Here is a 55944-nt window from a genome sequence, read left to right as displayed (position 1 = left end):
GACGCTCACGCTGTTCCTGGTGTCGATGTGGGTGCTGGCGATCGTCGCCCGGCCCTACACGTGGTGGCGGATCGCGCTGGTCGCGGTCATGGGCGCGGCGTTCCTGCTGGTGCTGGTGGTGCCGTGGCTCCAGGACTTCTTCGCGCTGCGGCTGGTGGGCACGACGATGCCGTGGGCGGCCGTGGCGATCGCGGCGGTGGGTGCCGCGCTGGTGGAGCTGACATGGCGGGTGGTGAACCGCAGGTTCCCGGCCTGACCGGCCCGGTAGCGGCCCGGTCCGCTCCCGTCGGCGGAGGTGGCCCGGGGCGCCGGGGCGGGCTTGCCGCGCGGGCGCGGTCACCGGGCCGCGGTCGCGGGCCGCCGTCACCGGTTCGCGCGGGCTCTGTCACGGGCCGCCATCACCGCCTCCGTCACCGGATTCCGGCGCGCGGGCCCCGTCACAGCCCGCGTCACCGCCTCCCACCGGATCCCGGCGCACCGGGCCCCGTAACCGGCCCCCGTCACCGCCTCCCGGCGCGCCGGGCCGCGTCACCGGCCACCGTCACCGGCCGTGCGCCCCGGTGCCTCCGCCTCCAGCCGGTCCAGTGCCGCTTCGGTGGACTCCCGGCCGCGTACCAGCCTCCACGTCTCGACGCCGCACGCCACCACCCCGAGCGCACCGGCGAGGAGGACCAGGACGCGCAGCGGCAGCCACCAGTGCTCCCGGGCCACGGCCAGGCCCATCACGAACACGCCCGCCAGCAGCGGCCCACCGGCCCTGCGCAGCCACAGCTCCACACCGTCCCACATCGCCCCGCCCCGCCCCTCCCCCGCTGGGGCTAGTCGAACCAGCGGTCGCGGGCCAGCTCCGCCGTGCGGGACGGGTCCTCCAGCAGCGCCGCCACCTCGAAGCGGCGCGGCCACTGGCCCGCCGCCCAGGCCAGGCCCGCCGCCACACCCTCCAGGGTGGCCGCGTGGACGGTGCCGTCCGGGGTGCGGCGCCAGTCCAGTTCGACGCCCCCCGCGCGCAGCTCCTCGTGCTCGATGTACGTCGCGGGCGTGCCCGGCCCGAGGAGGGCGTGCACCGACTCCGGTACGTCGTGCTCCTCTCCGTCCGACGTGACCTCCGCCTCGACCTCCTCGCTCAGCCGCCGCACCTGGAGCAGCTCCGCCAGGTCCGCCGCCCGCGCCGGGGCCACCGGCAGCAGCGGCCGGCCCTCGGTGAGGGGCAGCAGGTCGGGCGCGTCGGCGACCAGCGCGTCGGCGGCGTCCACCACCCGTACCTCGCCGTCGACGACGGCGCGCAGCTCGTCGGGGAGGGTGACCTGCTCGGGGTCGAGGTCCGCGAGGGCCGTGTACAGGCCGTGCAGCTGGGCGCCGGTCACCTCCCGCTCCGGGTCGGCGAGGCGGCCCAGCAGCTCGGCGGCGCCGCCCGGCTCGTCGAGGAGCGCGGCGACGGAGGTGCGTACGCCCAGGGCGCGCAGCACCTGCGCGTCGGCGAAACCGGTCGTGTCGGCCGGGTCGTACAGGCCCTCCAGCAGCGGGTCCGCCCCGGCGGCGCGCAGCCCGGCCGGACGGCGGCCGTCCAGCACCGGGTGGTCGCGCAGCCACCACGCGGTGTACGAGCGGACCGTCTCGGTCGTGCCGTCCGGCAGCAGGACGCGCACCGGCTGGGTCAGCGCGTCGCGCAACGGCGGCCTGGCGAGCAGCGCCAGCGCCCGGGGCCAGGCGTCGTCGTCGACCAGCTCCAGGTCCCGCACGGCGACGATCTCGGTCGCAACCGGCGGCACCGGCGTCTCGGGCAGCCGGTCCAGGACGTCCTCGCACCACACGTCGACGGCGTCCAGCAGCCCGACGTCGTCCGGCTCGGGGAAGTCCCCGTCGCCGGGCTCCAGTTCGTCCGGGTCTAGGACGACGTCGGTGGCGCGTACGAGGGCGAAGTTCGCGAGCACGCCGCACGCGGCGAGCGGCTGCTCGCCCCAGCGCTCGGCCAACTCGGCATCGGCCAGCGCGAGTTCCCCTTCACCCATGACGGCGGCGAAGTCACCGCCCGGCAGCACCAGTTCACCGGCCGGGGCGAGCTCCCCGTCCTCGTCGGGCAGCGCGAGCGCCCCCAGCCACGGCTCGTCGCCCGGCTCCAGACCGGCGTCGCGTACGAGCGCGAGGACGGTGTCCGCCAGCTCCTCGGCGTCGAGTGCCTCCTCGTCCCACACCTCCGCCGCGTCCAGCGATGCGGCGACGGCGGCCCGCACCTGCGGCGTGGTGAGCACCGCGCGCGGGGTGGCGGGCAGGGCACCCAGCTTCTCCAGGAGGGGGTGAGCGGCGTCCGGGTGGGCGACCTTCAGGCCGAGCCTCGTCAGGTCGGTCGGGGTGTCCGGCAGCGGCAGCAGGACGTGCCGGGGGCCGGTCGCGGTACGGCCACCGACGAGCGGCACGGGCAGGCCGGTCAGCCGGTCGGGGTCGACACCCGCGAGCGACTCGTACAGCCGGTGCCACCACTCGGGGGTGCGCTCGGTGCCCGCCAGCCGGTCGATCGCGTCGCCGAGGGGGAGGCGGGCCACGCCCAGGGCGCGCAGCTCGGTACGGCGCTCAAGACCGGCGGGCAGCAGCGTCGGCAGGACCTCCGCCAGGACGCGTACGGTGTCGGCGCCCGCGCCCTCGACGACCTCCGCCTCGAACGGGCGCAGCGCGTGGAGCTCCTCCGTGGCCGCCGCCGGTTCCAGGAACGCCACGCGCGGCAGCAGCTCCAGCACGGCGCCCCGGATCTCCCCGTCCAGGGCGCCCTTGCCGAGCGGCCCAGGCACCAGGTCGATCGTCCCCGTCGACACGGGTCGCCACTCGGCCAGCAGCTCGGCGTACGCGTCGGCCGCGCGCCGCACCAGGAAGTCGGTGAGCGGACCGGGCGCCGGGTGGCGGCGGGTGGTGTCCAGCGGGAACGTCGCGATGAGCAGCGCCGGGATGCCCAGCGGCTCGTCGGTGGGCGTCGGCGCGTGCACCACGGCTGCGGTACGGGGGCGGACGGGCGCGCCCTCGTCGTCCACGGGCACGGCCCAGGTGACCGCCCAGTGGGGCCGCAGGCGCTCCTCGACGGGCCGGTCCTTCAGCAGCTCGGCGTCGATGCCGCCCTGGTGGCTGACGGTCCGCCAGCGCCTGGTGCCCCCGTCACTGTCCTCGATGTGTACGTACGCGTCCTGCTGCGTACGCGTCAGGACGCGCCGCCCACCCGGCGTCTCGACGACGACCTCGGTGAGCCCCGGCAAGGTCAGCAGCAGCGCGTCGTCGATCCCGGCGAGCAGCCGCTCGGCCAGGTCCACGGCGGCGGCGTCCCGCAGCGGCAGGATCACCACCGTGTCGTACCCCTCCGGCGCGGTGCCCTCGGCGGGCAGCGGCAGCCGCAGCAGCGGTACGTGGCCGTCGCGGCGGCGCAGCTCGTCGCCCAGGCCGGGGCTGGCCTGCGCGGCCTCGGCGGCCATCTCGCGGGCCTCGCGCAGCGACCACCGCACGCCCCCGTGCCGGCCCACGATCGCCGGCTCGTCGCTCACCGCCAGCACCGCGGCGAACCCGACACCGAACCGGCCGACCGCGCCCTCGTGCCCCTCCCGCTTGGCGGACGCGCGCAGCGTGCTCAGCGACTCGACACCGGTCGCGTCCAGGGGCGCGCCCGTGTTGGCCGCGGCGAGTACGGCGGGGCCGTCGGCGCCGGCGGCGTGCAACGTGAGCCTCAGCCGCCCCGGGACCCCCGCGCGGGCGGCGGCGTCGGCGGCGTTCTGGGCCAGCTCGACCACCAGGCGGTCTCGGTAGCCGCCGAGCGCCAGGTCCTCCTCGGCGTTGGCGTCCTCCCGGAACCGCGCGGGCCCGGCGCCCCACGCGTCGAGCACCCCACGCCGCAGCCGCGCGGTCCCGAACGGGTCGGCCCCATCGGTCGCCGTCGCCCTCACGCTCACGTCGTGCTCCGCTCTCTTGGACTTGTGCTTGTTGTTACGGGGCCCGAAGGTACCGCGTGCCGCAGTCCAACCGGGGCCTCGGCCCCGGGCGCCCCTTGGAGGGCGGCCGGGCTCTGTCCCCCACCCCGCCCCTTCCCTGAACCGGTGGCTCCGCCCCCGGACCCCTGACGGGGCAGGTTGTCGTATGTGGGGGCTGACGCCCCTCGCCCCGGGGCACGGCGGCTTCGCGCCGCGAGAGGGCCGGGCGCCCCCGACGGACGGCGAACCGCACAGGCACGGGCGGGAGCCGTGATCGGAGCCGGGCGTAACCGTGGGCCTCTTGGGCCCACCCCGAAGGGGGACGCGCAGTGGGGCGTGTTCTGGGCGTAAAACGACTGAGCTTGCGAAGGAGAGCCCAGGACACGCCCCACGGAGCGGACCCAACGGCACACGTAACGCGCACGGGCGACCCCGCAGGGCGCACCCCGCGCACGGGCGCACCCCGCCGAAACGGCGACCGGCCCAGGCGTGGGCCTGGAGCAAGCCACGGCACGCCCCCGCGCACGGGCGACCCCCGAACCGCGCACCCCGCCGGGGCGGCGACCGGCCCAGGCGTGGGCCTGCGGGGCGCGGCCCGCCGGGGCCGGCCGTGAGGGCGCCCCCGCGCGGGGGGTGGGCTAGCTGTGGCCCAGGTCCTCGGAGGCGGCGTCCGGGGACACCGGGGGGACCGAGCCGCTGTCGCGGGCGGGGCGCAGCGGGAACTCGTCGGCGCCCATCGAGTCCAGGACCGGCGGCGCCGGCCGCGGCGGCTTGGGCATGACGGCCGCCTCGGAGTGCCCGCCGCAGCCGTACGTCAGCGACACCACGTGCCCGTCCGCCGGCGAGAACTCGTTGGCGCACACGCCGAACGCCTGCTTCAGGGACCCGCCCAGCGGCATCAGGAACCCGCACGTCACGCACGACGCCGGGGCGGCCTGGGCCATCGGGGTCTTCGCGCCGTACCCCTCTTCCCACCGGTCGGCCGCGACGTGCAGCCCGTACCGGGAAAGGACCCGCGCCCGCCGCAGACCCAGCTCCTCCGCGACGGCCGCGATGGTGCCGCGCGAGGGCGTACGGGTGACGAGGTCGGCGTCCTCGGCGTCGACGAGCTCGGCCATCTCCTCCGAGACGGGGGAGTTCGGCGGCGGCGCGTCCTCGCCGGTGTACCCGGGCTCCAGGCGGAGGTCGTCCTGCTCGGTCGGCAGCAGGTCGCCGGGCCCGAGGTCACCGGGCCGCAGCCGTTCGCTCCACGGCACCCACTCGGGCGCGAGCAGGGCATCGGGCCCCGGCAGCAGCACCGTCTCGTCGAGCGTGACGAGCTTCGCGCGGGACGCGCGGGCCACGGTCACCGCCCAGCGCCAGCCCCGGTACCCGGGCTCCTGGCACTCGAAGAAGTGCGTGACGACCCGGTCGCCCTCCGCCACGACCCCCGTGTGCTCACCCACCACCCCGGGTGCGGCGACCTCCTCGGCCGCCTCCCGGGCGAGGTCCACCGCCTCGGCGCACAGGCGGTCGGGGGCGGGGGTACGCGCAGTACGGCTTCGCGTCGTCGCAGCACTCACAGGTCTCGCTCATCTCCTACGCCGTCTCACAGGTGCGCCGGCCGATTCGCGATGTACGGGCGGCGGGCGGAGCGGACCAACGGGCCGCATCGACGTCCGCGCCCGACGTGTCTCGGGCACACCTATCGTCATCCATTCTGCGGGATGCCGAAGAGGCGCGCGGCCGAGAACTTCCGCCGGTGGCGCGCCACGCACGCTACCCCCTCCGCAGCCCGCCGCCCACCTGCCCGCCCCAAGTAGCCCTCATCACGGTTCGCAGAAGGGGCTGCTGGGGCACTATGACGAGGTGGCAACCGTGAGGTCGTCCGACGATGCCGGGCCGCTCCAGAGGGCGGGCCGGCGGGTGGGCCGTGCCCTTCACCTGCCGTTCACGGGCACGGCGCGCGGTATCCGAAAAGCGACGCACGCCCATGGCGCGGGCGAATCGGGTCTCGGCAAACTGATCGAGCTGCACGCCGTGAACGGCGCAGGTGACGTCATGATCACCGTCGCCCTCGCCTCCACGGTCTTCTTCTCCGTTCCGACCGACGAGGCCCGCGGCCGGGTGGCGCTGTACCTGGCCATCACGATGGCCCCGTTCACCCTCCTCGCGCCCGTCATCGGCCCACTGCTGGACCGCATCCCGCACGGCCGGCGCGCGGCGATGGCGGGCGCGATGGGCACCAGGGTGGTGCTCGCCATCGCCCTGTCGGGCGCGGTCGCCACCGGTGACCTGGAGCTGTATCCGGCGGCGCTCGGCGTGCTGGTCGCGTCGAAGGCGTACGGGGTGGTGCGCAGCGCCGTCGTACCGAGACTCCTGCCGCACGGCTTCTCCCTGGTGAAGGCGAACTCCCGGGTCACCCTCGCCGGTCTGCTGGCGACGGGCATCGCCGCGCCCGCCGGGGTGGGGTTGCAGCAGATCGGGCCGCAGTGGCCGCTGTACGGGGCGTGCGTGCTGTTCGCCGGAGGAACGTTCCTGGCGCTGTCGATGCCGCACAAGGTGGACTCGGCGAAGGGCGAGCGCAAGGCGCACATGCTGACGCACGGCGAGCAGAGGCCGAGCCTCCGCACGGTCGGCCCGTCCGTCCTGCACGGCCTCCAGGCGAACGCCGCGCACCGGGTGCTGTCCGGCTTCCTGATCTTCTTCCTCGCCTTCCTGCTGCGGGAGCATCCGCTGTCGGGGCAGAGCGCGGCGGTGTCGTTGGGCATCGTCGGCGTGGCGGCGGGCGTCGGCAACGCGTGCGGTACGGCGGTCGGCGCGCTGCTCAGGTCCCGGGCGCCGGAGCTGATCGTCGCGACGATGCTGACGCTCGCGATGTCGGCGGCGATCGTGGCGGCGGCGTTCTTCGGCGGGGTGGCGGTCGCGGCCCTGGGCGCGGTGGCGGGGCTGTCGCAGGCCCTGTCGAAGCTGTCGCTGGACGCGATGATCCAGCGGGACGTGCCGGAAGTCGTCCGCACCTCCGCCTTCGCCCGCTCGGAGACGCTGCTGCAGATGTCGTGGGTGGTGGGCGGCGCGATCGGCATCGCCCTGCCGCTGAACGGCACCCTCGGCATGTCGGTGGCGGCGGGGATCCTGGCGCTGGGCGTGGTGGTGACCGTACGGGGCCTGCTGGTGGCGGCGCGGCGCGGCACGCCGCACCCCCGCGTGGCGTGACCCGGGCCGACGTATAGCCTTCGCCCCATGACCGTTGCGTTCTTTTCCGGTAAGGCCCGCCGGGCCGGTGTCGCTCTGGGTGCCGTCTCCGCCGGACTCCTCGTACTCTCCGCATGTGGCGCCAAGCCGACCCCGCTCGCGACCGTGACGGTCGGGTCCGACTCGGTCCACACCGAAGCGACCTGCTACAACGACGGCGAAGCGATCAAGGAGTCGCAGATCCAGCCCTGCCTGGACAAGAAGGCCGAGAAGACCATCACCGTCTCGGCGGACGACCGGATCCTCTTCGGTGTCGACCCGGAGATCGCCGAGAACGGCTGGACGCTGTTCATCGGCGGCCAGCGGGCCGAGCAGGAGCCGTACAAGAAGACGTACCGGACGATCCCGGCCAACGCCTTCCTCTCCAGCCAGACCGGTGAGACGGCGAACTCGGCGCAGATCAGCATCGTCGAGACGAGCGGCAAGAAGCTGACGGGCATCTGGCACTTCGAGCTGAAGAAGGAATCCTGACGCTGCGGGTCCTGGTCGTGACGGCGGTGGCGGCGGAGTCGGACTCCGTCACCGCCGGCCTTGCGGGCTTCGTCCCCGTCGGCCCGCCGCGCGTGCTGCCGTCCGGCCACACGCTGACCCACCTGCCCTGGGGAGGGCGGTACGGCGTCCCCGTACCGGGCGCGCCCGCTGACGCCATGGCGCTCGGCGCCCTCGGCCCGGGCGGGACCGACGCGCCGTACGGGGCCGTTGTCGACGTCGTCGCCGTCGGCGTCGGGCCCGCGGCCGCCGCCGTCGGGGCCACCAGTGCGCTCGCCGGCGCCCCGTACGCGTACGACCTGGTCGTCTCGGCCGGCATCGGCGGCGGGTTCGACCCGCACGCGCCGCTCGGGACGGTCGTCGTGTCCGACGCGATCGTCGCCGCCGACCTGGGCGCCGACACGCCCGACGGGTACCTCGCCGTCGAGGAGCTGGGCTTCGGCCGCTCCGTCCACACCCCACCCCCCGGGCTGACCGACCGGATCGCCAAGGCCCTGTACGAGGGCGGGCAGCCGCACGTCGTCGCGCCCGTCCTGACCGTGTCCACGGTCACCGGTACCGCCACCCGCACCGCCGAGCTGATCGCCCGCCATCCCCACGCGGCGGCGGAGGCGATGGAGGGGTTCGGGGTCGCCGAGGCGGCCACCGCACATGGCGTGCCCGTCGTCGAGATCCGCGCCGTGTCCAACGCCGTCGGCCCGCGCGACCGCTCCGCCTGGCGGATCGGCCAGGCGCTGGACTCGCTGCGGTACGCCTTCCAGCTGCTCGGCACCACCGTCTTCCTGGAGGATCTGTGAGGCCCGTGAGGATCGCGTACTCCCCGTGCCCCAACGACACGTTCGTCTTCCACGCCTGGGCGCACGGCCTCGTGCCGGGCGCGCCGGAGCTGGATGTGACGTTCGCGGACATCGACGTGACGAACGGCATGGCCGAGCGCGGTGAGCTGGACGTCCTGAAGGTGTCGTACGCCGCGCTGCCCTGGGTCCTGGACGAGTACGCCCTGCTGCCGTGCGGGGGCGCGCTGGGCCGTGGCTGCGGCCCGCTGGTCCTCACGCGCGAGCCGGACCTGGACCTGGCGGGGAAGACGGTCGCGGTGCCGAGCGAGCGCTCCACCGCGTACCTGCTCTTCCGCCTCTGGGCGGCGGACGTCGTCCCGGGGGGCGTCGGCGGGGTCGTGGTGATGTCGTTCCACGAGATCATGCCGGCCGTACGGGACGGCAAGGTCGACGCGGGGCTGGTCATCCACGAGGCCCGGTTCACGTACCAGGGCTACGGGCTGCACCGCCTCGCCGACATGGGCGAGCACTGGGAGTCCACGACGGGCCTGCCGATCCCGCTGGGCGCGATCATCGCCAAGCGGTCGCTGGGCGCGGACACGCTGAAGCTGCTCGCCGAGTCGGCGCGCGCGTCGGTCCGCATGGCCTGGGACGACCCGGAGGCGTCACGCCCGTACGTACGCGAACACGCCCAGGAGATGGACCCGGCCGTGGCCGATCAGCACATCGGCCTGTACGTCAACGAATTCACGGCCGACCTCGGCGAGGACGGCTACGCGGCCGTGCGCGGCCTGCTGACCCGCGCGGCGGCCGAGGGGCTGGTGCCGCCCCTGGGCCCCGACGCGCTGTCGTTCGCGTAACGGCCGCCCGGCGCCTGCGAAGCAGTGCGGGGGCGGCCGTCAGGACGGAAGTCCGGACTAGACGTCCAGCTGGTCCGCCACCGCCCGCAGCAGGCCGGCGATCTTCTTGCCGTGGACCTTGTCGGGGTAGCGGCCGCGCTCCAGCATCGGGGTGATGTTCTCCAGCAGCGTCGTCAGGTCCTGAACGATCGACGCCAGTTCGTCCGGTTTGCGCCGCTGCGCCGCCGCGACCGACGGGGTCGGGTCGAGGACCGTCACCGAAAGCGCCTGGTCGCCGCGCTGGCCCGCGACCACGCCGAATTCGACGCGCTGGCCGGGCTTCAGGGCGTCGACTCCGGCAGGGAGCACCGACGAGTGCACGAAGACGTCGCCGCCGTCGTCGCGGGAGAGAAAGCCGAAGCCCTTCTCGCTGTTGAACCACTTGACCTTGCCGGTAGGCACGTCTGTCCTCGTCCTCGTACTCGATAAGAAAACTGGCTCTGGATAGCACTACAGCGGGCCGCTCGGGCAGCCCGCCATGACCAAGGCTAATGGTCCAGGGGCTGGTGACAAGACGTCGCCGGTCTGTTCCTCCGGCCAGGGAACTACCCTGGCCGAATGCATAGTGAAACCCCCGCGAGCGGCGCCGCCCCCGGTGACGGCCTCGTCCGGGCCGGCGGGATCGTCTTCATCGTCGGCGCCGTGGCCACTCTCGTCACCATGGCACCACTGTTTCTGGGCACCGATCCGTTCCCGACGATCGCGTACGCGGTCTGCATGCTCATGGGCGTCGGCTTCCTGATCGCCGGCGCCGGCGTGCTGCGCTCGATCGCCGCCCAGCGCCGTCAGGCCAAGTCGGCCGCCCGGCCCGCCCTGTAGGCGTCCCACCAGGCGGGAAAGGCCGTCAGGTCGGGCAGGACGACGTCCGCGCCGGCCGCCCGCAGCTCGTCGGCGTCGCACGGTCCGGTGGGTAGGGAGACGGCGAGCGCGCCGGCCGTGCGGGCGCCGCGTACGTCGCCGGTGTGGTCGCCGACGTACACGCTCGCGCCGTGTTCGCGCAGCGCCTCGGCCTTGGCCTCGGCCCACAGCCAGCCGATCACCGCGTCGGGTTCCATGCCCAGGTGGGCGAGGTGGAGCTTGGCGTTCGGCTCGTGCTTGGCGGTGACGACGACGGCCCGGCCGCCCGCCGCGCGAACGGCTTGAATCGCATCCTTCGCGCCGGGCATCGCGAGGGTCGGCTCGATGGCGTACGTGGGGTAGATCTCGCGGTAGCGGTCGCCCATCTCCTGGATCCGGTCGGCCGGGAACCAGTGCGCGAGCTCCTGTTCGAGGGGTGGTCCGAGGCGGGTGACGGCCAGGTCGGCGTCGATCCACACGCCCGATTCGGCGGACAGCGCCCGGTAGGCGGCGCGGATGCCGGGGCGGGAGTCGATCAGGGTCATGTCGAGGTCGAAGCCGACCGTCGGGGCGGAAGGATGCGAGGCCATGGGGGCCATTGTGCCTGCCGGCCGGTTTCGGCCACCGCCGTCGCGCCTCGGCGACCGGGAGCGGGGCCGCGCCCGGGAGGGGGACGCGCAGCCCAGGACACGACACCCGGGAGCGGCCCCCACGGCACGCCCCCGCGCCGGGACGCCCCGGAGCGCCACGCCGGGCGGGCGGCCCCGGTGGGCGCCCCGCCGGGACGGTGAGCCGACCGCCCGGGCGGCCCCGGGGGGTCACGCGCGGCGGGCGCGCCAGAGGAGGTAGAGGGCCGAGGCGAGGGCGGCGGTGCGGAGGGTCCAGGGCCAGGTGCCGGCGAGCGCGGCGCTCATGGCGTCGCCGCCCGGCGGGATCGGGTCGCCCCAGCGGCCGTCGAGGCGGCCCCACAGCCACACCGCGGCGCCCGCGGCGACGGCGCCCGGCAGGCCGAACACCGCGAGCTTGGCCTGCGCGCGGCTGAGCCGGCCCGTGGCGTACGCGAGGAGCCAGCCGCCGCCGAGGGCGAGCCACGAGCCGAGGACGACGCCGAGCACCAGCAGCACGGCGGCGGCCACCAGCATCGGGTGGCCGAGCCGGAGCCGGGGCAGCGGCAGCCGGCGGCGCGACGGCGCGGGCGCCGGGGGTGCCTCGGGGGCGTCCTGGGCGGGTTCGGTGGCGGCTTCGGCGGCGGCTTCGGCGGCGGTCTCGTCCGGTTTCGGCGGGGGTTTCAGCATGTCGGGGATCTCCACCCCGCCCCGGAACCCCGGCGGCAGGATGTCCCCGCCGAACGCCCCCTCCTGGCCGAACGGCCCCTCCCGGCCGAACGCGCCCTCCTCGACACGCCACCAGTCCGGCTGCTCCACCGACGCGCCGGCCTCGTCCATGCCCGCGAGGTGCGGGCTCCAGGACTCGGCCGCCGCGGGCGGGACGTCCGGGACCTCGGGGCGGCGGCGGAACCGCGTACGGGGTGTGCGCTGCACCGGTACGGCGGGGCGCGCCGGACCGCCGCCGCCGGACGCCGCCGCGCCGACCACCTCGTCCGGCGTGCCGAGGGCGGTGAGAATGCCGCGTACCGCCGCCGGGCTGTCGTCCTTGGCGCGCCGGGTGTCGATCTCGCTGCGCAGCGACGACACGAGCCGCATCCGCGTCTGCGAGGGCAGTTGCCGTTGCTGGGCCAGGTCGCCCACCCGGCTCAGATAGTCGAAGACCAGCTGGTCGCTCTCGATCCCCACCGTCACGACGTTAGCGCGTGCGCAGGGGCTAACGTGGTCCGGATGGGGACCGGTGAGCTCGATCGGGAGGCGCACGTGGCCGCAGGGACCGAAGGTACAGGCGGTACGGCGGCTCCGCGCACCCTCGCGGAGGCCCTGCGGGCGCGCGGCGACGAGGGTCTGGCCGCGCTGCTGCGTGCCCGCCCCGACCTGCTCGTCCCGGTGCCGGGCGACCTGACGCAGCTGGCGACCCGCGCCGGGACGCGCGCCTCCGTCGTGCGGGCGCTGGAGCGGCTGGACCGGTTCACGCTCCAGACGGCCGAGGCGCTCGCGGTGGCACCGGACCCGGCCCCGTATCCCGTGCTGCTCGGGCTGATGGCCGGCGACGAGGGCGACTCGGACGTCGAGGCGGCGCTGCCGCGTGCGGTCGGAATCCTGCGCGAGCAGGCGCTGCTCTGGGGCGACGACGACCGGCTGAGGCTGGTGCGGACGGCCCGCGAGCTGCTGGCCCCGTCGCCGCAGCACCCGTCCCCCACGGGGCTCGGGCCGACGGTCGCGGAGGCGACGGCGGGCATGTCGCCGACCCGGCTCCAGGAGATCATCGCGGCGGCCGGGCTGCCGACGACACACGATCCGGTGTCGGCGGTGGCCGCGTTGACGGATCTGTTCACCGACCGGGAGCGGATGGGCGCGCTGCTGGACACGGCGCCGGTGGAGGCGCTGGGGGTGCTGGACCGGCTGGTGTGGGGGCCGCCGTACGGCGAGGTGTCGGCGAACCCGGCGCCGCCGGTGCGCTGGCTGCGCGACCGGGGCCTGCTGCTGCCGGCGACGGCGCGCACGGTGGTGCTGCCGCGCGAGGCGGCGCTGCATCTGCGCGCCGGGCGCGCGCACCGGACGCCCGAGCCGGTGCCGCCCGCCGTCACGCCCGCCCGCGAGTACCGTCCACAGGTTGTGGACAGTACGGCGGCGGGCCAGGCGTACACCGCGCTGGCGACCATCGAGGAGCTGGCCAAGGAGTGGAACGAGGGCGGGCCGGCCGTGCTGCGCGCGGGTGGCATGTCCGTACGGGACCTGAAGCGGACGGCGGCGGCGCTGGACGTGACGGAGCAGGTGGCGGCGTTCTGGCTGGAGGTGGCGTACGGGGCGGGGCTGATCGCGCCGGACGGCGAGGCCGACGAGCGGTTCGCGCCCACGCCCGCGTTCGACGAGTGGCTCGGCCTGCCGACCGCCGAGCGGTGGGCCCGGCTGGCCGGGGCGTGGCTGTCCGCGACGCGTACGCCGGGCCTGGTGGGCGCCCAGGACGCCAAGGGGCGCACGCTCGCGGCGCTCGGGCCCGACCTCGACCGGGGCGCCGCGCCGGAGGTCCGCCGCCGGGTGCTGACGCTGCTGGCGGGGCTCCCGGCCGGGGCGTCGCCGGACCCGGACACGCTGCTGGCCCGGCTGCGGTGGGAGCGCCCGCTGCGGAACGGGCGGGGCGCCGCCGTGCAGACGGCGGGCGGCGCGGACCTGCGGGCCCGGCTGGCGAGCTGGACGCTGACGGAGGCGGAGCTGCTGGGCGTGACGGGGCGCGGCGCCCTCGCGGCCCACGGCCGGGCCCTGCTGCCGGGCGCGCCGGCCCCGGGCACGGACCACCCGGTGGTGGACCACCCGGTGACGGGCCACGGCGCGGCTCACGCGGTTGCGGGCCACCCGGTGACGGGCCACGGCGCGGACCACCCGGTGGACGGGCGCGGTGCGGGCCACCCGGACAGGGGCGCCGTGCCCGCTGCCGCCGCCGTGCCCGCTCCCGCCGCGCCCGACTCGGAGACGTTCAACGGCCGCCGCCCCGCCCACGCCGCCGTCGCCGCCCACGCGGGCGCCGCCGCGCTCCTCGCGCCGCTGCTGCCCGAGCCGGTCGACCACGTACTGCTCCAGGCGGACCTCACGGCGGTCGCCCCCGGTCCCCTGAAGCGGCCGCTCGCCGACATGCTGGCCGTGGTCGCGGACGTCGAGTCCAAGGGCGGCGCCACCGTGTACCGCTTCACGCCCGGCTCCGTACGCCGCGCCCTGGACGCCGGGCAGGCGGCGGCCGAGCTGCACGCCTTCCTGGCGGCACACTCCCGCACGCCCGTTCCGCAGCCGCTCGCGTACCTGATCGACGACGTGGCCCGCAGACACGGCCACCTCCGGGTGGGTGCCGCCTCCGCCTACGTACGCTGCGACGACGACGCCGTGCTCGGCGAGATCCTCGCCGACAAGCGGTCGGCGTCCCTCCGTCTGCGGCGCGTCGCGCCGACCGTGCTGGCCGCCCAGGCCGACCCGGCCACGCTGCTGGAGGGGCTGCGCTCCATGGGGTTCGCCCCGGCGGCCGAGTCGGCGGAGGGCGACGTCCTGATCACCCGGGCGCACGCGTACCGCACCCCGGCGCGCACGGCGCCCGCGCCGGTGCCGGAGGGCCCGCCGGAACCGGACGTCACGCTGCTGGGCGCCGCCGTGAAGGCGATCCGCGCCGGGGACCTCGCCTCGACCGTCGTACGCAAGGACGAGCCGGCCGGCGCCGCGGCGAACGGCGCACCGCCCCGCACGTCCGCCGCCGAGACCCTCGCGACCGTCCAGGCCGCCGCGATGACCGGCTCGGCGGTCTGGATCGGCTACGTCAACGCCGAGGGCGCCGCCAGCCAGCGCGTCATCGCGCCGGTCCGGGTGGAGGGCGGCTTCGTCACGGCGTACGACCACACCGCCGACGAGGTCCGCACGTACCCGCTGCACCGGATCACGGGCGTCGCGGAACTGGCCGACGCCGACGACCCGACCTGACGTGCCCTGACCCGACCTGACGCGGATCATGCGGGCGGGCGGCGGATTTACCGCCGGTGAGTGACCGATACCCCACTCCCGGGGGACGTTCCGCATTCCCCCGGCGCGGCGCGGGCAGCCACGGGGCGTCCCGAACACGCACCACCGGAAAGAGGTCGTCCATGCGTCGAGTCACCACCGTCCTGCTGACCACCGCCGCGTTCCTGTCCGCGTTCACCGCCCAGGCCGCCGCCGTCGGCATCGATCTCGCGAGCGCCATCGCCTTCTGACCGCCCGCCTTGCGAGGCGACCGGGCCCGCACCGCCACGGACGGTGCGGGCCCGGCCCGCTGCCCCGCAGACGCGAAAGGAACCCGAGATGAGCCGACGTATCGCCCTCGTCCTGGCAGGCGCCGCCCTGCTGTTCACCGCGCCGCTGTTCACCGCCGTCGCCGCCCCGGCCACCGCCACGACGCTGCCGCCGGTCGGGGGCCCGATCAGCGGCCCGCTGACCGACATTCAGGTCGAGGGCCCGCTGTTCACAAGTCCGCTGATCTGAACCGGCCTGGCACCTCACCGGTCACGCACGGACGTGACCGGTGAGCAGCATCGCGAAGAAGACGGCGCCCCCCATGGCCTCCAGCAGCGACAGGTACGCCGCGGTCAGCACACACCCCACCACCCCGAGCCGGACCCGCGCCTGACGGCCCCGCTGCGACCGGTCGATGAACCAGGTACGCCCCACCATCCCCAGCGGCAGCAGATACCCCGCCCACCACCAGGGCCACGTCCCCTCTTCGCGCAGCGGCGCCGAGAAGACGGCCGACAGGGCGAGCGCGAGCGCCGAGAACCCCAGCGGCGGCACCCACCACCGGTCGTCGTGCGGCGAGTACGGCAAGGGCGCCGGGGGACGGGGCGGCAGGAGGTGCGGCGGGAACGGGTTCGGCCGGCTCCGCCTCGCCCGGCTCCGCATCAACCGGCTTCGCATCACCCGGTTACGCATCGCGCTGTTTCGCATGCCCCCACCCCACCGCGCCCGCATTCCCGGCACCAGTGTGCGGCTACTCATGCGCCTCGGCCCGGCCACTCAGGCCGCCGATGCGTAACACTGGATGTTTGGCCACACACCGAGGCCGCCAGGAAAGGGTGAGGCGTGAACGGACCACTCATCGTCCAGAGCGACAAGACACTCCTGCTCGAAGTCGACCACGAGCAGGCCGACGCATGCCGGCGCGCCATCGCTCCCTTCGCGGAGCTGGAGCGTGCGCCCGAGCACATCCACACCTACCGGGTCACCCCGCTGGGCCTGTGGAACGCGCGGGCGGCCGGGCATGACGCCGAGCAGGTCGTCGACGCGCTCGTCGAGTTCTCCCGCTACCCCGTGCCGCACGCCCTGCTGGTGGACGTCGCCGAGACGATGGCCCGCTACGGGCGGCTGACGCTGTCCAAGCACCCCACGCACGGGCTGGTCCTGACCACCACCGACCGCCCGGTCCTGGAGGAGATCCTCCGCTCCAAGAAGGTCCAGCCGCTCGTCGGCACGCGCATCGACGCGGACACGGTCGTCGTGCACCCCTCCGAGCGCGGCCAGATCAAGCAGACGCTGCTCAAGCTGGGCTGGCCGGCCGAGGACCTCGCCGGGTACGTGGACGGCGAGGCGCACCGGATCGACCTGGCCGAGGACGGCTGGGCGCTGCGCCCGTACCAGAAGCAGGCCGTCGAGGGCTTCTGGCACGGCGGCTCCGGCGTCGTCGTGCTGCCCTGTGGCGCCGGGAAGACGCTGGTCGGCGCGGGCGCCATGGCGAAGGCCAAGGCGACGACGCTGATCCTGGTGACGAACACCGTCTCCGCCCGCCAGTGGAAGCACGAACTGGTGAAACGGACGTCGCTGACCGAGGACGAGATCGGCGAGTACAGCGGCACCAAGAAGGAGATCCGCCCGGTCACCATCGCCACCTACCAGGTGCTGACGACCAAGCGGAAGGGCATCTACCCGCACCTGGAGCTGTTCGACTCCCGCGACTGGGGTCTGATCGTCTACGACGAGGTGCATCTGCTGCCCGCGCCCGTGTTCAAGTTCACCGCCGACCTCCAGGCGCGCCGCCGCCTCGGTCTGACCGCGACGCTCGTACGTGAGGACGGCCGCGAGTCCGACGTCTTCTCGCTGATCGGGCCCAAGCGGTTCGACGCGCCGTGGAAGGAGATCGAGGCACAGGGCTACATCGCGCCCGCCGACTGCGTCGAGGTCCGCGTCAACCTCACCGACAGCGAGCGGCTCGCCTACGCGACCGCCGAGACGGAGGAGAAGTACCGCTTCTGCGCGACGACCGCGACCAAGCAGAAGGTCGCGGAGGCGCTGGTACGGAGGTTCGCGGGCCAGCAGATCCTGGTGATCGGCCAGTACATCGACCAGCTCGACGAGCTGGGCGAGCACCTGGACGCCCCGGTGATCAAGGGCGAGACGCCCAACGCGCAGCGCGAGAAGCTCTTCGACGCGTTCCGGCAGGGCGAGATCAGCGTGCTGGTGGTGTCGAAGGTGGCGAACTTCTCGATCGACCTGCCGGAGGCGACCGTCGCCATTCAGGTGTCGGGCACCTTCGGGTCACGCCAGGAGGAGGCGCAGCGCCTGGGCCGGGTGCTGCGGCCGAAGGCGGACGGGCACCAGGCGCACTTCTACTCGGTGGTCGCTCGCGACACGATCGACCAGGACTTCGCGGCGCACCGCCAGCGGTTCCTGGCGGAGCAGGGATACGCGTACCGGATCGTTGACGCGGACGAGCTGCTCGCTCGGGACGTCGACCCGGATCTCAGCGGCGCCTGACGCCGGCTTCCTCCGCGTACTCGCCGAGGACGACGACCCCGAACGCCGCTTCGGTGAACACCTTGATCGCGCGGAGGGCGTTGCCGAGTCGGTGGGCGGGGTGCCGGGTCGCGCCGAGGGCGGTGGCGCCGGGGGCGCTGTGGAGGGTGGCTGCGGTCATGTCTCCATGATGGTTGCCGTATGTGGGCGGTACATCGGTCCCCGGACCGAACCCTGGCGCCGCCCGCGTACGACTCCAGGCATACGGCATCCCCTACGGGTCGGATATTCGGTGGCCCGGCGGATGGCACGTGGCTAGAATCGCCGGCCTTGCCCGCCTCCCCCTCGTGGAGCGCCGCCCTCCGGTCGGAAACCGGTCGGCCCCGCCATCACCCCGCGTACGACCCCGGAGGCTTCGCCGTGCCCGATCCGCTCTCGTCCGAGCGCGCCCACCTCGCCGCCTCGCGCGCCGCCCTGCGCGCCATGCGGGAGGACGTCCAGGCGCTGGACATCCGCGACGTCACCGCGAACTGGGTCAACGCCGCCGTGTTGTCGGCGCAGATCGAGGAGCGGATCAAGGCGCTCGCCGACCTGTCCCACACCCCGCTGTTCTTCGGGCGGCTGGACTACCTGCGCACCACCCAGGAGGGGCAGAGCTTCTACATCGGGCGGCGGCACGTCCATGACGCGGACGGCGACCCGATGGTCGTCGACTGGCGTGCGCCGGTGTCGCAGCCGTTCTACCGGGCGTCGAAGAAGGACCCGCGGGACGTCGCGCTGCGGCGGCGGTTCGGGTACACGGGCGGGGAGCTGACCGCGTACGAGGACGAGCACCTGTCCGACCCGGCGGAGGAGGAGCGGGCGTCCAAGCTGCTCCAGGCGGAGATCGAGCGGCCGCGCGTCGGCCCGATGCGGGACATCGTCGCGACGATCCAGCCCGAGCAGGACGAGATCGTCCGCAGCGGCCTGTCCGGCTCGGTCTGTGTGCAGGGCGGCCCGGGGACGGGCAAGACGGCGGTCGGCCTGCACCGGGTGGCGTACCTGCTGTACGCGCACCGGGAGCGGCTGGCCCGCACCGGCACGCTGGTCATCGGGCCGAACCGGTCCTTCCTCCACTACATCGAGCAGGTCCTCCCGGCCCTGGGGGAGTTGGAGGTCAGGCAGGCGACCGTCGACGACCTGGTCGCGACCCGCGTCGAGGTGCGGGGCGCCGACGAGGCGGCGGCGGCCTTGGTCAAGGGCGACGCCCGGATGGCCGAGGTGCTGCGGCGGGCCGTGCGGTCGCACGTCACGCTGCCGACGGAACCCCTGATGGTGGTGCGCGGTTCGCGGCGGTGGCGGGTGCCGGCGTACGAACTGGAGGAGATCGTCGCCGAGTTGCTCGACCGGGACATCCGGTACGGGGCGGCCCGGGACGCCCTTCCGCAGCGGATCGCCCACGCGGTGCTGGTGCGGATGGAGCAGGCGGGCGAGGCGCCGGACGACCGGGTGCAGGACGCGGTGGCCCGCAGCGCGGCGGTGAAGGCGGTGGTCAAGGCGGTGTGGCCGGCCGTCGACCCGGCGAAGCTGGTGCTGCGGCTGCTGTCCGACGCGGAGTTCCTGGCGGAGCACGCGGACGGGCTGCTGGACGAGGAGGAGCGGAAGGCGATCCTGTGGGCGAAGCCGCCGCGCTCGGTGAAGTCCGCGCGGTGGTCGGCGGCGGACGCGGTTCTGATCGACGAGGCGGCCGACCTGGTGGAGCGTACGCCGTCGCTGGGCCATGTGGTCCTGGACGAGGCGCAGGACCTGTCGCCAATGCAGTACCGGGCGGTGGGGCGGCGCTGCTCGACCGGCTCGGCGACGGTGCTGGGCGACCTGGCGCAGGGGACGACGCCGTGGGCGACGGCGAGCTGGGCGGAGGCGCTGGCGCACCTGGGCAAGCCGGACGCGGTGGTGGAGGAGCTGACGGCCGGTTTCCGCGTGCCGCGCGAGGTGATCGCGTACGCCTCGCGGCTGCTGCCGCACATGTCGCCGGGGCTGGCGGAGGTGCGGTCGGTACGGGAGTCGCCGGGCTCGCTGGAGATTGTCCCGTGCGGGGCGGACGACCTGGCCGCGTCGGTGGTGGCGGCGTGCCGCGCCGCGCTCCGGCACGAGGGGTCCATCGGCCTGATCGCGGCGGACGCGCGGGTTCCGGTGCTGGCGGAGGCGCTGCGGGAGGCGGACCTGCCCTGGCTGTCGCCGGGTGAGGAGACGACGGCCGCGTCCCGGCTGACGCTGGTGCCGGCGTCGCTGGCGAAGGGCCTGGAGTACGACTACGTCGTCATGGACGAGCCGGCGGCGATCGTCGACGGCGAACCGGACGAACGCACCGGCCTCCGGCGGCTGTACGTGGCCCTGACGCGGGCGGTCTCGGGCCTGACGGTCCTGCACGCGGCGCCCCTGCCGGCGCAGCTGGGCTGACGCACGGCCCGGTTCGGTCCTGCGGGGCCGCCCGTGCGCGGGAGCACCCCCCACGGAGCCCCCGGCACCCGGCACCGCACCAACGGGGCCGGCCCGGGGGCCTGGACTGCTACGCCGCCGCCTTGAAGCCGCGCAGGCGGAGGCTGTTGCCGACCACGAACACCGACGAGAACGCCATCGCGGCGCCCGCGATCATCGGGTTGAGGAGCCCGGCGGCGGCGAGCGGCAGGGCGGCGACGTTGTAGGCGAAGGCCCAGAAGAGGTTGCCCTTGATGGTGGCCAGGGTGCGGCGGGAGAGGCGGATGGCGTCGGCGGCGGCGCGCAGGTCGCCGCGTACGAGCGTGAGGTCGCCGGCCTCGATGGCGGCGTCCGTGCCGGTGCCCATGGCCAGGCCCAGGTCGGCCTGGGCGAGCGCGGCGGCGTCGTTGACGCCGTCGCCGACCATGGCGACCGACCGGCCCTCGGCCTGGAGGCGCTTGACCACGTCGACCTTGTCCTCCGGCATGACCTCCGCGTACACCTCGTCGATCCCGACCTCGGCGGCGACGGCGTCGGCGACGGCCCGGTTGTCGCCGGTGAGGAGGATGGGGGTGAGGCCCAGCGCGCGCAGCCGGCGGATCGCCTCGGCGCTGGTCTCCTTGACCGCGTCCGCGACCTCCAGGACCGCGCGGGCCTCGCCGTCCCAGGCGACGGTGATGGCCGTACGGCCGGCGGCCTCGGCCTCGTGCCGGGCGCGCTCCAGCTCGGCGGGCAGTTCGATCGCCCACTCCTTCAGCAGCTTCTCGCGGCCGACCAGTACCGCGTGGCCGTCGACGACGCCCTGGACGCCGAGGCCCGCGATGTTGGCGAAGTCCTCGGGGGTGGGGAGGGTGCCGACGCGCTCGGCCGCGCCGGCCGCCACGGCGCGGGCGATGGGGTGCTCGGAGGCGTGCTCCAGGGCGCCCGCCAGACGCAGTACGTCGGCCTCGTCGGTGCCGTCGGCGGTGTGGACGCCGAGCAGGGTCATACGGCCGGTGGTGACGGTGCCGGTCTTGTCGAGGACGACGGTGTCGACCTTGCGGGTGGTCTCCAGGACCTCGGGGCCCTTGATGAGGATGCCGAGCTGGGCGCCGCGCCCGGTGCCGACCATGAGGGCGGTCGGGGTGGCGAGGCCGAGGGCGCACGGGCAGGCGATGATCAGTACGGCGACGGCGGCGGTGAACGCGGCGGTCAGCCCGGAGCCGTTGCCGAGCCAGAAGCCGAGCGTGGCGAGCGCGAGTCCGATGACGACGGGCACGAAGACGGCGGAGATCCGGTCGGCGAGGCGCTGTGCGGCGGCCTTGCCGTTCTGCGCGTCCTCGACGAGCTTGGCCATGCGGGCCAGTTGCGTGTCGGCGCCGACGCGGGTGGCCTCGACGACCAGGCGGCCGCCGGCGTTGAGGGTGGCGCCCGTGACGGGGTCGCCGACGCCGACCTCCACCGGCACGGACTCGCCCGTGAGCATGGAGGCGTCCACGGCGGAGGTGCCCTCGACGACCGTGCCGTCGGTGGCGATCTTCTCGCCGGGCCGGACCAGGAACCGGTCGCCCACGCGCAGGTCCCCCACCGGGACGCGGGTTTCGCGGTCGCCGCGCAGGACGGTGACGTCCTTCGCGCCGAGTTCGAGGAGCGCCCTCAGCGCCGCGCCCGCCTTGCGCTTGGAGCGGGCCTCGAAGTAGCGGCCGGCCAGGATGAACGCGGTGACCCCGGCGGCGGCCTCCAGGTAGATGTTCCCGGCGCCGTCGCTGCGGGCGATGGTCAGCTCGAAGGGGTGGGTCATGCCGGGCATACCGGCCGTACCGAAGAACAGCGCCCACAGCGACCACAGGAACGCCGCCGACGTACCGACCGAGATGAGGGTGTCCATCGTCGCGGCGCCGTGGCGCGCGTTGGTCCAGGCGGCGCGGTGGAAGGGCCAGCCCGCGTAGGTGACGACCGGCGCGGCGAGGGTCAGGGAGAGCCACTGCCAGTACTGGATCTGGAGGGCCGGGACCATGGCCATGGCGATGACGGGTACGGAGAGGACGACGGCCGTGATCAGGCGCTGCCGCAGCGGCCGCAGCTCGTCGGGCTGCTGCTCTTCGTGGGCCTCGGGTGCCGGGGGCGCGGGCTCCTCGGCGGTGTAGCCGGTCGCTTCGACGGTGGCGATGAGGTCGGCCACCTGGACGCCGTCGGCGAAGGTGACCTTCGCCTTCTCGGTGGCGTAGTTGACGGTCGCGGTGACGCCGTCCATGCGGTTGAGCTTCTTCTCGATACGGGCCGCGCACGAGGCGCAGGTCATGCCGCCGATGGCGAGCTCGACCTCGGCGGCGGGGCCGGGTGTCGTCGTCGTGGGGGTGCTCATGAGTGCTGCTCCTCGGAATCTATACCCCAACAGGGTATGCCGTCTCGATGGGTCCATGTATACCCCCAGGGGGTATCAAGACGCAAGGATCCATCCGCTTGACTTGATACCCCCCGGGGGTACTGTTGGCGCATCGGGACCGAGCCTCTCAAGGAGTCGCCATGAACACCGGAGTGAAGATCACCGCTTTCGCCGCAGCGCTCGCCGCGACCTTCGGCACGGCGTACGGGATCGGCAAGGGCGTCGGCCCGGTCGTCGGCCCGGCCGTCGCGGCGGAGGAGCGGCCGGCCGCGGGGCACGGCGAGCACGACGCGCCCTCGGTCTCCACCGCACCCGGTGGGCTCCAGGTCTCGGAGGGCGGCCACACGCTCACGCTGGAGCCGTCGGCCCTCACCGCTGGGAAGCGGGGCGAGCTGCGGTTCGCCGTCAGGGACGCGCGCGGGCGGGCCGTCACGGCGTACGAGCGGGAGCACGGCAAGGAGCTGCACCTCATCCTCGCCTCGCGGGACCTGACCGTGTACCGGCACCTGCACCCCGTGCGGGGAGCGGACGGCACCTGGTCCACGCCGGTAGAGCTGCCGAAGGCCGGTGACTACCGGGCGTTCGCCGACTTCACGCCCGCGGGCGGGGCGGCCCTCACCCTCGGGGGGGACCTCGCGGTGCCGGGGACGTACCGCCCGGCGGCGCTGCCCGCGCCGAGCCGGGTCGCCGAGGTCGACGGCTACCGCGTCGAGCTCGCCGGGACCCCGGCACCGGGGCGGGCGGGCGAGCTGACCCTGCGCGTCAGCCGGGGCGGGCGGCCGGTCACCGACCTGGAGCCCTATCTGGGCGCGTACGGCCACCTCGTCGCGCTGCGCGCCGGTGACCTCGCCTACCTGCACGTCCACCCGCACGAGGGCCCTGCCGGGCCGGAGGTCTCGTTCACAGTGACGGCGCCGAGCGCGGGGGCGTACCGGCTCTTCCTCGACTTCCGGCACGCGGGGAAGGTCCGTACGGCTGCCTTCACGGTGCACGCGCATTAGGCTGGCCATTGGACTAGACCTGTAGCGAATGGAGCCGTCAGTGAGCAACCGTGCAGTCCTGGAGGTGATCGCCCTCGACGCCGAGGACGCGATCGCCGCACAGGCCGGAGGAGCGGACCGCCTCGAACTGGTCACCGACATGGCCGCGGACGGACTCACCCCGTCCCGCGAGACCTACGGCCGGATCCGTGCCGCCGTGGACATCCCGCTGCGCGTGATGCTGCGCCTGGCCGACGGGTTCGCCGCGGGCGACATCGACGCGCTCGTACGGGTGGCGCGGGAGCTGCGCGAGGAGGGCGCGGACGAGTTCGTCCTCGGTTTCCTCGACGCCGAGGGCCATGTGGACCTGGTCGCCGTCGAGCGGCTGGTCGCCGAGCTGGAGGGCTGCCGCTGGACGTTCCACCGCGCGCTCGACCGGGCGGCCGACCGGGACGCGGCACGCAAGCAGCTCGCCGACCTCCCGGGACTGGACACGTACCTCACGGCCGGCTCGGCGGCCGGTGTCGACGAGGGCCTGCCGACCCTGCTGGCCGAGGCCGCCGCCGCCCGGCGCGGCGAACCGGGCTACGAGCCGCGGCTCCTGGTCGGCGGCGGCCTCCGCCTGGACCACGTGCCGACGCTCCTCGCCGGGGGCGTCACCGCCTTCCACATCGGCGGCGCCGCCCGCCCCTCCGGCTGGTCCGCCCCGGTCTCCCCCACCGCCGTCCGCGCCTGGCGCACGGCGGTCGACGGCCGGGCGTGACGGCAGCGGACCGGGGGCGCACACCCTCAAGTGCGTTTGAGGAAAGGGCCGTTGGCGAGCTTGCGCCAGGCGACGACGACGCGCGTTATGCCACGTGGAGTAATGGGGACATTCACGCTGAGTACGGAAAGCGGCGGATGGTCGTCCGGAACTCGTGACGCCGGACACGGCGTCCGCAAGACGACCCGTCGACGCCGCTCCTGTCGCAGCCGTCATGTACGCCGCACACCGGGCACGTTCCATCGCCCGGTGGCGCAGTCCGCCTTGGGGGGGTGGGGACGGCTACCGCCGAACGCACCTTGTGCGCTCAAAGACGCCGGGAGGCTCCATGACCACACCGCCCAGAGCCCAGAACACCACCGTCACCGCGCAGGCACAGTGCCCACCTGACGAGGCGTGCGGCCACAGCTCCAACCCGCCGTGCGATCCCGCCCCGCAGCCGCCCTGCGACCCCGCGCCGAAGCCTCCGTGCGACCCGCCGCCGGAGCCTCCCTGCGACCCCGCTCCGCAACCTCCCTCCGGTCCGCCCGGACCCCCGGGACCGCCCGGACCCCAGGGGCCGCCCGGACCCCAGGGCCCGCCCGGCTGCACCGGGCGCACCGGCCCTGTGGGCCCCACCGGGCCCGCCGGGGCCACCGGGCCCATCGGCCCCTCCGGACCGCCCGGACCGGAGGGCCCATGCGGCCCCGAAGGACCGCGTGGGGTGGAGGGCCCGGCAGGTCCCGAAGGCCCGCGCGGCCTGCCGGGGCCCACGGGCCCGCAGGGCCCGGAGGGACCCGAAGGACCGCGAGGGGTGGAGGGCCCGCCCGGTCCCCAAGGCCCCCGCGGTATGCCGGGCCCCGAGGGCGCCCAGGGCCCGGAGGGACCCGAAGGACCGCCCGGCAGGGACGGCAGGGACGGGAAGCCCGGCGCCAACGGGCCGGCCGGCGCCGACGGCCGCAAGGGACCCGCCGGGGCTCAAGGCCCTCCGGGACCCCAGGGACCCCAGGGCGATCCGGGACCCTGCGGACCCGCCGGACCGCGAGGACCCCGCGGCCCCAAGGGCGATCCCGGCGACCCGCCCAGCCGGGAGTGCCTGCGCCAGCTCATCAGGGAACACCTCGCCGAAATGGGGTTCTGCGGAACTGACTGATCCGGAACCGGCGTCGAACCCGACAACGGCCCACAGGCACGGTCCTCCACTCCCGTCATCCCGGAGAACCGTGCCTGTCTTTGAGCCGGCGTCAGCCGAACAGGACCAGGTCCGCCTCCGTGGCGCCCGCCAGGTCGTAGCGGGTACCCGTCAGCGGGCGGGCGGCGTAGAGGCGGATCAGGGTCGGCGCCGGGCCCAGGTAGCGGGCCGGGGGGCGTTCGCCCGACGCCGCGCCCAGGCGCAGCGGGTCGTCGCGGTCGTCGAGGTCCGCGTGGAGCGGCACCGTGCCGCGCGCCCGCGTGACCGAGGCCAGGAGGTCCAGCGCCGGGGCGAGCCCGGGGCCCGCGTAGGCTCCCGGCTCGCCGAGGGCCTCCCGTACGTCACCCGCGTGCACCCACTCGCCCAGCGCGATGCCGTCCCGCCGCCCGTCCGGCGCCGCCGCGATGGCCGCGCCCGCCTCGGTCATGCCGCGCTCCAGCTCGTCGACGATCGCCGAGTTGGACCGCTCCGCGCGCTCCGCGATGTCCCGGTCGTTGGCCTCGGGGCTGAAGACGCCCTCCTCGAAACGGTCCTCCACGACCCGCGTCAGCGCCGCCGCGCAGTGCGCCAGGACGTGCCGCACCGTCCAGCCGGGACAGCAGGTGCGTACGGCGAAGGCCGCGTCGGGCAGGCGGCGCAGCAGCGGGATCAGGGCGTCGCGCTCGGTCCGCAGCAACAGCCCGGGCAGCTCGGGGTCACGTACATCGGATACGTCACGTAGATCGCTCATGGCCCCCAGCCAACCGTCCACGGCCCGCCCTGGCAACGGGCCGCACCCGGCACAATGACCCCATGGCGCCCCTCCCCGCTCACCCCGCGCACGACGACCTCCGCCGCCGCTGGCGGTCGGCCGTGATCAAGGCCCTCGACACGGACGACTGCGTTTTCTCGCCCTTGCGGTACGCCGACGACCTCCTCGCCCGCTGGGCCGAGCCGCAGCGCCGCTACCACACCACCGACCACCTCCTCGCCGTCCTCGACCGCGTCGACGAGCTCGCGGACCACGCCGACGACCCCGACCTCGTACGCCTCGCCGCCTGGTTCCACGACGCCGTCTACCTCCCCGAGCGGTCCACCAACGAGGAGCGCAGCGCCCGCCTCGCCGAGCGCGCCCTGCCCGAGCTGGGCATCGACCAGGCGCGTACGGCGGAGGTCGCCCGCCTCGTCCGGCTGACGGTCACCCACGACCCGGCGGACGGCGACCGCAACGGCGAGGTGCTGTGCGACGCGGACCTGGCGATCCTGGCCGCCGCGCCCGACGCGTACGCCGCGTACGCCGCCGCCGTACGGGAGGAGTACGGCTTCGTACCGGACGACGCGTTCCGGGAGGGGCGGGCCGCGGTGCTGCGGCAGCTGCTGGGCCTGCCGTGCCTGTTCCGTACGCCGCACGGGGCCCGGGAGTGGGAGGAGAGGGCCCGCCAGAACCTGACCACGGAGCTGAAGCTGCTGGAGACCTCGGGAATGTAAGGCACACCGACCGCGTTGACCCCTGGCATGCCCTCATCCGCCGTACGTGAACGCGCCCGCATGCCCCTGGCCGTCTACATCCTGGGCCTGTCCGTCTTCGCGCTCGGCACGAGCGAGTTCATGCTGTCGGGTCTGCTGCCACCCATCGCGGACGACATGGACGTCTCGATCCCGAAGGCCGGGCTGCTCATATCCGCCTTCGCGATCGGGATGGTGATCGGCGCGCCGCTCCTCGCGGTCGCCACGCTGCGGCTGCCGCGCAAGACCACGCTCATCGCGCTGATCAGCACGTTCGGCGTCGGGCAGCTCGTGGGCGCGCTGGCCCCTTCGTACGGGATCCTCTTCGCGTCCCGCGTGGTCAGCGCGCTGGCGTGCGCCGGGTTCTGGGCGGTCGGCGCGGCCGTCGCCATCGCGATGGTGCCGGTCGGGTCGCGCGCCCGCGCGATGGCCGTGATGATCGGCGGGCTGTCGATCGCGAACGTCCTCGGCGTCCCGGCCGGCGCGTTCCTGGGCGAGCACCTGGGCTGGCGGTCCGCGTTCTGGGCGGTCGGCGCCGCCTCGGCGATCGCGCTGGTCGGCGTGGTGACCCTGATCCCCCGCATTCCGCTCCCCGCCGAGAAGCCGCGGCTGCGGCGGGAGCTGACGATCTACCGCGACCGGCAGGTCTGGCTCGCGGTCGCGGTCACCGCCCTCGCGGCGGGCGGCGTCTTCTGCGCGTTCTCGTACCTGGCGCCGCTGCTCACCGACGTGGCCGGCCTCGACGCCGGCTGGGTGCCGACCGTACTGGCCCTCTTCGGCATCGGCGCGCTGATCGGTACGACGATCGGCGGCCGGGTCGCGGACGCGCACCTGTTCGGGGTGCTGCTCAGCGGCATCACGGCGTCGACGCTGTTCCTGGGGGCGCTCGCGGTGTTCGCCTCCAGCCCCGTCGCCACGGTGATCCTCTCCTTCCTCCTCGGCGTCTCGGCGTTCTACACCGCCCCGGCCCTCAACGCCCGCATGTTCAACGTGGCCCGCGCCGCCCCCACCCTGGCGGGCGCGACGACGACGGCCGCGTTCAACCTCGGCAACACCGGCGGGCCGTGGCTCGGCGGCACGGTCATCGACGCGGGCCTCGGCTTCGTCTCCACGGCCTGGGCGGGCGCGGCGATGACCCTCCTGGGCCTCGCGGCGGCAGCCGTCGCCCTGCGCCTGCACACCTCGACGTCCCGCGTGGTGACCGGGTCGGCCACATCGGCGGACCACGAACCCACCCGGTCCACGCATTCACCCGGTCCGGCGCGGAAGTAACCGGGTAGCGTCATGCAGAGAGGTGACGAGGAGCGGCCGCCCGTTCCTCCGGCGGAAGGACGCGACACAGTGAGCGAACATCCCATCCAGCCAGTGGCACCGGCGGAGCCGCCGCCGATGAGGACCCTCGGTGAGGTACGAGCCGCGCTCGCCGCCGGACTTGGCTTTCCCGGCGACCTGGCCCGCATGGAGGCGGAGCTCGCAGCGACGCTGGACCGGGTCGACTACACCGACCTTCGCGAGGTCTCCGACATCATCGCCTCATATCGCGGCCACGTGCTGACCCGGTGCGACCCGGGATTCGACGATGCGGTCGCTGAGGGGATCGAACTGGCACGCGCCCTAAAGCAGCAGGAAGGTCACCGTTGACCGAGCATGCGGCCGTCGTGGAAAGCACGCACACGGCGCGCAAACGGATCGACGAACTCGGCCCCGAGGCGGCGGCTGCCGTCGAGGAACTGCGAGCCGAGCTTGAGCGGACGCCAGGCCTCGGCCGCCGGGTCCGTGTCCTCACCGACCGGGCGGAGGTCTGGGTGACACGGATCGAGCCGCGCTCCGGGCTTCCCGCTCTCTCCGTCACGTACGTGCAGATCCAGCATCCTCCGCCGCCGACCGGCGCGATCGTGTCGGTGGTACCGGACGACGGCGCCGCCGAGAACGCCTGAGCCGCCGCCCCGTACCCCTCAGGGAGACGCCCGCCGCTTCGGGCGCCGCAGGCCGGACTGTTTGAGCCGGCGTACGAGTTCCTTGGAGCCGATCTCGACCGCGCCCGCCGCCACCGCGTCCGCGTACCGCTCGGAGGGGACGTCGTAGTGGTCGCCGTCGAAGGCGCGGGGCGGGGCGCCGATGAGGGCGGCGAAGGCGTGGAGCTCGTCGTAGGACACGTCGCTCACCATGTGGGACCACATGCGGCCGTGGCCCGGCCAGTTCGGCGGGTCGATGTAGACCGTCACGTAAGGCCGCCGACCCGTGCCACGACCACGCCCGCCTTGCCGCACACCCAGTGCGGGTCGGGGCCCAGCTCCGGTTCCACTTCCAGCGCGTGCGGGTCGCCGGTGGTGCACACCGGGCACAGCGGCCAGCGGCCGTACCGCTCCAGCAGCGCGTCCTGGACGTCCTGGGCGACGAGCCCGGCGACGTACTCCATGCCCTCCGGCCACTGCTCGACCCACCAGCGCCGGTGCGTCACCGCGTCCTCCACGAGCGACACGACCTCCGCCTCGGCGACGTTCCGCGCCATGAGGTCGGCGAGGACCAGGGCCCGCGCGGCGTGCAGGGTCTGCTCCAGGGGATCCACGGCGTCCATGGAGCCATTGTCACCCCAGGTCGGGAGGGGTTGACGACCCACGGGGCTGAAAATACCTTTCACGTGTGACCGATAAGGTGAAGGAAATTTTCAGCAACGGAGCCGTCGGCAGACCGAGCGGTAAGCCCGCCCCCACAGCCGCCGCACCCGCACACGGACCCGCAGCCGCCGCACCGGGACCCGCGCCCGCCCCCGCCGCCCTCGCAGCCAAGGTGCGCACCCTCGCGCCCTCCATGACCCGCTCCATGCAGCGCGTCGCCGAAGCCGTCGCCTCCGACCCCGCCGGCTGCGCCGCCCTCACGGTCACCGGCCTCGCCGAACTCACCGGCACCAGCGAGGCGACCGTCGTCCGCACCGCTCGCCTCCTCGGCTACCCCGGCTACCGCGACCTGCGCCTCGCCCTCGCCGGCCTCGCCGCCCAGCAGCAGTCCGGCCGGGCGCCCTCCGTCACCGCCGACATCGCCGTCGACGACCCGCTCGCGGACGTCGTCGCCAAGCTCGCGTACGACGAGCAGCAGACCCTCGCCGACACGGCCGCCGGCCTCGACACCATCCAGCTCGGCGCCGCCGTCACCGCGCTGGCCGCCGCCCGCCGCACCGACATCTACGGCGTCGGCGCCTCCGGCCTCGTCGCCCAGGACCTCGCCCAGAAGCTGCTGCGCATCGGGCTCGTCGCGCACGCCCACAGCGACCCGCACCTCGCCGTCACCAACGCCGTCCAGCTCCGCTCCGGCGACGTCGCCATCGCCATCACCCACTCGGGCTCCACCGGCGACGTCATAGAGCCGCTGCGCGTCGCGTTCGACCACGGCGCGACGACCGTCGCCATCACCGGCCGCCCCGACGGCCCCGTCTCGCAGTACGCCGACCACATACTCACCACCTCCACGGCCCGCGAGAGCGAGCTGCGCCCCGCCGCCATGTCGTCCCGCACCAGCCAACTCCTCGTCGTCGACTGCCTGTTCACCGGCGTCACGCAGCGTACGTACGACACGGCCGCCCCCGCCCTCTCCGCGTCGTACGAGGCCCTCGCGCACCGCCACTCCCCCCGCACCCGCACCCGCTGATCGCCCCACTCGGCCGAAAGAGCACGCCCGCATGAACCCCTCCGAACTGTCCTCCCTCACCACGGAAGCGTTCCGCCCCGAGCTCGCGGACATCGACCGCCTCCCCACCGCCGAGATCGCCCGCCTCATGAACGCCGAGGACCAGTCCGTCCCCGTGGCCGTCGCCGGCCAGCTGCCCCGCATCGCCGCCGCCATCGACGCCACCGCCGACCGCATGGCACGCGGCGGCCGCCTCATCTACGCGGGCGCCGGCACCGCCGGCCGGCTCGGCGTCCTGGACGCCAGCGAATGCCCGCCCACCTTCAACACCGCCCCCACCCAGGTCGTCGGCCTCATCGCGGGCGGCCCGACGGCCATGCTGGAGGCCGTCGAGGGCGCCGAGGACTCCAAGGACCTCGCGGCGGAGGACCTCACCGCCCTCTCCCTCACCCCCGACGACACGGTCGTCGGCATCTCCGCCTCCGGCCGCACCCCCTACGCCATCGGCGCGGTCGAACACGCCCGTACGCACGGGGCCCTGACGATCGGCCTCGCCTGCAACCCGGGCAGCGCCCTCGCGGCCGCCGCCGAGCACGGCATCGAGGTCGTCGTCGGCCCCGAGCTCCTCACCGGCTCCACCCGCCTGAAGGCCGGCACCGCCCAGAAGCTGGTCCTCAACATGATCTCGACGATCACGATGATCCGGCTCGGCAAGACGTACGGAAACCTCATGGTGGACGTCCGCGCCTCCAACGACAAGCTCCGCGCCCGCTCCCGCCGGATCGTCACCCTCGCCACCGGCGCGTCCGACGCCGCCGTCGAGGCCGCGCTCACGGCCACGGACGGCGAGGTCAAGCCCGCGATCCTCACGCTCCTCGCGGGCGTCGACGCGGAGACGGCGACCCAGCTCCTGACCAAGACGAACGGCCACCTCCGCGCGGCACTCGACCAATAGAAGGGGCCCCACGCACCCACCGGCGCGCGCCCGCCGTACACCGCCCGCCCCCTGGCACCATCCGCGCCATGACCGCACCCGCATCCGACCCCCGGACCACGGCGACCGCCCTCCTCCCCCTCGTCGGCGGCGCCGCGAACGTCACCTCCGTCGCCCACTGCATGACCCGCCTCCGCCTCGGCCTCCGCGACCGGAGCCTGGTCCAGGACGCGGACATCCGCGCCCACCCGGCCGTCCTGGGCGTCGTCGAGGACGACACGGCGTACCAGATCGTCCTCGGCCCCGGCACCGTCGCCCGGGTCACGCCCGCCTTCGAGGCCCTCCTCATCAACAGCCGGGGCGAGGCCCTCAAGGCCGCCCGGAAGACCAGGAACGCCACCCCCGGCAAGCTGCTCCTCCGCCGCATCGCCAACATCTTCGTCCCCCTCATCCCCGCCCTCATCGGCTGCGGCATCATCGCCGGGCTGGGCGGCCTCCTCGTCAACCTCCACTGGCTCCCCGCCCTCACCCCCGCCCTCGCCGCCATCGCCTCCGGCTTCATGGCGCTGATCGCCGTGTTCGTCGGCCTCAACACGGCGAAGGAGTTCGGCGGTACGCCGATCCTCGGCGGCGCCGTCGCCGCGATCATCGTGTACGCGGGCGTCGCCAAGGTCGAGGCCTTCGGCCACCAACTGGCCCCCGGCCAGGGCGGCGTCCTCGGCGCCCTGGCCGCCGCCGTGCTCGCCGTCCACATCGAGAAGTGGTGCCGCCGCCACGTACCCGAGGCCCTCGACGTCCTCGTCACACCCACCCTCACCGTGCTCGTCGCCGGCCTGGTCACCGTCTACGGCCTGATGTACGTCGCCGGTGAGGTGTCCTCCGCCATCGGCACGGCCGCGAACTGGCTCCTCGCGCACGCCGGCGCGGTCGCCGGCTTCGTCCTGGGCGGGCTGTTTCTCCCCCTCGTCATGCTCGGCCTGCACCAGGCCCTGATCCCGATCCACACCACCCTGATCGAGCAGCAGGGCCACACCGTCCTCCTGCCCATCCTCGCGATGGCGGGCGCCGGGCAGGTCGGCGCGGCCGCCGCCGTGTACGTACGCCTCCGCCACCACACCGACCTCCGCCGCACCATCAAGTCCGCGCTGCCCGCCGGGCTGCTCGGCGTGGGCGAACCGCTCATCTACGGCGTGTCGCTGCCGCTCGGCCGGCCGTTCATCACCGCGTGCGTCGGCGGGGCGTTCGGCGGCGGGTTCGTCGGGCTGTTCAACATGCTCGGCGACACGGTCGGCTCGACGGCGATCGGCCCGTCCGGCTGGGCACTGTTCCCGCTGCTCCACGGCGGCGGCGACGGCGGCCCGGCCCTCACCACCGTCGCCGTCTACGCGGGCGGCCTGCTGACCGGGTACGTCGCCGGGTTCGCCGCCACGTACCTCTTCGGCCTCAGCCGCACCACCCTCACCTCACCGCCTGCTCCTTGATCGTGACCCGCCCCTTCCTGATCGTGGCGAGCCGGGGCGCGCGCCGCGCCAGGGCCGTGTCATGGGTGACCATCACGAACGTCAGCCCGTTCTCCTCCCACAGCCCCTCCAGCAACTCCATGATCTCGTCACGCATCGACTCGTCGAGGTTGCCGGTCGGCTCGTCCGCCAGCAGCACCGCCGGCCGCTTGACCAGCGCCCGCGCGATCGCGACACGCTGCTGCTGCCCGCCCGACAGCTCGCCCGGCAGGTGCCCGCGCCGCTCGCCGAGCCCCACCGACACCAGCGCCTCCGCCGCCCGTTCACGCCGCTCGGCCGCCTTCAGCCCCAGCGGTACGAGGGCGGTCTCGACGTTCTCCTGGGCGGTGAGCGTCGGCACCAGGTTGAACCCCTGGAACACGAACCCGATCTTCTCCGCCCGTACCCGCGTCAGCCGCGCCTCCGGCAGCGTCGCGAGATCCGTCCCGTCCAGGACGACGCTGCCCTCCGTCGGCCGGTCCAGGCCGCCGAGCATCTGCAGCAGCGTGGACTTGCCGCCGCCCGTCGGGCCCTGGATGACCAGCCGCCCACCGTCCTCGATGATCAGGTCCACCCCGTCCAGGGCCTGGACGGTGTCCTTGCCGCGCCGGTAGCGCTTGGTGACGCCACTGAGCTCGTACATGTGCTGTCAACTCCAGTCGTACAAGAAGGATTTACTCGACGCGGCGCAGCGCGTCCGCCGGACGCAGCCGCGAGGCGCGCCAGCCGCCGAACCCGCCCGCGACGAGACCGCCCGCGACGGCGAGCGCCACGGCGAGCGCGATGGTGGTGAGCGAGACGGGTGCGGTGAGCGCGATGTCCAGGACGCGTGACGCGGCATCCCGCACCGGCCCGCCGCCACCACCCGGTCCGACGACCCGCCCGCCCCCGCCGCCCAGTTCCGCCGTCAGCGTCGGGCTGAACGCCGTGATGGCCCACGCCCCGGCCAGCCCGACGCCGATCCCGAGCGCCCCGCCGATCAGCCCGTGCACCAGCGCCTCGCCGGCCACCTGCCGGGTGACGCGCCCGCTCTTCCACCCGAGCGCCTTGAGCGTGCCGAACTCCCGCACCCGCCTGCTCACCGCCGACGACGTCAGCAGCCCCGCCACGACGAACGCCGCGCCGAGCACCACGATCGACAGCCACTTGCCGACGCCCGACGCCAGGTCGGACGCGGTGGACAGGGACCCGGACACGGTGTCGGCGAGGTCGGCGGACGTGGTGACGGTCGTCCCTGGAACGTTCTTCTGCACGGCGCCCTTGACGTCCTCGATCCGCTGCGACTCCGTCGCCCGGACGTACACCGTCGTCACCTTGCCCTTGGCGTCGGCGAGGTTCTGCGCCTCGGCGAGCGGCAGGTAGACGTTGGCGGCGGCGTCCCCGCTGTCGGCGGTCGCGATGCCGATGACGCGGTACGCCGTGCCGGAGATGGTGAGGCTCTCCCCGACGGCCAGCCCCTGCTCCTTGGCGTACGCGCTGTCGACGACAGCCACCTTGGCGGACGTCTCGGCCGCCGTGAACGTACGCCCGGAGGTGATCTCCGACGACGTCAGCGGCCCCAGCCCCTGGTGGGCGACGTCGGTCCCGTACACGGTGTACGAATCGACCCCGAAGTCCGCGCCCCCGCCGCGCACTTGGCCGCCGCCGCCCTCGCCCTGACCGGGCTGGGCGGGCTGGGCGGGCTGCACCTCACCGCGCTTGAACTGCCCGTCGACCTTCATCACCCGGGCGTTCAGCCCGCCGACGGCCTCGGCGACACCGTCCTGCTCGCCGACCTTCGCGACGGTCGAGGCGGCGAGCGTCTCGAACCCCTGCACCATCACGACGTCCTGGCTCTGCTCGCCGCCCCCGCCCTCCTCGGCGTCGAACCGGAACCGGGGCCGCCGCACCGTCTCCCCCTCCCCGGGCGGCGACGCGGCCTTGGTGACCGTCATGTCGGTCCCCAGCCCGTACAGCGACTCCAGGACCTTGCCCTGGGCCTGACTCATCCCGGCCGTGACCGAGTTGACCACGATGACCAGCGCGATTCCGAGGCCCAGCCCCGAGGCGACGACGAACGCCGCCTTCCGCCGACGGCGCAGCTCGCGCCGGAGATAGGTGAAGAACATGCCGCGAAAGCTATGGAGGCGGCGTGATGGGGGGTTGAGGACCCGGTGAGAGTCGCATGAGAAGCACTGTCACTGCGCGAGCGACGTCAGAACGGCCCCGCGTGCACATTCCGCTGTTGGAGGTCGACGGCGAAGCGAGACGCGGTCACGAAGTCGTTGTCGTCATGCAGGACGACAAGGCCATGGTGGGCGGCAGTCGCACACACCTGGAGGTCGACAGCCGAAAGCGCTCGGTGGGCACCGCTCTCGGCGGCACGATGCTGAAGCCCGCCGATCCATTGGGCCGCCCCCTTGGGAACGCCGATGTCTTCGTACAGCTCGGAGAACATGGCGCTGTACGCCTCGTACTCCTTGGGGTCTCGCGCGGACCGGAGGAACTCCGCTCGCTGCGGATAGCAGGAGCGGACGTCCCCGTCCGCAACCGTGGACCGCCATGCCATGTGGACATCCTTGTCACGCATCATGCGCCGGAGCGCAGACGAGTCCACCAGGTACCGGCTCAATGGCGGAAGGCCTCCTTGTCCGCGCGATGTGCCTCCTCGGCCCCCTCGATGTCCCACCCCTGAGCGATGTCGAAGTACTTCTCGTACGCGGCAGCGCGCAGCAGCCGCTTGTTGTACTCCTCCAGCGCCGTCGCGACAGCGGCGGCTTTCGTCCGGTGCCCGCCCAGTCGCTTGGCGGTCTCCAGGGCTTCGTCGTCGATGTCGATGTGCGTCAGGGACATGCCGGCCTCCCGATCTGTACATCCTCGGCCCGGATGATGCACTCCGAGTGTGCATACCACGCCCGCCGCGCAGCGAGGGGACCGCTTCACGGCAGCCGCCTGCCCCTGTTCAACTCTCGAACGCGTGCGCGCAGCACCTCGCCCGGCGGGGCGGGGCTCAGCGCCTCGGCCGGGCAGTCCCACTCCCGCCCGCCGCCCGGCGGACGCAGCTGTACGTAGCCCCCGACGTGGCCCATGACCTCGCCGACCCGCCCGTCCCGGGAGTCGATCATGTACTGCGGCGCGCTCACCGGCGGGCCTCGTGCAGGACGGCGACCAGCCGCATGGCCGTGTCGATGTTGCAGCGCCCCAGCTCCACCAGCGGAAACGGCGACGCGTCGCTCGCCGCCGACACCGGGTCCACCCGCAGGGACGGCAGAGTCACGCCCACCCTGCCCAGCTCGTCCCGCAACTGGGCCACCACGTTCTCGGCCGCCCGCAGCCGCTCCGCCGCTCGCATCCCCATGACCAGGCACCTCCACGCTGAGTGTTCGGGTTCTGTACACAGAGTGGTCGATTGGCGGCTAGTCTGAACACAACGGCGGCCCAACAACCCCATCTGTGCTAACGGGAGTTGACACATGCCCGGTCCAAAGGATCTAGATCCGTCATCCTCGCCCAGGGCACTGCTCGGCGCCGAGCTGCGCCATGCCCGCGAAAAGGCCAACTACAGCCAGGACGGCCTGGGCGAGAAGCTCTTCGTGAGCGGCTCGTTCATCGGCCAGCTGGAGGCGGGTACGCGCCGGATGCAGCGGGAGTTCGCGATCAAGATCGACGCGATACTGGGCACGGACGGCTTCTTCGAGCGCAACTGCGAGGCCGCCAACAAGTCGCGCTACCCGGACCACTTCGCGGAGGCGGCGGAGGCGGAAGCGGTCGCGACCTCGATCCGGGAGTACGCGCCGCTGCTGATCCCGGGGGTGCTGCAGACGGAGCGGTACGCGCGGGCGGTGTTCCGTGCGTACCAGCCGACCGCGACGGAAGACGTCATCGACGCCCTGGTGGAGGCCAGGCTCGACCGGGCTCACATCCTGGACGATCCAACTACGCCCCTGTTTTGGGCAGTTTTGGACGAGGCTGTACTGCGGCGCAAGGTCGGCGGCCCGGCAGTAATGGCGGAGGCGCTCCAGCACATCGCGGAGTTGGATCGCTGCCACCGAGTGATTGTGCAGGTACTGCCGTTCGAGGCGGGCGCGCACGCGTCCCTGGACGGCGGGATCAAGCTGATGGCCTTCGATGACGCACCGCCACTCGCCTACCTCGAAGGTCACGGCACCGGTCAGTTGCAGGACGACCCGGCCGGCGTTAGGCGGCACGAACTGGCCTACGATTTGCTGCGGGCCAGCGCACTGTCACCGAAAGAATCCCTGGCCCTGATCGAATCAGTGGCGGAGGATTACGCCCATGAAGATCGACACCCTTGATTGGCGCAAGTCCACGTACAGCGGCGGGGACGGCGGCAACTGCCTCGAAGTTGCCGACGGCTACCCAAACGCCATCCCCGTCCGTGACTCCAAGAACCCCACCGGCCCAAAGCTCGTGTTCCGGGCCGCCGCATGGTCCGCGTTCGTAGCGGGCCTCAAGCGATAAGAGCGACAAGCGCGCCGAGAGCGAGCCGCGCGGCCCCGGAGCTCAAGCCTCACGCTCCGGGGCCGTAGCGCAGCTCCAGCAGGTGCCGCAGCATGGCGAGGTCCTTGCGGTTGGCGCGGCGTACAGCGGCAGCGATGAGGCGGCTGCCGCCACTGCTCCGGTTCCGGAGGGTCATGCGGGTGCGGTCGCCCTCGACCCCGTACGGCTCCCAGGTGTACGTGGTCTCCATGGGCAGCGACCCCTCGGTCGTGCGCATCACGAGCCGCCGGCCGGGCTCGTACTCGACGATCTCGTACGTGTAGACGAGCCGCCGCCCCAGGAAACGGGCGACGAACGCCACCCGGGCGCCGACGCGCACCTCCGACTCGGTCTCCCACTCCACCGACACGATGTTGACGTACCACTCGGGCGCGGTGGAGGGATCGGCGGCGTACGCGGCGACGAGGTCGCAGGGGGCGTCGATCACGGTCTCGGTCAGGACGTCGACGGCCATATCCCCAGCGTAGGCCCGAGGCTTAAGTACCGATCGCCGAGCGCTTTTAACAGTGATTGGTACTTAGGGTCTGGTGAATAACCCGCCCACCCACCCGGCGAGTTGTCGCCATGCTGACTGTGCGCAGTGAATTTGCCACGTACGGTGATCAGGCCCTAGCGTGCCCGATTAACGAACAGCCCCCGCTCGGTGCAGCAACACCGGCGGGGGCCTGACCAACTAGATCGACAGGACCTCGATCCATGGCTGACAGCCAGCTTAGTGCTGCCGAGCACCCCCTCGCCAAGCCCGGTTACGGCAAGCGTTCCGCCCCGAGCCAGAAGCCGCCCACTGCCAGGGACTTCGACCATCTGCCGCCGCGCGAGCGGAGTATCGCGGGGTACATCGACAGGTTGACGGACGGCGCGGACATCTCCTACAAGACGCTCGCCAAGATCCTGCCGCTCTACGGCCAGCGTGCCGTCAGCACCGCCCTGAACAACCTCGTCGCCGCCGGCCACCTGCGCCGGGGTCAGGAGCAGATCGTCTCGGCGGCCGGAAACGAGATCTGGGTGACCCGCACCTGGTGGTCCCGTACCGCGCGGGACGACGGCTGGTGGGCGGCGTTCCAGCGGGGTGACGTGCCCGAGGACAAGCCGCCGCGCCGGACCCGCTCCCGGGCCTTCATCCTGCTCGCCGCGCTGGGGCGCGAGGCGCCGACGATGTCCCTGTCCGCCGCCGACTGCGCCGCGCTGGAGCCGCTGGTCAGCGAGTGGTTCGCACGCGGCGCCGACGAGCGGCACGTCATGCACGCCCTGACGGCCGGCCTGCCGTCGCAGGTCCACCGCCCCTTCGCCCTGGCCCGCACCCGCCTCACCACCAAGATCCCACCCGAGCCCACCGTGCCGGTCCGGCCACCGCGCCGCGTCCTGGAATGCGCCAAGTGCGGCAACCCCGCCCGCCCAGAAGCCCTCCTCGGCGGCGAATGCGCCCCCTGCCGAGGCGAGCCCGTCCCCGTACCCCGCTCCCCCCTCGCCCCCGACCAAGTCCGCGCCCACGCCGCCCAGGCCAGAGCCGCAGCCACCCGCCCACCCGAATGGGCCGGGCACGCTTCACGGGAGAAGGCAACACCATGACCTCTCGCCCCACAGAGCGCCCGCAGATGCCCGTGGAGGATTTCGAGGAGCTCGCCCGCAGCGCCCCTGAGACCGTCACGCTCGAATTCATCAACGGAAGACTGAAGGTCAAACCAGGGCGGGACGGCGACCACGGAACAATCCTCATGTGGCTGCTCCGGCAGTGCATGCAGCAACGCCCCGAGCTCGCGCTCTACCCCGGGCAGGGCCTGCTGGTCGAGAGCTACCGGCAAGGGCGGGCCAAACCCGACGGCGCGCTCGCCCCGGTGGGGTACTTCGCCGGTCACGGCGACTGGGCGGACCCGGCGGGCGTCCTCATGACGGTGGAGGTCACGTCCTTCGACTCCAACTCCGACACCGACACCGACCGCCGGGACCGCAAGGAGAAGGGCGTCGGATACGCCCAGGCGGGCATCCCCGTGTTCCTCCTCGTCGACCGCAGCTGCGACACCCTCACCGTCCACACCGAGCCGGAGCACGGGACGTACCAGAAGAATGTCTCCTACAAGTACGGCGACACCGTCCTCCTCCCTGCCCCCGTCAACATCACCCTCGACACGGAGAAGCTCAAGGACTTCGCCCACTGAGGCCCTCGGGGTGGGCCGTCCGGTATCGGGCACCGTTCCGGGCCGCCCTCCCTTCCGAGAGTCGCGGGCTCCGGCACCCCCAACCCACGCCCCAGAGGCCAGCCCTCCGGTCACAGTTACCGTTCCGGGCCGCCCTCCCTCCCGAGAGTCGCGGGCTCCGGCACCCTGTCAAGGGCGCTTCGCGTCGGCTTCGCCGATGGCCTACGGCCACCCTTGACAGGCCACCTCCGCCCGCGCGTTTTCTCTCGGAGGGCGGCCCCGGGGAGCAGGCATCCCGGGGGGCCAGCCCCATTCCGGGCGCTCGTGGCCGAGGCGGCCCGGCCGGGGCAAGCGCGGCAGAGGAATGGGGCGGCGGCGCTTGGCTAAGCGGCTGCGGCCCGTCTCCCGGTCGCGGCACAAGACCTCGCTCCTGCCGGTGGTGGGTGCGCCCCAGTGCAATGGGGCATCCGGGCCCGGCCCGGCGACTGCGGCCGGGTGAGGGCCGGGGCTCAGGCAGGTGGCTGGGGTGGGTGCGGGGCTGGGCCCGGGTGTTGCCCTGTCTGGCCGGGAGCCGGGGGGATCGTCGCTCCAGTCACACCCGTATCGGCTCACCGGAGTTGTGGGCGGGATGGGACACCTCCCTGCCGTGGGCGACGGGCCCCTGGGTGTCCCGTACCGCACACAACTCGCCTGCCCAGGTGCCGGTGTGGCGAAGGGGGCAGGAGGGGCAGCCCCGTGAGGCGGGCGGTGCGGGTAAGGACAGTCGGGGGCAGCGGCGCAGCTCTCCGGGCCGGCGCGACGCCCGACCGCATGCCCGGCCCAGGCCCGGCCCCGGCCCGGATCAGTGCGCGGCCCCGGGCGCGAGGGCCGGGCGGCGCAGTCAGCCCCCGCCCGCAGCAGCCACCCCGACGCCCCACCCTTCCCAGCCCGGCCCCCGCTCAGTGGCCCCACACGCCCCACCGGCCAGCCTCTTCGCCCCCTCCAGTCACACCCGTCTCACCTCGCCGGAGTTGTGGGCGGCATGGGACACCCGCAGCCTCCGATATCACGGCGGGAAGGTGTCCCACACCGCACACAACTCCCCGATCCCGGTGCTGGTGTGACCAAGGAGACGGGTGGGGCTTCCCTGTGGGGCAGGCGGGGCCGGTGAGGTGCACGGGAGCAGCCACGGGCGGCAGGGCCCGACCGGGCCCGCGAGCCGACAGGCCGACCGGCCGGGCAGCCAGCCGCCCACCCACACGCACGCCTCCACCCCGGCCGCCGGGCGGGTCAACACCCGGGCCCAGCCCCAGACCACCCCAGCCACCTGCCTGAACCCCAACCCCTCACCCACCCGCAGCCGCCGGGCCGACCCCGGATGCCCCATGCCACTGGGGCGCACCCCCCACCCACCGGAGCGAGGTCCTGTACCGCAACCCACAGACGGCCGCCCGCCGCCGAGCCGACAGTGAGCACCCCATTCCACTGCCGCGCCCCCTGCGGCACCCGCCTCCCGGCCACGAACGGCACGGGGAAAGGCGGGCCCCTCCCGGGCCCGTTCCCCCGGGCCGCCCTCCGAGTGGGAAAAGGCGGGCGGAGGCGGCCGGTCAAGGGTGGGCGAAGCCCATCGGCGAAGCCGACGCGAAGCGCCCTTGACGGGCCGCCGGAGCCCGCCACACTCGGAGAGAGGGCGGCCCACACGCCCACCAACACCCGAAACGCTCCGCCCTGCGCGCTCACGCCTCCGCGCACTGAACGCCGCGCCCTCGTTGTGCGTCTCAGCGAGTGGCCGAAAATCCCCCATCGCCGCACGGCCGCCGATGAACGCGTTCAGGAGTCGATCACCGTGTCCACGACCGGAGCCGCCGCACCAACGGCCTCCCCCACGGCCTCCCCTACGGCCCCCGGCACCCCCACCCGCACCCCCACCAGTACGCCCACCCCCACCCCCACCCGGACCCATATGGCACTCGCCGTCGGGGCGGGCCTTGCCGGAGGGGCCGTGACGTCCTTTGGGCAGACGTACCTCACCGGTGGCTGGCACGCGCTCGTCAACTCGGCCTCCACCTGGGTCACGGTCGCCTTCCTGATCGGCCTCCGGGCCCCCGGGCGCTGGCGGCCGGCGGCCCTGGCCGGACTCCTCTCGCAGGCCGGGCTGGTCGTCGGCTACTACGCGACCTCCGAAATGCGCGGGTACGCGGCCGGGCTGTCCGCCGTGGTGATCTGGATCGCCGCCGGGCTGGTCGCGGGGCCCGGCTACGGCGCGGCCGGCGCCCTGCTGCGCCACCACCGCCCCGTGGTCCGATCGGCGGCCGCCGGGGTGGTGGGGTCGGTCTGGGTCATGGAGGGCCTGCACTTCTTCCGGCTCGCGACGGACGCGAACTCCAACAGCGGGCCCGGCACCACGGCGGCCTGGTGCTACACCGCTGTCGGCGTCCTGCTCCCGCTCGTTCTGGCCCGCTCGCTGCGGGACCGGTGCTACGCCCTGCTGGCGCTGGCCGCCGGCGCGGCGCTCGCCACGGGCGCGGGGCTGGTCATCGACGCGGCGTTCACCCTCTGAGCGGGAGCGGGAGCGGGAACGCCCGAGGGCGGCACCCCCTGGGAGTAGGGGTGCCGCCCTCGGTTCCGTACGCGTACGTATGACTCCGTACGAATGACTCCGTACGTAGGACGTCCGATCCGTGAGGATCAGAAGTCCATGTCACCGCCCGGCATGCCGCCCGGAGCACCGGCCGCAGCCTTCTCCGGCTTGTCGGCGATGACGGCCTCGGTGGTGAGGAACAGCGCCGCGATGGAGGACGCGTTCTGCAGGGCGGAACGGGTCACCTTGGCGGGGTCGATGATGCCCTCGGCGATCATGTCGACGTACTCGCCGGTCGCGGCGTTCAGGCCGTGGCCGACGGGCAGGTTGCGCACCTTCTCGACGATGACGCCGCCCTCGAGACCACCGTTGACGGCGATCTGCTTCAGCGGGGCCTCGAGGGCCAGGCGCACGATGTTGGCGCCGGTCGCCTCGTCGCCCTCGAGCTCGAGCTTCTCGAAGACCGAGGAGGCCTGGAGCAGGGCCACGCCACCACCGGCGACGATGCCCTCCTCGACGGCGGCCTTGGCGTTGCGCACCGCGTCCTCGATGCGGTGCTTGCGCTCCTTGAGCTCGACCTCGGTGGCGGCGCCGGCCTTGATGACGGCCACGCCGCCGGCCAGCTTCGCCAGGCGCTCCTGGAGCTTCTCGCGGTCGTAGTCCGAGTCGGAGTTCTCGATCTCGGCGCGGATCTGGTTGACGCGGCCCTGGACCTGCTCGCTGTCACCGGCACCGTCGACGATGGTGGTCTCGTCCTTGGTGATGACGACCTTGCGGGCGCGGCCCAGGAGGTCCAGGCCGGCGTTCTCGAGCTTGAGGCCGACCTCCTCGGAGATGACCTGGCCACCGGTGAGGATGGCGATGTCGTTCAGCATGGCCTTGCGGCGGTCGCCGAAGCCCGGGGCCTTGACGGCGACGGACTTGAAGGTGCCGCGGATCTTGTTGACGACCAGGGTCGACAGGGCCTCGCCCTCGACGTCCTCGGCGATGATCAGCAGCGGCTTGCCGGACTGCATGACCTTCTCCAGCAGCGGGAGCAGGTCCTTCACCGCGGAGATCTTGGAGTTGACGATCAGGATGTACGGGTCGTCGAGCGACGCCTCCATACGCTCCATGTCGGTGGCGAAGTACGCCGAGATGTAGCCCTTGTCGAAGCGCATACCCTCGGTGAGCTCCAGCTCCAGACCGAAGGTCTGGGACTCCTCGACGGTGATGACGCCTTCCTTGCCGACCTTGTCCATGGCCTCGGCGATGAGCTCGCCGATCTGGGTGTCGGCGGCGGAGATGGAGGCCGTGGAGGCGATCTGCTCCTTGGTCTCGACGTCCTTCGCCTGCTCCAGGAGCGCGCCGGAGACGGCCTCGACGGCGGTCTCGATGCCGCGCTTCAGGGCCATCGGGTTGGCGCCGGCGGCGACGTTGCGCAGACCCTCGCGGACGAGCGCCTGGGCGAGGACGGTCGCGGTGGTCGTACCGTCACCGGCGACGTCGTCCGTCTTCTTGGCGACTTCCTTGACCAGCTCGGCGCCGATCTTCTCGTACGGGTCCTCGAGCTCGATCTCCTTGGCGATGGATACACCATCGTTGGTGATCGTGGGGGCGCCCCACTTCTTCTCGAGGACGACGTTGCGACCCTTGGGGCCCAGGGTCACCTTGACGGCGTCGGCGAGCTGGTTCATGCCGCGCTCGAGGCCGCGCCGTGCCTCCTCGTCGAACGCGATGATCTTGGCCATGTGAAGTGGTCCTCCCGGACTGGGGTGGATGCTCCGGACCGCGCTGGCGCCCGCGACGGACGGCCTGCCTGCCTGAAGTGGTTCCTTGCCCCACCGGCCTGCGGACCTCACCGACTCGGTCCTTCGTTGTCACTCTCACCTTCAGAGTGCTAACGCCAATGATTAGCACTCGACCCCTGCGAGTGCAAGCGCCTCTCGCATACAAGACAGGGGTCCGGACACGCGCGAGGGGCCCGCGTCCCCTGGAACGCGAGCCCCTCGGCACTAGCGATGTCGACAGTCGATGGTCGGTCGATCGCGACGCGGCTCTCAGCCGGCGGCGAGCTTGACCATGTCCGCCTGCGGACCCTTCTGGCCCTGCGAGATCTCGAACTCGACTCGCTGACCTTCTTCAAGGGTGCGGTAGCCGTCCATCTGGATCGCGCTGTAGTGGACGAAAACATCCGCACCACCGTCGACCGCGATGAAGCCGTACCCCTTCTCCGCGTTGAACCACTTGACGGTGCCCTGAGCCATGCCTAACTCCCCTATTACTGGCCCTTGCGCAGGACCGCACTTCGCGGACCCGGGTCAGACCTCGCCCCCTGACAGTTCCCCTATGCCTGGTGGCATGGGGAGACCCCAGGAGCGTGCGCCGGAACGCGTCGACCGCCGCTGAATGTATCTGCCCAACTGCCGTCTGCAACAGGTCAATCGGACGAGAATTCCGAGCACGCGTGAACGGAAAATGCGGCTGAATGCGCCAGAATCCCGGGCAAGTCGGGCCCGGCAAAGCGCACAAATGGCGCAATAAGCAGGGCTACTTTGACTTCATCTTGTCGTGACCGGCCGCGTTCTCATATGCGAGTGGCACAGGCAAGGGCGGGGACTTCCCCAACTCTACCGCGCTCAACCATGCAGAATTGCCCCCTCCGCTTGTGAAGCGGAGGGGGCAATTGACTCCGGAAATCGGAGGCGATCAGCCGCCGGCGACGGCCGGGATGATCGATACGCCGGCACCGTCCGGCGTGGCGGTCCCCAGGCCCTGCTCGAAGCGCACGTCGTCGTCGTTGACGTACACGTTCACGAACCGGCGCAGCTTGCCCTGGTCGTCGAGGACGCGGGCCGCGATGCCCGGGTGGTTCTTCTCCAGCGACTCGATGACCTCGGAGAGGGTCGCGCCCTCCGCCGTGACCTCGGCCTGGCCGCCCGTGTACGTGCGGAGGATGGTGGGGATGCGCACGTTGACGCTCATGGTTCGTAATGCCTTTCGATGCGGGTCGGTCAGGCCAGGCCGGCGTCGCGGAACGCGTCCAGGCTCGGGCGGATCGTCGCGGTCGGGCCGGTGGTCGGCGCGACGGCGTCGAGGGTCTTCAGGCCGTCGCCCGTGTTGAGCACGACCGTCGTCAGGGACGGGTCCAGGGCGCCGGCCTCGATCAGCTTCTTCGTCACGCCCACGGTCACCCCGCCCGCCGTCTCGGCGAAGATGCCCTCCGTACGCGCCAGCAGCTTGATCGCGTCGACGACCTGCTCGTCGTTGACGTCCTCCACCGCGCCGCCCGTGCGGCGGGCGATGTCCAGGACGTACGGGCCGTCGGCCGGGTTGCCGATGGCGAGCGACTTGGCGATGGTGTTCGGCTTCTGGGGCCGTACGACGTCGTGGCCGCCCTTGAAGGCCGTCGACACCGGGGAGCAGCCCTCCGCCTGGGCGCCGAAGATCTTGTACGGCTTGTCCTCGACCAGGCCCAGCTTGATGAGCTCCTGCAGGCCCTTGTCGATCTTGGTCAGCTGCGAGCCGGACGCGATCGGGATGACCAGCTGGTCGGGCAGGCGCCAGCCGAGCTGCTCGCAGATCTCGTACGCGAGGGTCTTGGAGCCCTCCGCGTAGTACGGGCGCAGGTTGACGTTGGTGAAGCCCCAGCCCTCGCCCAGCGGGTCGCCGATGAGCTCGGAGCAGAAGCGGTTGACGTCGTCGTAGTTGCCCTCGATGCCGACGAGGTCACCGCCGTAGATCGCGGCCATGACGACCTTGCCCTGCTCCAGGTCGTGCGGGATGAACACGCAGGAGCGGAAGCCGGCGCGGGCGGCGGCGGCGGCGACGGCACCCGCCAGGTTGCCCGTGGAGGAGCAGGACAGGGTGGTGAAGCCGAAGGCGCGGGCGGCCTCGATGGCCTGGGCGACGACGCGGTCCTTGAAGGAGTGCGTCGGGTTGCCCGAGTCGTCCTTGACGAACAGCTTGCCGGGCTCGACGCCCAGCTCACGTGCCAGGTTGTCGGCCTGGACGAGCTTGGTCCAGCCGGGGTTCAGGTTCGGCTTGTCGGCCACGTCCGCCGGGACGGGAAGCAGCGGCGCGTACCGCCAGATGTTGGTGGGCCCGGCTTCGATCTGCTTGCGCAGGGCCTCGGGGTCGCCGCTCGGCAGGTCGTAGGCGATCTCGAGCGGCCCGAAACACAGCTCACAGGCGAAAATGGGACCGAGCTCGAAACGCTCGCCGCATTCACGACAGGAGAGGGCGGAAGCAGGCCCGAGGTCGACGTTCTTGGCGGTGGCGACAGTCTGTACAGCCATGGAGGCGAGGCCCTTTCTCCTCATCTTCCTCATGGCGCGCTTCGCCATGAGACGGATTTGGCACCTTCCCTAGCCGGGGCCTCGCGCACGATCTGCGAGTGCCGGCTGGAGGGTTGCCGGGGCTTCAACGGGCCGTATCCCTCTGCCCCTCTGGATGAGCTGTATTCGATTGTTCGACTCGTGGACGTGGACCCCCGACATGCATCGGACATCCGCGTTGCTCAAGACTGTAACCGAACCCCCGGGCGCTTGAGATGGTCGTCCGATACGCGAGATGGAGATCACGTGCTGGAAGAGGTGGAGCGCTGGCTGGACCGGCGGTCCTGGTCCGTGACGGAGCGACCGCTCGACCAGTTGCTCCCGGCCAAGCGCGGTACGACCGTCAGTGTCGTCCTGCCGGCGCTGAACGAGGAGGCGACGGTCGGCGAGATCGTCACCGTGATCCGCCGCGAGCTGATGTCGGACGCCACCGCGCTGGTCGACGAGCTGGTCGTGGTGGACTCCGGCTCCACGGACCGTACGGCCGAGGTCGCGGCGGCGGCCGGGGCGCGCGTGGTGCACCGGGACGCGATCCTGCCCCGGATACCCGCCCTGCCGGGCAAGGGCGAGGTGCTGTGGCGCTCGCTGCTGGTGACGAGCGGCGACATCATCTGCTTCGTCGACGCCGACCTGCGTGACTTCTCGGCCGATTTCGTGACCGGAATCGTCGGCCCCCTCCTCACCGACCCGTCCGTCCATCTCGTCAAGGCCATGTACGACCGGCCCCTGGCCGGCTCCCCCGGCCAGGGCGGGCGGGTGACCGAGCTGGTGGCACGGCCGCTGCTGAACCTGCACTGGCCGCAGCTGGCCGGGTTCGTCCAGCCCCTGGGCGGCGAGTACGCGGCGCGCCGCTCGCTGCTGGAGCGGCTGCCCTTCCCCGTCGGGTACGGGGTCGAGCTGGGCCTGCTCGTCGACGCCCTGCACACCGTGGGCCTGGACGCCCTGGCGCAGGTGGACGTGGGCGTGCGCAAGCACCGGCACCAGGACGAGCGGGCGCTGGGCCGGATGGCGGCGGCGATCTACCGGACGGCGCAGCTGCGGCTGTCGCGGGGGCACCTGGTGCGGCCACGGCTGACCCAGTTCGACCGGGCGGAGGAGGGGTTCGTCCCGCGTACCCACCCGGTCGACACCGAGGAGCGGCCGCCGATGGTGGAGGTGGCCGAGTACGCACGACGCCGCCGGGTGGCGTGAGCGCCGTACGTTTGAGCGTTTCCGCAACGGGCTAGGTTCGTCTCCATGGCAGCCCAGATTCTCGTCGCCTCGAACCGCGGTCCGGTCAGCTACGTGCCACGTGAGGACGGCACGCTCGACGCCCGGCGCGGCGGGGGCGGGCTGGTGTCCGGGCTCTCCGCGATCGGACCGGACGCGGGCGCGCTGTGGGTGTGCGCCGCCCTGAGCGACGGCGACCGGCAGGCCGTGCGGCAGGGCGTGGCGGACGAGCCGGGCGTACTGATGCTCGACATCGACGCGCGGGTGCACGCCGAGGCGTACAACGGCATCGCGAACTCGGTGCTGTGGTTCGTGCACCACATGCTGTACCAGACGCCGCTGGAGCCGGTCTTCGACGCGGAGTTCCGGCAGCAGTGGGTGGCCTACCGCCTCTACAACCGGGCGTTCGCCGAGGCCCTGGCCGAGCAGGCCGGCGACGGCGCCGTGGTGATCGTCCAGGACTACCACCTGGCCCTGGTCCCCGGAATGCTCCGCGAGCTGCGCCCCGACCTGCGGATCGGGCACTTCTCGCACACGCCGTGGGCGCCGCCGGAGTACTTCGCGATGCTCCCGGACGACGTCGCCGAGGAGCTGCTGCTGGGCATGCTCGGCGCGGACCGGCTGGGGTTCCTGACGTGGCGGTGGCTGAAGGCCTTCCAGGCGTGCTGCGCGTCCTCCCTCCGGGACATGGACGTGACGACGCACTGGCCGAAGGACCAGCCCCCGAGCGTCCAGCACTGGACGCACGGCCGGCCCCGCCACACCTACCTGGGCGTGCACGGGCTGGGTGCGGACGCGGACTTCCTGCGGGAGCGCTCGCGCCGCGCGGACGTGGACGACCGTATGGCGCTGCTGCGGGAGCAGATCGGTCCCGACCGCAAGACGATCGTCCGTGTCGACCGCACCGAGCTGTCGAAGAACATCGTCCGCGGCCTGCTGGCCTACCGGACGCTGCTGGCCGACCGCCCCGAGTGGCGTGAACGTGTCGTCCACCTCGCCTTCGCGTACCCCTCCCGCCAGGACCTGCCGGTGTACCGGGAGTACACGGCGCAGGTCTCCGAGCTGGCGGACGAGATCAACGCGGAGTACGGGCGGGACGGCTGGACGCCGGTCATCCTCCACGTGGAGGACGACTTCGCCCGCTCGCTCGCCGCGTACCGCCTGGCGGACGTGGCGCTGGTCAACCCGATCCGGGACGGCATGAACCTCGTGGCCAAGGAGGTCCCGGTCGTCTCCGACGCGGGCTGCGCGCTGGTGCTGTCGCGGGAGGCGGGCGCGTACGAGGAGCTGCGCGAGGACGCGATCACGGTGAACCCGTACGACGTGGTGGGCACGGCGGAGGCGCTGCACGGGGCGCTGTCGATGCCGCCGGCCGAGCGCGCGGACCGTACCAAGCGCCTCGCCGCGGCGTCGACGTCGCTGCCTCCGTCCCGGTGGTTCCTGGACCAGCTGAACGCCCTGCGCGAAACCTGAGGTCCTCCTTCCCGCGAGGGCCACGCACCGGCCAGGCCGTACCGGCCGTTCGCCGGACGACGGCCGGGGTGGGGCCGTGCAGGGTCGCCCCCGCAGAGGCTGGCGGCGCTGGAACGGCTCCCGTCCCCCGTACCCAAGGCCGCCGGCCTCGAGGAGGCGAGCCCGGAGGGGCCACGCCCCCCACCCCCCGGCAGGCGCCGACCCGCACCGGAACGAGCACCGCCCCGGGAGGAGCCGCCGCAAAGGCACCGCCCCGTCCCGTTGTGCCCACCCGTCCCGCCCCAGCGGGACGACTGCCCACAACGGGGGCGGGGGGAGGGAGGCACCGCCCCAGCGGGACGACAGCCCAACGGGGGTGGGGGGAGGAAGGCACCGCCCAGCGGGACGACAGCCCAACAACGGGGGTGGGGGGCACCGCCCCCCGGGACGACTGCCCGCAACAGGGGAGGCGGGCGCGGGGTCAGGGCATCGCGGTGGTGAGGGTGGAGAGGAGGGCGACCACGCCCGGGGGGCCGGGGACCTGGAGGTCGGCGCGCTGGGCGACCTCGGCGACCTCGTCGCTGCCGCTGCAGACCAGCAGGCCCGGCACCCCGTCGGAGCGGAGCTTCTCGACGGCGGCGAAGGCCGGCAGGTCGCCCAGGTCGTCACCCGCGTACACCACCACCTCGGCGCCAACCTCCCGTACGTACTCCGTGAGCGCCACGCCCTTGTCCACGCCCGGGGGGCGCAGTTCCAGGACCATGCGGCCCGGTTCGAGGACCAGGCCGTGCCGGGTGGCGAGGTCGGCGAGCGGGGCGTGCAGGGCGTCGAAGGCGGCCTGCGGGTCGTCCGCGCGCCGGGTGTGGACGGCCACCGCGCGGCCCTTCTCCTCGATCCACGTGCCGCGCCACGCGCCCACCCGGTCCAGGAACCCGGGCAGTTCGGCGCGGACGGCCGCCACACCGGGGTGTTCGGGGGCGGCCTGGACGGTGCCGGTGACGGCGTCCCACCGTTCGGCGCCGTAGTGGCCGAGGACGACCAGGTGTTCCAGGCCGGGTACCCCGGCGAAGCCGCCGTACCGGACCGCGACGCCCGCCGGGCGGCCGGTGATGACCGCGACGGACGCGACGCGCGGGGCGAGCGCGGCGATGGCGGCGACGGCGCCGGGGTGGGCGCGGGCCTGCTCGGGGTCGTCGACGATGTCGGCGAGGGTGCCGTCGAAGTCGAGGCCGATGACCGCCCGCTCGGGGTGGGCCAGGAAGGCGGCGAGGCCGTCCCGGCCGACGGGGGTGACGGGACGCGGCAGGGAAGGCGAGGAGTCCGGTGGGGTGCCCATGCCGGAAACCTATCCAGGGCCCCGCGACGGCACACCTACCGGCGCGTCTCCCGCGACGCCCGTACGCGCCGCAGGCGGTTGACGGTGACCGGGTCGTGGGCGAGGGCCCTCGGGTCGTCGAGGAGGGCGTTGAGCAGCTGGTAGTAGCGGGTGGGCGACAGGCCCAGCTGTTCGCGTATCGCGCGTTCCTTGGCGCCGGGGCCGGGCCAGGGGCGCCGTTCCAGGGCGAGGACGGCGCGGTCCCGGTCGGTCAGCTCCGGCGGTCGTGGGGAGGCGGTCATATGAGCAACATAGTTACTCGGCGGCTTCCGCGTCGTCGGCGTCCCGCGCGATCGCCGACAGCACGGTGTCCGGGTCGCCGTCCGGCGCGACGGCCTTGCCGATGTTCTTCTTGACGCTCTCGCTCACCTTGGCCCACGAGGTGTTGCCCACCGGGTACAGCTCGGAGGTGGGCAGTTCCTCCAGGAACGGCCGCAGGTCCTTGTGCCGGGGGTCGGACCGCATCGCGGTGCTGGCGGTGGTGGTGACGGGGAGGATGTCGTACTGGTCGGAGAAGGCGAGCACGTTCTTGTCCTGGTACACGTAGTCCAGGAACGCGCCGATCTCCTCGCGGTGGCCGTTCTGCTTGAACGCCATCATCCAGTCGGCCACGCCCATCGCCGGCCTGGCTTCGCCGTTGGTGCTCGGCAGCGGGACCTTGCCGACGTCCACGCCGGCCTTCTCGGCGGCTTCCATCAGGGTGGGGTGGCCGTTGAGCATGCCGACGTCACCGCGTACGAAGGCGTCGAAGGCCTCCTGCCGGTCGAGTTCGGCGGGGGCGACGGGGCCGGTGAGCCCGGGGGTGACGAGGTTGTCCTTGAGCCAGGTGAAGGTGGCGACGTTCTCGCTGGAGTTGATCTCGTAGGAGAGGTTGCCGGGGTCGCGGTACCCGCCGCCGCCGGCGAGCATCCACATCATGGTCTCGGCCTGGGACTCCTCGGCGCCGAGCGGCAGCGCGAAGGGGTACGTCACGCCGTCGTCCTTGAGTTTGCGGGCGGCGTCGCGGATGTCGTTCCAGTTCTTCGGCGGCTTGGCGCCGGCCTTCTCGAACAGGCCCTTGTTGTAGAAGAGCAGCCGGGTGCTGGCGGCGAACGGCATGCCGTACTGGACGCGGTCGACCTTGCCGGCCTTGCTGAGCAGGGGCAGGAAGTTGGCCTGGGTGGGGATGGGGAGCAGGTCGTCGACCCTGTAGAGCCGGTCGTCGGCGGCGTAGTCCGCGTACGCGCCGATCTGGGCGAGGTCGGGTGCCTGGCCGTTGTCGACCATCTCGGCGACTTTCCGGTCGACGTCCTTCCAGGACTGGACGTCGACGTCGACGGTGATGCCGGGGTGGGTCTTCTCGAAGGAGCGGGCCAGGGTGTCCCAGTACTTCTGGGTGGTGTTGGTGTCGTTGCTGCCGTAGTCGGCGGCGACGAGCTTGAGGGTCACGTCCTCGTCCCCGGTGCCGGCTCCGCAGCCGGCCAGCGTCGCCGCCATGCTCAGTGCGGCCACCGCCGCGGTCAGTCCTACGTAGCGGCGCTGCACAACTCTTCCCCACCTGTTGGTTCTTGCCTGGCTGGTGATTTTCCCACAGAAGGGATGAGGTCTACACCACTGGGTATCGCTTCGGCAACGCTTGCCGCGTCGTCGTCGGCGGCGCGCCGCGCGACCCGGCAGGCTCGTACGGCATCCACCCCGCCCGGCCGAGTAGGAGCACACCGCGCATGTCTCGTACCGCAGCTGAGATCGCCACCCAGCCCGCCTGCTGGCGCCGTGCCGCCGAGGCGGCCGCGTCGTTCGGGGAGGGGTTGCCGCGGCCGGGTGAGCGGGTCGCGGTGACGGGGTGCGGGACGTCGTGGTTCATGGCGATCGCGTACGCGGCGCTGCGGGAGGCGGCGGGGCAGGGCGAGACGGACGCGTACGCCTCGTCGGAGTTCCCGTCCTCGCGCGCGTACGACCGGGTCGTGGCGATCACCCGGTCGGGTACGACGACGGAGGTGCTGGACCTGCTGGGCGCCCTGCGGGGTCGCGGGGTGCCGACGCTGGCGTTGACGGCCGACCCGAAGACGCCGGTGATGGACGCGGCGGACGTGGTGGCGGTGCTGGACTGGGCGGACGAGGAGTCGGTGGTGCAGACCCGGTTCGCGACGACGGCGCTGGCGTTCCTGCGGGCGGCGCTGGGTGACGTACCGGGGGTGAAGCCGGTCGCGGAGGCGGCGGTGGACGCGGAGCTGGCGGTGACGGAGCCGCTCCCGGAGGCGGTGCTGGGGGCGGAGCAGTGGACGTTCCTGGGCCGGGGCTGGACGTATGGGCTGGCGCTGGAGGCGGGGCTGAAGATGCGGGAGGCGGCGGGCGCGTGGACGGAGGCGTACCCCGCGATGGAGTACCGGCACGGCCCGATCTCGATCACCGGTCCGGGGCGGGTGGCGTGGGTGTTCGGCGCGCTGCCGGAGGGGCTGGCGGGCGATGTGGCGCGGGTGGGCGGGACGCTGCACGCGCACGCGTCGGCGGACCCGATGGCGGACCTGGTCCGGGCGCAGCGGCTGGCGGTGGCGCTGGCGGAGGGGAAGGGGTACGACCCGGACCGGCCGCGCAACCTGACGCGGAGCGTCATCCTCTCCTCATGAAACCGTTTTGTATGCAGCGGCAACAATCCACCGAAGTGGACTAGACCTTTCACGGGTTCACGAGCGACACTGTCTCTTGTGAGACACGTCATCGCCCTCGATGTGGGCGGCACCGGGATGAAAGCCGCCCTGGTCGGAGCCGACGGGGCCCTGCTGTACGAGGCGCGCCGGGCGACCGGCCGGGAGCGCGGCCCCGACGCGGTCGTGGAGTCCATCCTCGGCTTCGCCGCCGAGCTGCACGCCCACGGCCGCGAGCGGTACGGCACGGCGGCCGTCGCCGCCGGTGTCGCCGTGCCCGGCATCGTCGACCCGGACCGGGGCCTCGCGGTGTACGCGGCGAACCTCGGCTGGCGCGACGTACCGCTGCGCGCCCTGCTCGGCGAGCGGCTCGGCGGGCTGCCGGTCGCCCTCGGGCACGACGTCCGCACCGGCGGGCTCGCCGAGGGGCGGGTGGGCGCGGGCAAGGGCGCCGACCGGTTCCTGTTCGTGCCGCTGGGCACCGGCATCGCGGGCGCGATCGGCATCGGCGGCGCCATCGAGGCGGGCGCGCACGGGTACGCGGGCGAGATCGGCCACATCGTGGTGCGCCCCGGCGGCCCCGCGTGCGGCTGCGGGCAGCGCGGCTGCCTGGAGACGCTCGCCTCGGCGGCCGCGGTGAGCCGCGCGTGGGCGGCGGCGAGCGGCGATCCGGAGGCGGACGCGGCGGACTGCGCCAAGGCCGTCGAGTCGGGCGACGAGCGGGCCGTACGGGTGTGGCGGGACGCGGTCGACGCGCTCGCCGACGGGCTGGTCACCGCGCTCACCCTGCTGGACCCCCGCACGCTCATCATCGGTGGCGGTCTCGCCGAGGCCGGGGAAACGTTGTTCACACCCCTTCGGGCGGCCGTCGAGGAGCGCGTGACGTTCCAGAAGCTGCCCGCCATCGTGCCGGCGGCCCTTGGGGACACCGCCGGATGCCTGGGCGCGGGCCTGCTCGCCTGGGACCTACTCGCCAGTTCGGAGGTATCCGCCTGATGGCCGATCACAAGGTTCTCGCCGGCGCCCGCGTGGTGCTGCCGACCGGGACCGTGGACAACGGGCGGGTGATCGTCGAGAACGGCCGGATCACGGGCCACGCCCCGGCGGACGCCCCGGCCGTCGACCTCACCGGGCACTGGGTCGTGCCCGGCTTCGTGGACATGCACAACCACGGCGGCGGCGGCGCGTCGTTCACGTCCGGGACCGTGGAGGAGGTCCTCCGGGGCGTCCACACGCACCGGCTGCACGGCACCACGACCGTCGTCGCGTCGACCGTCACCGGTGAGATGGACTTCCTCGCGCACCGCGCGGGCGAGCTGTCGGAGCTGGCCGAGCAGGGCGACATCGCGGGCATCCACTTCGAGGGGCCGTTCATCTCGCCGTGCCGCAAGGGCGCCCACAGCGAGGCGCTGCTGCGCGACCCCGACCCGGCCGAGGTGCGCAAGCTGATCGACGCGGCGCGCGGCCACGCCAAGATGGTCACCCTCGCCACCGAGCTGCCCGGCGGCATCGACTCCGTACGCCTGCTGGCCGAGCACGGCGTCATCGCCGCGATCGGGCACACGGACGCCACGTACGAGCAGACGATCGAGGCGATCGAGGCGGGCGCCACCGTCGCCACGCACCTCTACAACGCGATGCCGGTCCTCGGCCACCGCGCGCCCGGCCCGATCGCCGCGCTGCTGGAGGACGAGCGGGTCACCGTCGAGCTGATCAACGACGGTACGCACCTGCACCCGGCCGCCCTGGAGCTGGCGTTCCATCACGCGGGCGCCGAGCGCGTCGCGTTCATCACGGACGCGATGGACGCGGCGGGCTTCGGGGACGGCGTGTACCACCTCGGCCCGCTGGAGGTGGAGGTCCGCGACGGCGTCGCCCGGCTGGTGGAGGGCGGCTCGATCGCGGGCTCCACGCTCACCCTCGACACCGCGTTCCGGCGGGCCGCGACCATCGACCGGCTGCCCGTCGAGTCGATCGTGCGGGCGGTGTCCGCCAACCCGGCGAAGCTGCTCGGCGTGTACGACAAGGTCGGCTCCCTGGAGCCGGGCAAGGACGCCGATCTGGTGGTCCTGGACAAGGAATTCACCCTGGTGGGCGTCATGCGTAAGGGCGAATGGGTGGTTGAGCCCCAACTGGGCTGATTTCTGATCGAATTACTGCAAGGCGGTTGGGCCAGGGGTCTGGGCCAACCGCCTTTCGGTTTGGCATGATCAGGGCCCGAAAGCGCAAGCGAGCAGAGACGATCCGGGGGTGTGACGGGTGATCCTGACGGTCACGCTCAACACCGCGCTCGACATCACCTACAAGGTCGATGCCCTCACCCCGCACACCTCGCACCGCGTCACCGACGTCGCCGAACGCCCCGGCGGCAAGGGCGTCAACGTCGCCCGCGTCCTCGCCGCACTCGGCCACGACACCGTGGTCACCGGCTTCGCGGGCGGCCCCACCGGCGACGTACTGCGCGGCCTGCTCGCCCCGCTGCCCGTGCGCGACGCGCTCGTCCCGGTCGCCGGCACCACGCGCCGCACGGTCGCCGTCGTCGATGCCTCGACCGGCGACACCACCCAGCTCAACGAGCCGGGCCCGACGCTCGACCCCGCCGACTGGTCGGCCTTCCTCCACGTGTACCGGGAGCTGGTACGGGACGCCGACGCCGTCGCCCTGTGCGGCAGCCTGCCGCCCGGCATCCACGTCGGGGCGTACGCGGAACTGGTCCGTCACGCCCGTGCCGCGTCCGTCCCGGTCCTGCTGGACACCAGCGGCGAGCCGCTGCGCCGGGGCATCGCCGCCCGCCCCGACCTGGTCAAGCCCAACGCGGAGGAGCTGGCCCGGCTCACCGGCGCCCGGGAGCCGCTGCGCGCCACGCGCGACGCCCGCCGCCGGGGCGCCCACGCCGTGGTCGCCTCGCTCGGCCCGGACGGGCTGCTGGCGGTCACCCCGGACGGCACCTGGCGGGCGGCCCCGCCCGCGCCC

General features: G+C 73.3%; 56 protein-coding genes and 1 riboswitch (2 of these 57 running past the window's edge). Of the genes, 30 read left to right on the top strand and 26 right to left on the bottom strand.

Annotated elements, in window-relative coordinates:
- Positions 1 to 256: the end of an HAD-IC family P-type ATPase gene (locus AMK26_RS26470; RefSeq protein ID WP_073757274.1), read on the top strand. It extends 2213 nt beyond the left edge of the window; only the last 256 of its 2469 coding nucleotides appear in the window; its start codon lies beyond the left edge, outside the window; its stop codon occupies positions 254 to 256.
- A gap of 272 nt (positions 257 to 528) precedes the next feature.
- On the opposite strand, the gene AMK26_RS26460 is transcribed toward AMK26_RS26470, so the two are convergent.
- The 3 genes from AMK26_RS26460 to AMK26_RS26450 form a co-directional block, all read right to left on the bottom strand.
- Entirely contained in the window at positions 529 to 789 is a 261-nt protein-coding gene (locus tag AMK26_RS26460; RefSeq protein ID WP_073757272.1) for a hypothetical protein, read from the bottom strand.
- A gap of 29 nt (positions 790 to 818) precedes the next feature.
- Positions 819 to 3923, bottom strand: coding sequence for a sacsin N-terminal ATP-binding-like domain-containing protein (locus AMK26_RS26455; protein WP_443333191.1), 3105 nt, complete (start codon positions 3921 to 3923; stop codon positions 819 to 821).
- Positions 3924 to 4579: 656 nt separating this feature from the next.
- Positions 4580 to 5503 (bottom strand): DUF3027 domain-containing protein, encoded by a 924-nt coding sequence (locus tag AMK26_RS26450; protein ID WP_073757271.1) that lies wholly within the window; start codon positions 5501 to 5503, stop codon positions 4580 to 4582.
- Between the two features lie 286 nt (positions 5504 to 5789).
- Here AMK26_RS26450 and AMK26_RS26445 point away from each other — a divergent pair, with 286 nt between their 5' ends.
- From AMK26_RS26445 to AMK26_RS26430, 4 genes are read left to right on the top strand one after another with little or no spacing between them, the layout of a single operon-like run.
- Entirely contained in the window at positions 5790 to 7136 is a 1347-nt protein-coding gene (locus AMK26_RS26445; protein ID WP_073757270.1) for an MFS transporter, read from the top strand.
- 27 nt (positions 7137 to 7163) lie between these two features.
- On the top strand, positions 7164 to 7646 hold the full coding sequence (locus tag AMK26_RS26440; RefSeq protein WP_073757269.1) for a DUF2771 domain-containing protein: 483 nt from the start codon (positions 7164 to 7166) through the stop codon (positions 7644 to 7646).
- A gap of 2 nt (positions 7647 to 7648) precedes the next feature.
- Positions 7649 to 8461 (top strand): futalosine hydrolase, encoded by an 813-nt coding sequence (locus tag AMK26_RS26435; RefSeq protein WP_073757268.1) that lies wholly within the window; start codon positions 7649 to 7651, stop codon positions 8459 to 8461.
- Between the two features lie 11 nt (positions 8462 to 8472).
- Complete coding sequence (locus AMK26_RS26430) at positions 8473 to 9300, top strand: 1,4-dihydroxy-6-naphthoate synthase (protein ID WP_073757809.1); 828 nt, start codon at positions 8473 to 8475, stop codon at positions 9298 to 9300.
- A 57-nt stretch (positions 9301 to 9357) separates the two neighbouring features.
- Here the strand turns inward: AMK26_RS26430 and AMK26_RS38430 are convergent, their stop codons facing one another.
- Positions 9358 to 9741, bottom strand: coding sequence for a cold-shock protein (locus AMK26_RS38430; protein ID WP_031073201.1), 384 nt, complete (start codon positions 9739 to 9741; stop codon positions 9358 to 9360).
- A 156-nt stretch (positions 9742 to 9897) separates the two neighbouring features.
- Here AMK26_RS38430 and AMK26_RS26420 point away from each other — a divergent pair, with 156 nt between their 5' ends.
- Complete coding sequence (locus AMK26_RS26420) at positions 9898 to 10158, top strand: hypothetical protein (RefSeq protein ID WP_073757267.1); 261 nt, start codon at positions 9898 to 9900, stop codon at positions 10156 to 10158.
- On the opposite strand, the gene AMK26_RS26415 is transcribed toward AMK26_RS26420, so the two are convergent.
- Positions 10125 to 10766, bottom strand: a complete 642-nt coding sequence (locus tag AMK26_RS26415; RefSeq protein ID WP_073757266.1) for an HAD family hydrolase — start codon at positions 10764 to 10766, stop codon at positions 10125 to 10127. The genes AMK26_RS26420 and AMK26_RS26415 overlap by 34 nt on opposite strands.
- 228 nt (positions 10767 to 10994) lie before the next feature.
- Complete coding sequence (locus tag AMK26_RS26410) at positions 10995 to 11969, bottom strand: hypothetical protein (RefSeq protein ID WP_073757807.1); 975 nt, start codon at positions 11967 to 11969, stop codon at positions 10995 to 10997.
- A 42-nt stretch (positions 11970 to 12011) separates the two neighbouring features.
- Between AMK26_RS26410 and AMK26_RS26405 the strand changes: the two genes are divergently transcribed.
- A complete protein-coding gene (locus tag AMK26_RS26405) occupies positions 12012 to 14744 on the top strand; it encodes a helicase C-terminal domain-containing protein (protein WP_073757265.1) in 2733 nt (910 codons plus the stop codon).
- 357 nt (positions 14745 to 15101) lie between these two features.
- Positions 15102 to 15281: a hypothetical protein gene (locus tag AMK26_RS26400; RefSeq protein ID WP_073757264.1), complete on the top strand. Its 180-nt coding sequence runs from the start codon at positions 15102 to 15104 to the stop codon at positions 15279 to 15281.
- A 21-nt stretch (positions 15282 to 15302) separates the two neighbouring features.
- On the opposite strand, the gene AMK26_RS26395 is transcribed toward AMK26_RS26400, so the two are convergent.
- Positions 15303 to 15620, bottom strand: coding sequence for a hypothetical protein (locus AMK26_RS26395; protein WP_143608632.1), 318 nt, complete (start codon positions 15618 to 15620; stop codon positions 15303 to 15305).
- A 255-nt stretch (positions 15621 to 15875) separates the two neighbouring features.
- Here AMK26_RS26395 and AMK26_RS26390 point away from each other — a divergent pair, with 255 nt between their 5' ends.
- Positions 15876 to 17543 (top strand): DNA repair helicase XPB, encoded by a 1668-nt coding sequence (locus AMK26_RS26390; protein WP_073757262.1) that lies wholly within the window; start codon positions 15876 to 15878, stop codon positions 17541 to 17543.
- On the opposite strand, the gene AMK26_RS37425 is transcribed toward AMK26_RS26390, so the two are convergent.
- A complete protein-coding gene (locus tag AMK26_RS37425) occupies positions 17530 to 17703 on the bottom strand; it encodes a hypothetical protein (protein WP_198944165.1) in 174 nt (57 codons plus the stop codon). The two genes, AMK26_RS26390 and AMK26_RS37425, sit on opposite strands and share 14 nt — an antisense overlap.
- Positions 17704 to 18005: 302 nt before the next feature.
- On the opposite strand from AMK26_RS37425, the gene AMK26_RS26385 reads away from it, so the two are divergent.
- Positions 18006 to 19961 carry a HelD family protein gene (locus AMK26_RS26385; protein WP_079277857.1) on the top strand — a complete coding sequence of 652 codons (1956 nt, stop codon included), beginning with the start codon at positions 18006 to 18008 and terminating at the stop codon, positions 19959 to 19961.
- Between the two features lie 109 nt (positions 19962 to 20070).
- Here the strand turns inward: AMK26_RS26385 and AMK26_RS26380 are convergent, their stop codons facing one another.
- A complete protein-coding gene (locus AMK26_RS26380) occupies positions 20071 to 22323 on the bottom strand; it encodes a heavy metal translocating P-type ATPase (RefSeq protein ID WP_073757260.1) in 2253 nt (750 codons plus the stop codon).
- 161 nt (positions 22324 to 22484) lie between these two features.
- Between AMK26_RS26380 and AMK26_RS26375 the strand changes: the two genes are divergently transcribed.
- On the top strand, positions 22485 to 23345 hold the full coding sequence (locus AMK26_RS26375; protein ID WP_073757259.1) for a hypothetical protein: 861 nt from the start codon (positions 22485 to 22487) through the stop codon (positions 23343 to 23345).
- Between the two features lie 40 nt (positions 23346 to 23385).
- Positions 23386 to 24087 carry a copper homeostasis protein CutC gene (locus tag AMK26_RS26370; protein ID WP_073757258.1) on the top strand — a complete coding sequence of 234 codons (702 nt, stop codon included), beginning with the start codon at positions 23386 to 23388 and terminating at the stop codon, positions 24085 to 24087.
- A gap of 1223 nt (positions 24088 to 25310) precedes the next feature.
- Here AMK26_RS26370 and AMK26_RS26360 read toward each other — a convergent pair.
- Entirely contained in the window at positions 25311 to 25988 is a 678-nt protein-coding gene (locus AMK26_RS26360; protein WP_073757256.1) for a maleylpyruvate isomerase family mycothiol-dependent enzyme, read from the bottom strand.
- A 62-nt stretch (positions 25989 to 26050) separates the two neighbouring features.
- Here AMK26_RS26360 and AMK26_RS26355 point away from each other — a divergent pair, with 62 nt between their 5' ends.
- The 4 genes from AMK26_RS26355 (at position 26051) to AMK26_RS26340 (ending at position 28680) form a co-directional block, all read left to right on the top strand.
- Positions 26051 to 26725 carry an HD domain-containing protein gene (locus AMK26_RS26355; protein ID WP_073757255.1) on the top strand — a complete coding sequence of 225 codons (675 nt, stop codon included), beginning with the start codon at positions 26051 to 26053 and terminating at the stop codon, positions 26723 to 26725.
- Between the two features lie 60 nt (positions 26726 to 26785).
- Positions 26786 to 28015: a Cmx/CmrA family chloramphenicol efflux MFS transporter gene (locus AMK26_RS26350; RefSeq protein ID WP_073757805.1), complete on the top strand. Its 1230-nt coding sequence runs from the start codon at positions 26786 to 26788 to the stop codon at positions 28013 to 28015.
- Between the two features lie 69 nt (positions 28016 to 28084).
- Positions 28085 to 28384, top strand: coding sequence for a hypothetical protein (locus AMK26_RS26345; protein WP_143608629.1), 300 nt, complete (start codon positions 28085 to 28087; stop codon positions 28382 to 28384).
- Entirely contained in the window at positions 28381 to 28680 is a 300-nt protein-coding gene (locus tag AMK26_RS26340) for a hypothetical protein (RefSeq protein WP_073757253.1), read from the top strand. Before AMK26_RS26345 ends, AMK26_RS26340 begins: the two co-directional genes overlap by 4 nt.
- An 18-nt stretch (positions 28681 to 28698) precedes the next feature.
- Here the strand turns inward: AMK26_RS26340 and AMK26_RS26335 are convergent, their stop codons facing one another.
- Together AMK26_RS26335 and AMK26_RS26330 are read right to left on the bottom strand one after the other, a co-directional pair.
- Positions 28699 to 28968, bottom strand: coding sequence for a DUF4031 domain-containing protein (locus tag AMK26_RS26335; RefSeq protein WP_073757252.1), 270 nt, complete (start codon positions 28966 to 28968; stop codon positions 28699 to 28701).
- Positions 28965 to 29321 carry a hypothetical protein gene (locus AMK26_RS26330; protein ID WP_073757251.1) on the bottom strand — a complete coding sequence of 119 codons (357 nt, stop codon included), beginning with the start codon at positions 29319 to 29321 and terminating at the stop codon, positions 28965 to 28967. Before AMK26_RS26330 ends, AMK26_RS26335 begins: the two co-directional genes overlap by 4 nt.
- Positions 29322 to 29386: 65 nt before the next feature.
- Between AMK26_RS26330 and AMK26_RS26325 the strand changes: the two genes are divergently transcribed.
- The 3 genes from AMK26_RS26325 to AMK26_RS26315 all read left to right on the top strand — a co-directional run bounded on the left by AMK26_RS26325 (position 29387) and on the right by AMK26_RS26315 (position 32782).
- Complete coding sequence (locus AMK26_RS26325; RefSeq protein ID WP_073757250.1) at positions 29387 to 30388, top strand: MurR/RpiR family transcriptional regulator; 1002 nt, start codon at positions 29387 to 29389, stop codon at positions 30386 to 30388.
- A 31-nt stretch (positions 30389 to 30419) separates the two neighbouring features.
- A complete protein-coding gene (gene murQ, locus AMK26_RS26320) occupies positions 30420 to 31322 on the top strand; it encodes an N-acetylmuramic acid 6-phosphate etherase (protein WP_073757249.1) in 903 nt (300 codons plus the stop codon).
- A 68-nt stretch (positions 31323 to 31390) separates the two neighbouring features.
- Complete coding sequence (locus AMK26_RS26315; RefSeq protein ID WP_079277829.1) at positions 31391 to 32782, top strand: PTS transporter subunit EIIC; 1392 nt, start codon at positions 31391 to 31393, stop codon at positions 32780 to 32782.
- Here AMK26_RS26315 and AMK26_RS26310 read toward each other — a convergent pair.
- The 6 genes from AMK26_RS26310 to AMK26_RS26285 form a co-directional block, all read right to left on the bottom strand.
- Positions 32760 to 33443 (bottom strand): ABC transporter ATP-binding protein, encoded by a 684-nt coding sequence (locus AMK26_RS26310; RefSeq protein WP_073757248.1) that lies wholly within the window; start codon positions 33441 to 33443, stop codon positions 32760 to 32762. The two genes, AMK26_RS26315 and AMK26_RS26310, sit on opposite strands and share 23 nt — an antisense overlap.
- Positions 33444 to 33474: 31 nt before the next feature.
- Entirely contained in the window at positions 33475 to 34908 is a 1434-nt protein-coding gene (locus AMK26_RS26305; RefSeq protein ID WP_073757247.1) for an ABC transporter permease, read from the bottom strand.
- Positions 34909 to 34994: 86 nt separating this feature from the next.
- Positions 34995 to 35411: a PIN domain-containing protein gene (locus AMK26_RS26300; RefSeq protein WP_073757246.1), complete on the bottom strand. Its 417-nt coding sequence runs from the start codon at positions 35409 to 35411 to the stop codon at positions 34995 to 34997.
- On the bottom strand, positions 35408 to 35632 hold the full coding sequence (locus AMK26_RS26295; protein ID WP_079277828.1) for a type II toxin-antitoxin system VapB family antitoxin: 225 nt from the start codon (positions 35630 to 35632) through the stop codon (positions 35408 to 35410). Before AMK26_RS26295 ends, AMK26_RS26300 begins: the two co-directional genes overlap by 4 nt.
- An 86-nt stretch (positions 35633 to 35718) precedes the next feature.
- Positions 35719 to 35904, bottom strand: coding sequence for a hypothetical protein (locus AMK26_RS26290; protein ID WP_073757802.1), 186 nt, complete (start codon positions 35902 to 35904; stop codon positions 35719 to 35721).
- 14 nt (positions 35905 to 35918) lie between these two features.
- The gene (locus tag AMK26_RS26285) at positions 35919 to 36137 is read right to left on the bottom strand and encodes a hypothetical protein (protein WP_073757245.1); all 219 of its coding nucleotides are present in this window, start codon (positions 36135 to 36137) and stop codon (positions 35919 to 35921) included.
- Between the two features lie 115 nt (positions 36138 to 36252).
- On the opposite strand from AMK26_RS26285, the gene AMK26_RS26280 reads away from it, so the two are divergent.
- Complete coding sequence (locus AMK26_RS26280) at positions 36253 to 37095, top strand: helix-turn-helix domain-containing protein (protein WP_073757244.1); 843 nt, start codon at positions 36253 to 36255, stop codon at positions 37093 to 37095.
- On the top strand, positions 37076 to 37261 hold the full coding sequence (locus AMK26_RS26275; protein ID WP_073757243.1) for a DUF397 domain-containing protein: 186 nt from the start codon (positions 37076 to 37078) through the stop codon (positions 37259 to 37261). The genes AMK26_RS26280 and AMK26_RS26275 overlap by 20 nt, the downstream gene beginning before the upstream one ends.
- A 49-nt stretch (positions 37262 to 37310) precedes the next feature.
- Here AMK26_RS26275 and AMK26_RS26270 read toward each other — a convergent pair whose 3' ends face one another.
- Positions 37311 to 37754 (bottom strand): SRPBCC family protein, encoded by a 444-nt coding sequence (locus AMK26_RS26270; RefSeq protein WP_073757242.1) that lies wholly within the window; start codon positions 37752 to 37754, stop codon positions 37311 to 37313.
- 242 nt (positions 37755 to 37996) lie between these two features.
- Between AMK26_RS26270 and AMK26_RS26265 the strand changes: the two genes are divergently transcribed.
- The 3 genes from AMK26_RS26265 (at position 37997) to AMK26_RS38755 (ending at position 41974) form a co-directional block, all read left to right on the top strand.
- Complete coding sequence (locus tag AMK26_RS26265) at positions 37997 to 38869, top strand: hypothetical protein (RefSeq protein WP_073757241.1); 873 nt, start codon at positions 37997 to 37999, stop codon at positions 38867 to 38869.
- A complete protein-coding gene (locus tag AMK26_RS26260; RefSeq protein ID WP_073757240.1) occupies positions 38866 to 39456 on the top strand; it encodes a Uma2 family endonuclease in 591 nt (196 codons plus the stop codon). Before AMK26_RS26265 ends, AMK26_RS26260 begins: the two co-directional genes overlap by 4 nt.
- Before the next feature lie 1804 nt (positions 39457 to 41260).
- The gene (locus AMK26_RS38755; protein ID WP_073757239.1) at positions 41261 to 41974 is read left to right on the top strand and encodes a DUF6518 family protein; all 714 of its coding nucleotides are present in this window, start codon (positions 41261 to 41263) and stop codon (positions 41972 to 41974) included.
- Between the two features lie 128 nt (positions 41975 to 42102).
- Here the strand turns inward: AMK26_RS38755 and groL are convergent, their stop codons facing one another.
- The 4 genes from groL to thrC all read right to left on the bottom strand — a co-directional run bounded on the left by groL (position 42103) and on the right by thrC (position 46272).
- On the bottom strand, positions 42103 to 43725 hold the full coding sequence (groL, locus tag AMK26_RS26250) for a chaperonin GroEL (protein WP_073757238.1): 1623 nt from the start codon (positions 43723 to 43725) through the stop codon (positions 42103 to 42105).
- Positions 43726 to 44034: 309 nt separating this feature from the next.
- On the bottom strand, positions 44035 to 44241 hold the full coding sequence (locus AMK26_RS26245) for a cold-shock protein (protein ID WP_008743607.1): 207 nt from the start codon (positions 44239 to 44241) through the stop codon (positions 44035 to 44037).
- Positions 44242 to 44683: 442 nt separating this feature from the next.
- Complete coding sequence (locus tag AMK26_RS26240; protein ID WP_073757237.1) at positions 44684 to 44959, bottom strand: ubiquitin-like small modifier protein 1; 276 nt, start codon at positions 44957 to 44959, stop codon at positions 44684 to 44686.
- Between the two features lie 29 nt (positions 44960 to 44988).
- Positions 44989 to 46272, bottom strand: a complete 1284-nt coding sequence (gene thrC / locus AMK26_RS26235) for a threonine synthase (RefSeq protein WP_073757236.1) — start codon at positions 46270 to 46272, stop codon at positions 44989 to 44991.
- A 17-nt stretch (positions 46273 to 46289) separates the two neighbouring features.
- A riboswitch (SAM riboswitch) is annotated at positions 46290 to 46433 on the bottom strand.
- Positions 46434 to 46557: 124 nt separating this feature from the next.
- On the opposite strand from thrC, the gene AMK26_RS26230 reads away from it, so the two are divergent.
- Both AMK26_RS26230 and AMK26_RS26225 read left to right on the top strand, forming a co-directional pair.
- Positions 46558 to 47502 (top strand): glucosyl-3-phosphoglycerate synthase, encoded by a 945-nt coding sequence (locus AMK26_RS26230; protein WP_073757235.1) that lies wholly within the window; start codon positions 46558 to 46560, stop codon positions 47500 to 47502.
- 45 nt (positions 47503 to 47547) lie between these two features.
- Positions 47548 to 48993, top strand: a complete 1446-nt coding sequence (locus tag AMK26_RS26225) for an alpha,alpha-trehalose-phosphate synthase (UDP-forming) (RefSeq protein ID WP_073757234.1) — start codon at positions 47548 to 47550, stop codon at positions 48991 to 48993.
- 460 nt (positions 48994 to 49453) lie between these two features.
- Here the strand turns inward: AMK26_RS26225 and otsB are convergent, their stop codons facing one another.
- The 3 genes from otsB to AMK26_RS26210 are packed head-to-tail and all read right to left on the bottom strand — an operon-like array spanning position 49454 to position 51823.
- Positions 49454 to 50308 (bottom strand): trehalose-phosphatase, encoded by an 855-nt coding sequence (gene otsB, locus AMK26_RS26220; RefSeq protein WP_073757233.1) that lies wholly within the window; start codon positions 50306 to 50308, stop codon positions 49454 to 49456.
- Between the two features lie 35 nt (positions 50309 to 50343).
- Complete coding sequence (locus tag AMK26_RS26215) at positions 50344 to 50589, bottom strand: DUF3263 domain-containing protein (protein ID WP_073757232.1); 246 nt, start codon at positions 50587 to 50589, stop codon at positions 50344 to 50346.
- Between the two features lie 13 nt (positions 50590 to 50602).
- Positions 50603 to 51823 carry an extracellular solute-binding protein gene (locus AMK26_RS26210; RefSeq protein WP_073757800.1) on the bottom strand — a complete coding sequence of 407 codons (1221 nt, stop codon included), beginning with the start codon at positions 51821 to 51823 and terminating at the stop codon, positions 50603 to 50605.
- Positions 51824 to 52050: 227 nt separating this feature from the next.
- Here AMK26_RS26210 and AMK26_RS26205 point away from each other — a divergent pair, with 227 nt between their 5' ends.
- The 4 genes from AMK26_RS26205 to AMK26_RS26190 all read left to right on the top strand — a co-directional run.
- Positions 52051 to 52953, top strand: a complete 903-nt coding sequence (locus AMK26_RS26205; RefSeq protein ID WP_073757231.1) for an SIS domain-containing protein — start codon at positions 52051 to 52053, stop codon at positions 52951 to 52953.
- A 78-nt stretch (positions 52954 to 53031) separates the two neighbouring features.
- Entirely contained in the window at positions 53032 to 53967 is a 936-nt protein-coding gene (locus AMK26_RS26200; protein WP_073757230.1) for an ROK family protein, read from the top strand.
- Complete coding sequence (gene nagA, locus AMK26_RS26195) at positions 53967 to 55112, top strand: N-acetylglucosamine-6-phosphate deacetylase (protein WP_073757229.1); 1146 nt, start codon at positions 53967 to 53969, stop codon at positions 55110 to 55112. Before AMK26_RS26200 ends, nagA begins: the two co-directional genes overlap by 1 nt.
- 118 nt (positions 55113 to 55230) lie before the next feature.
- Positions 55231 to 55944, top strand: the 5' portion of a protein-coding gene (locus AMK26_RS26190) for a 1-phosphofructokinase family hexose kinase (protein ID WP_073757228.1). Its footprint extends 213 nt past the window's final position; the window shows 714 of its 927 coding nt (coding positions 1–714); the start codon lies at positions 55231 to 55233; the stop codon falls past the right edge of the window.

Source organism: Streptomyces sp. CB03234, assembly GCF_001905885.1.
Taxonomy (GTDB): Bacteria; Actinomycetota; Actinomycetes; order Streptomycetales; family Streptomycetaceae; genus Streptomyces.
Note: the sequence above shows the minus strand (reverse complement) of the source record. Positions and strands in the feature narration are given on the sequence as shown.

Excerpts from the sequence above, each read along its gene's own strand:
- AMK26_RS26210 (WP_073757800.1), bottom strand. The coding sequence starts at position 51,823 with ATGGCGGCGACGCTGGCCGGCTGCGGAGCCGGCACCGGGGACGAGGAC.
- AMK26_RS26360 (WP_073757256.1), bottom strand. The coding sequence starts at position 25,988 with ATGAGCGATCTACGTGACGTATCCGATGTACGTGACCCCGAGCTGCCC.
- nagA (WP_073757229.1), top strand. The coding sequence starts at position 53,967 with ATGGCCGATCACAAGGTTCTCGCCGGCGCCCGCGTGGTGCTGCCGACC.
- AMK26_RS37425 (WP_198944165.1), bottom strand. The coding sequence starts at position 17,703 with ATGACCGCAGCCACCCTCCACAGCGCCCCCGGCGCCACCGCCCTCGGC.
- thrC (WP_073757236.1), bottom strand. The coding sequence starts at position 46,272 with ATGGCTGTACAGACTGTCGCCACCGCCAAGAACGTCGACCTCGGGCCT.
- AMK26_RS26265 (WP_073757241.1), top strand. The coding sequence starts at position 37,997 with ATGGCTGACAGCCAGCTTAGTGCTGCCGAGCACCCCCTCGCCAAGCCC.
- AMK26_RS26280 (WP_073757244.1), top strand. The coding sequence starts at position 36,253 with ATGCCCGGTCCAAAGGATCTAGATCCGTCATCCTCGCCCAGGGCACTG.
- otsB (WP_073757233.1), bottom strand. The coding sequence starts at position 50,308 with ATGGGCACCCCACCGGACTCCTCGCCTTCCCTGCCGCGTCCCGTCACC.
- AMK26_RS26415 (WP_073757266.1), bottom strand. The coding sequence starts at position 10,766 with ATGGCCTCGCATCCTTCCGCCCCGACGGTCGGCTTCGACCTCGACATG.
- AMK26_RS26355 (WP_073757255.1), top strand. The coding sequence starts at position 26,051 with ATGGCGCCCCTCCCCGCTCACCCCGCGCACGACGACCTCCGCCGCCGC.
- AMK26_RS26205 (WP_073757231.1), top strand. The coding sequence starts at position 52,051 with ATGTCTCGTACCGCAGCTGAGATCGCCACCCAGCCCGCCTGCTGGCGC.
- AMK26_RS26290 (WP_073757802.1), bottom strand. The coding sequence starts at position 35,904 with ATGATCGACTCCCGGGACGGGCGGGTCGGCGAGGTCATGGGCCACGTC.
- AMK26_RS26245 (WP_008743607.1), bottom strand. The coding sequence starts at position 44,241 with ATGGCTCAGGGCACCGTCAAGTGGTTCAACGCGGAGAAGGGGTACGGC.
- AMK26_RS26380 (WP_073757260.1), bottom strand. The coding sequence starts at position 22,323 with ATGAGCACCCCCACGACGACGACACCCGGCCCCGCCGCCGAGGTCGAG.
- groL (WP_073757238.1), bottom strand. The coding sequence starts at position 43,725 with ATGGCCAAGATCATCGCGTTCGACGAGGAGGCACGGCGCGGCCTCGAG.
- AMK26_RS26350 (WP_073757805.1), top strand. The coding sequence starts at position 26,786 with ATGCCCCTGGCCGTCTACATCCTGGGCCTGTCCGTCTTCGCGCTCGGC.
- AMK26_RS26260 (WP_073757240.1), top strand. The coding sequence starts at position 38,866 with ATGACCTCTCGCCCCACAGAGCGCCCGCAGATGCCCGTGGAGGATTTC.
- AMK26_RS26330 (WP_073757251.1), bottom strand. The coding sequence starts at position 29,321 with ATGGACGCCGTGGATCCCCTGGAGCAGACCCTGCACGCCGCGCGGGCC.
- AMK26_RS26270 (WP_073757242.1), bottom strand. The coding sequence starts at position 37,754 with ATGGCCGTCGACGTCCTGACCGAGACCGTGATCGACGCCCCCTGCGAC.
- AMK26_RS26405 (WP_073757265.1), top strand. The coding sequence starts at position 12,012 with ATGGGGACCGGTGAGCTCGATCGGGAGGCGCACGTGGCCGCAGGGACC.
- AMK26_RS26295 (WP_079277828.1), bottom strand. The coding sequence starts at position 35,632 with ATGTCCCTGACGCACATCGACATCGACGACGAAGCCCTGGAGACCGCC.
- AMK26_RS26315 (WP_079277829.1), top strand. The coding sequence starts at position 31,391 with ATGACCGCACCCGCATCCGACCCCCGGACCACGGCGACCGCCCTCCTC.
- AMK26_RS26275 (WP_073757243.1), top strand. The coding sequence starts at position 37,076 with ATGAAGATCGACACCCTTGATTGGCGCAAGTCCACGTACAGCGGCGGG.
- AMK26_RS26305 (WP_073757247.1), bottom strand. The coding sequence starts at position 34,908 with ATGTTCTTCACCTATCTCCGGCGCGAGCTGCGCCGTCGGCGGAAGGCG.
- AMK26_RS26285 (WP_073757245.1), bottom strand. The coding sequence starts at position 36,137 with ATGGGGATGCGAGCGGCGGAGCGGCTGCGGGCGGCCGAGAACGTGGTG.
- AMK26_RS26310 (WP_073757248.1), bottom strand. The coding sequence starts at position 33,443 with ATGTACGAGCTCAGTGGCGTCACCAAGCGCTACCGGCGCGGCAAGGAC.
- AMK26_RS26420 (WP_073757267.1), top strand. The coding sequence starts at position 9,898 with ATGCATAGTGAAACCCCCGCGAGCGGCGCCGCCCCCGGTGACGGCCTC.
- AMK26_RS26225 (WP_073757234.1), top strand. The coding sequence starts at position 47,548 with ATGGCAGCCCAGATTCTCGTCGCCTCGAACCGCGGTCCGGTCAGCTAC.
- AMK26_RS26215 (WP_073757232.1), bottom strand. The coding sequence starts at position 50,589 with ATGACCGCCTCCCCACGACCGCCGGAGCTGACCGACCGGGACCGCGCC.
- AMK26_RS26400 (WP_073757264.1), top strand. The coding sequence starts at position 15,102 with ATGAGCCGACGTATCGCCCTCGTCCTGGCAGGCGCCGCCCTGCTGTTC.
- AMK26_RS26240 (WP_073757237.1), bottom strand. The coding sequence starts at position 44,959 with ATGAGCGTCAACGTGCGCATCCCCACCATCCTCCGCACGTACACGGGC.
- AMK26_RS26460 (WP_073757272.1), bottom strand. The coding sequence starts at position 789 with ATGTGGGACGGTGTGGAGCTGTGGCTGCGCAGGGCCGGTGGGCCGCTG.
- AMK26_RS26385 (WP_079277857.1), top strand. The coding sequence starts at position 18,006 with ATGCGGGAGGACGTCCAGGCGCTGGACATCCGCGACGTCACCGCGAAC.
- murQ (WP_073757249.1), top strand. The coding sequence starts at position 30,420 with ATGAACCCCTCCGAACTGTCCTCCCTCACCACGGAAGCGTTCCGCCCC.
- AMK26_RS26375 (WP_073757259.1), top strand. The coding sequence starts at position 22,485 with ATGAACACCGGAGTGAAGATCACCGCTTTCGCCGCAGCGCTCGCCGCG.
- AMK26_RS26440 (WP_073757269.1), top strand. The coding sequence starts at position 7,164 with ATGACCGTTGCGTTCTTTTCCGGTAAGGCCCGCCGGGCCGGTGTCGCT.